At 61.0% G+C, this 55,257-nt stretch carries 58 protein-coding genes (1 of these 58 only partly in view); 31 read left to right on the top strand and 27 right to left on the bottom strand.

All coding sequences use genetic code 11. The features are described 5' to 3' along the window. Positions 1 to 264: 264 nt before the first annotated feature. From MMS95_RS05635 to MMS95_RS05645, 3 genes are read left to right on the top strand one after another with little or no spacing between them, the layout of a single operon-like run. On the top strand, positions 265 to 1,290 hold the full coding sequence (locus MMS95_RS05635; RefSeq protein WP_033633804.1) for a methionine ABC transporter ATP-binding protein: 1,026 nt from the start codon (positions 265 to 267) through the stop codon (positions 1,288 to 1,290). Beyond that, a complete protein-coding gene (locus MMS95_RS05640; RefSeq protein WP_004939505.1) occupies positions 1,283 to 1,951 on the top strand; it encodes a methionine ABC transporter permease in 669 nt (222 codons plus the stop codon). Before MMS95_RS05635 ends, MMS95_RS05640 begins: the two co-directional genes overlap by 8 nt. Before the next feature lie 19 nt (positions 1,952 to 1,970). Next, on the top strand, positions 1,971 to 2,789 hold the full coding sequence (locus MMS95_RS05645) for a MetQ/NlpA family ABC transporter substrate-binding protein (protein WP_004939506.1): 819 nt from the start codon (positions 1,971 to 1,973) through the stop codon (positions 2,787 to 2,789). A 35-nt stretch (positions 2,790 to 2,824) separates the two neighbouring features. Here MMS95_RS05645 and MMS95_RS05650 read toward each other — a convergent pair whose 3' ends face one another. Beyond that, positions 2,825 to 3,469: a TetR/AcrR family transcriptional regulator gene (locus MMS95_RS05650; RefSeq protein ID WP_004939509.1), complete on the bottom strand. Its 645-nt coding sequence runs from the start codon at positions 3,467 to 3,469 to the stop codon at positions 2,825 to 2,827. Between the two features lie 175 nt (positions 3,470 to 3,644). Between MMS95_RS05650 and MMS95_RS05655 the strand changes: the two genes are divergently transcribed. From MMS95_RS05655 to dapF, 3 genes are all read left to right on the top strand, one after another. Then, the gene (locus MMS95_RS05655) at positions 3,645 to 3,902 is read left to right on the top strand and encodes a DUF1471 domain-containing protein (RefSeq protein ID WP_166729704.1); all 258 of its coding nucleotides are present in this window, start codon (positions 3,645 to 3,647) and stop codon (positions 3,900 to 3,902) included. Positions 3,903 to 4,095: 193 nt separating this feature from the next. Then, positions 4,096 to 4,353 carry a YdgH/BhsA/McbA-like domain containing protein gene (locus MMS95_RS05660; RefSeq protein ID WP_004939517.1) on the top strand — a complete coding sequence of 86 codons (258 nt, stop codon included), beginning with the start codon at positions 4,096 to 4,098 and terminating at the stop codon, positions 4,351 to 4,353. 113 nt (positions 4,354 to 4,466) lie between these two features. Beyond that, entirely contained in the window at positions 4,467 to 5,342 is an 876-nt protein-coding gene (gene dapF / locus MMS95_RS05665; RefSeq protein WP_242141461.1) for a diaminopimelate epimerase, read from the top strand. Here the strand turns inward: dapF and MMS95_RS05670 are convergent. Both MMS95_RS05670 and MMS95_RS05675 read right to left on the bottom strand, forming a co-directional pair. Then, positions 5,317 to 6,615, bottom strand: coding sequence for an SLC13 family permease (locus tag MMS95_RS05670; RefSeq protein ID WP_033633806.1), 1,299 nt, complete (start codon positions 6,613 to 6,615; stop codon positions 5,317 to 5,319). The genes dapF and MMS95_RS05670 overlap by 26 nt on opposite strands. 84 nt (positions 6,616 to 6,699) lie before the next feature. Further along, positions 6,700 to 7,605 (bottom strand): helix-turn-helix domain-containing GNAT family N-acetyltransferase, encoded by a 906-nt coding sequence (locus MMS95_RS05675; RefSeq protein WP_033633807.1) that lies wholly within the window; start codon positions 7,603 to 7,605, stop codon positions 6,700 to 6,702. 500 nt (positions 7,606 to 8,105) lie between these two features. Here MMS95_RS05675 and amyA point away from each other — a divergent pair, with 500 nt between their 5' ends. Together amyA and MMS95_RS05685 are read left to right on the top strand one after the other, a co-directional pair. After that, positions 8,106 to 9,596, top strand: coding sequence for an alpha-amylase (amyA, locus tag MMS95_RS05680; RefSeq protein ID WP_103085800.1), 1,491 nt, complete (start codon positions 8,106 to 8,108; stop codon positions 9,594 to 9,596). Positions 9,597 to 9,716: 120 nt separating this feature from the next. After that, positions 9,717 to 10,565 carry a PA4780 family RIO1-like protein kinase gene (locus MMS95_RS05685; RefSeq protein WP_242141462.1) on the top strand — a complete coding sequence of 283 codons (849 nt, stop codon included), beginning with the start codon at positions 9,717 to 9,719 and terminating at the stop codon, positions 10,563 to 10,565. Positions 10,566 to 10,573: 8 nt separating this feature from the next. Here the strand turns inward: MMS95_RS05685 and MMS95_RS05690 are convergent, their stop codons facing one another. Continuing rightward, entirely contained in the window at positions 10,574 to 10,792 is a 219-nt protein-coding gene (locus MMS95_RS05690) for a hypothetical protein (RefSeq protein ID WP_033633809.1), read from the bottom strand. Between the two features lie 69 nt (positions 10,793 to 10,861). Between MMS95_RS05690 and MMS95_RS05695 the strand changes: the two genes are divergently transcribed. After that, entirely contained in the window at positions 10,862 to 11,689 is an 828-nt protein-coding gene (locus MMS95_RS05695; RefSeq protein WP_033633810.1) for an AraC family transcriptional regulator, read from the top strand. Here MMS95_RS05695 and MMS95_RS05700 read toward each other — a convergent pair. The 3 genes from MMS95_RS05700 to lsrG form a co-directional block, all read right to left on the bottom strand. After that, the gene (locus tag MMS95_RS05700; RefSeq protein WP_033633811.1) at positions 11,665 to 12,255 is read right to left on the bottom strand and encodes a LysE family transporter; all 591 of its coding nucleotides are present in this window, start codon (positions 12,253 to 12,255) and stop codon (positions 11,665 to 11,667) included. The two genes, MMS95_RS05695 and MMS95_RS05700, sit on opposite strands and share 25 nt — an antisense overlap. 83 nt (positions 12,256 to 12,338) lie before the next feature. Continuing rightward, positions 12,339 to 13,244: an EamA family transporter gene (locus MMS95_RS05705; protein WP_033633812.1), complete on the bottom strand. Its 906-nt coding sequence runs from the start codon at positions 13,242 to 13,244 to the stop codon at positions 12,339 to 12,341. 87 nt (positions 13,245 to 13,331) lie between these two features. Next, positions 13,332 to 13,625 (bottom strand): (4S)-4-hydroxy-5-phosphonooxypentane-2,3-dione isomerase, encoded by a 294-nt coding sequence (gene lsrG / locus MMS95_RS05710; protein ID WP_082996967.1) that lies wholly within the window; start codon positions 13,623 to 13,625, stop codon positions 13,332 to 13,334. Between the two features lie 193 nt (positions 13,626 to 13,818). On the opposite strand from lsrG, the gene lsrK reads away from it, so the two are divergent. From lsrK to MMS95_RS05740, 6 genes are all read left to right on the top strand, one after another. Continuing rightward, entirely contained in the window at positions 13,819 to 15,384 is a 1,566-nt protein-coding gene (gene lsrK / locus MMS95_RS05715; RefSeq protein ID WP_242141463.1) for an autoinducer-2 kinase, read from the top strand. Positions 15,385 to 15,604: 220 nt separating this feature from the next. Next, complete coding sequence (locus MMS95_RS05720; RefSeq protein WP_033633813.1) at positions 15,605 to 16,789, top strand: MFS transporter; 1,185 nt, start codon at positions 15,605 to 15,607, stop codon at positions 16,787 to 16,789. A 60-nt stretch (positions 16,790 to 16,849) separates the two neighbouring features. Continuing rightward, positions 16,850 to 17,767, top strand: coding sequence for a LysR family transcriptional regulator (locus MMS95_RS05725; RefSeq protein ID WP_060558895.1), 918 nt, complete (start codon positions 16,850 to 16,852; stop codon positions 17,765 to 17,767). A 54-nt stretch (positions 17,768 to 17,821) separates the two neighbouring features. Further along, positions 17,822 to 18,163 (top strand): HNH nuclease YajD, encoded by a 342-nt coding sequence (yajD, locus tag MMS95_RS05730; protein WP_004939576.1) that lies wholly within the window; start codon positions 17,822 to 17,824, stop codon positions 18,161 to 18,163. A gap of 271 nt (positions 18,164 to 18,434) precedes the next feature. Then, entirely contained in the window at positions 18,435 to 19,070 is a 636-nt protein-coding gene (locus tag MMS95_RS05735) for an AAA family ATPase (RefSeq protein ID WP_015377071.1), read from the top strand. After that, the gene (locus MMS95_RS05740; RefSeq protein WP_242141464.1) at positions 19,067 to 19,369 is read left to right on the top strand and encodes a hypothetical protein; all 303 of its coding nucleotides are present in this window, start codon (positions 19,067 to 19,069) and stop codon (positions 19,367 to 19,369) included. Before MMS95_RS05735 ends, MMS95_RS05740 begins: the two co-directional genes overlap by 4 nt. A 38-nt stretch (positions 19,370 to 19,407) precedes the next feature. Here MMS95_RS05740 and MMS95_RS05745 read toward each other — a convergent pair whose 3' ends face one another. The 5 genes from MMS95_RS05745 to MMS95_RS05765 all read right to left on the bottom strand — a co-directional run bounded on the left by MMS95_RS05745 (position 19,408) and on the right by MMS95_RS05765 (position 24,899). Continuing rightward, positions 19,408 to 21,651: a molybdopterin cofactor-binding domain-containing protein gene (locus tag MMS95_RS05745; protein ID WP_242141465.1), complete on the bottom strand. Its 2,244-nt coding sequence runs from the start codon at positions 21,649 to 21,651 to the stop codon at positions 19,408 to 19,410. Positions 21,652 to 21,653: 2 nt separating this feature from the next. Beyond that, positions 21,654 to 22,106: a (2Fe-2S)-binding protein gene (locus tag MMS95_RS05750; protein WP_033633817.1), complete on the bottom strand. Its 453-nt coding sequence runs from the start codon at positions 22,104 to 22,106 to the stop codon at positions 21,654 to 21,656. Positions 22,107 to 22,122: 16 nt separating this feature from the next. Continuing rightward, positions 22,123 to 23,454 carry a cytochrome c gene (locus MMS95_RS05755; RefSeq protein ID WP_228392561.1) on the bottom strand — a complete coding sequence of 444 codons (1,332 nt, stop codon included), beginning with the start codon at positions 23,452 to 23,454 and terminating at the stop codon, positions 22,123 to 22,125. Further along, entirely contained in the window at positions 23,451 to 23,975 is a 525-nt protein-coding gene (locus MMS95_RS05760; RefSeq protein WP_049276885.1) for a MarR family transcriptional regulator, read from the bottom strand. The genes MMS95_RS05755 and MMS95_RS05760 overlap by 4 nt, the downstream gene beginning before the upstream one ends. A 168-nt stretch (positions 23,976 to 24,143) precedes the next feature. Continuing rightward, complete coding sequence (locus tag MMS95_RS05765) at positions 24,144 to 24,899, bottom strand: CDP-diacylglycerol diphosphatase (RefSeq protein WP_033633818.1); 756 nt, start codon at positions 24,897 to 24,899, stop codon at positions 24,144 to 24,146. A 236-nt stretch (positions 24,900 to 25,135) separates the two neighbouring features. Here MMS95_RS05765 and MMS95_RS05770 point away from each other — a divergent pair, with 236 nt between their 5' ends. Beyond that, a complete protein-coding gene (locus MMS95_RS05770) occupies positions 25,136 to 25,936 on the top strand; it encodes an alpha/beta fold hydrolase (protein ID WP_081877851.1) in 801 nt (266 codons plus the stop codon). A 73-nt stretch (positions 25,937 to 26,009) separates the two neighbouring features. On the opposite strand, the gene MMS95_RS05775 is transcribed toward MMS95_RS05770, so the two are convergent. Next, the gene (locus MMS95_RS05775; protein ID WP_048322465.1) at positions 26,010 to 26,402 is read right to left on the bottom strand and encodes a hypothetical protein; all 393 of its coding nucleotides are present in this window, start codon (positions 26,400 to 26,402) and stop codon (positions 26,010 to 26,012) included. A gap of 353 nt (positions 26,403 to 26,755) precedes the next feature. Between MMS95_RS05775 and MMS95_RS05780 the strand changes: the two genes are divergently transcribed. After that, a complete protein-coding gene (locus tag MMS95_RS05780; RefSeq protein WP_242141466.1) occupies positions 26,756 to 27,784 on the top strand; it encodes an acetylserotonin O-methyltransferase in 1,029 nt (342 codons plus the stop codon). On the opposite strand, the gene MMS95_RS05785 is transcribed toward MMS95_RS05780, so the two are convergent. From MMS95_RS05785 to MMS95_RS05795, 3 genes are all read right to left on the bottom strand, one after another. Then, complete coding sequence (locus MMS95_RS05785) at positions 27,781 to 28,704, bottom strand: PEP phosphonomutase (RefSeq protein ID WP_033633822.1); 924 nt, start codon at positions 28,702 to 28,704, stop codon at positions 27,781 to 27,783. The genes MMS95_RS05780 and MMS95_RS05785 overlap by 4 nt on opposite strands. A 72-nt stretch (positions 28,705 to 28,776) precedes the next feature. After that, positions 28,777 to 31,074, bottom strand: coding sequence for a beta-glucosidase BglX (bglX, locus tag MMS95_RS05790; protein ID WP_242141467.1), 2,298 nt, complete (start codon positions 31,072 to 31,074; stop codon positions 28,777 to 28,779). 112 nt (positions 31,075 to 31,186) lie between these two features. Then, entirely contained in the window at positions 31,187 to 32,107 is a 921-nt protein-coding gene (locus tag MMS95_RS05795) for a LysR substrate-binding domain-containing protein (protein ID WP_015377064.1), read from the bottom strand. A gap of 118 nt (positions 32,108 to 32,225) precedes the next feature. Between MMS95_RS05795 and MMS95_RS05800 the strand changes: the two genes are divergently transcribed. Together MMS95_RS05800 and MMS95_RS05805 are read left to right on the top strand one after the other, a co-directional pair. Further along, positions 32,226 to 33,380, top strand: a complete 1,155-nt coding sequence (locus MMS95_RS05800) for a pyridoxal phosphate-dependent aminotransferase (RefSeq protein ID WP_033633825.1) — start codon at positions 32,226 to 32,228, stop codon at positions 33,378 to 33,380. A 34-nt stretch (positions 33,381 to 33,414) separates the two neighbouring features. Further along, complete coding sequence (locus MMS95_RS05805; RefSeq protein WP_048322460.1) at positions 33,415 to 34,194, top strand: ABC transporter substrate-binding protein; 780 nt, start codon at positions 33,415 to 33,417, stop codon at positions 34,192 to 34,194. Between the two features lie 40 nt (positions 34,195 to 34,234). On the opposite strand, the gene ddlA is transcribed toward MMS95_RS05805, so the two are convergent. After that, positions 34,235 to 35,338 carry a D-alanine--D-alanine ligase gene (ddlA, locus tag MMS95_RS05810; protein ID WP_015377061.1) on the bottom strand — a complete coding sequence of 368 codons (1,104 nt, stop codon included), beginning with the start codon at positions 35,336 to 35,338 and terminating at the stop codon, positions 34,235 to 34,237. Between the two features lie 168 nt (positions 35,339 to 35,506). Here ddlA and MMS95_RS05815 point away from each other — a divergent pair, with 168 nt between their 5' ends. The 3 genes from MMS95_RS05815 (at position 35,507) to dld (ending at position 38,332) form a co-directional block, all read left to right on the top strand. Then, the gene (locus tag MMS95_RS05815; protein WP_004939618.1) at positions 35,507 to 35,710 is read left to right on the top strand and encodes a ParD-like family protein; all 204 of its coding nucleotides are present in this window, start codon (positions 35,507 to 35,509) and stop codon (positions 35,708 to 35,710) included. Then, a complete protein-coding gene (gene map, locus MMS95_RS05820) occupies positions 35,707 to 36,501 on the top strand; it encodes a type I methionyl aminopeptidase (RefSeq protein WP_242141468.1) in 795 nt (264 codons plus the stop codon). Before MMS95_RS05815 ends, map begins: the two co-directional genes overlap by 4 nt. Before the next feature lie 124 nt (positions 36,502 to 36,625). Further along, positions 36,626 to 38,332 (top strand): D-lactate dehydrogenase, encoded by a 1,707-nt coding sequence (gene dld / locus MMS95_RS05825; protein ID WP_242141469.1) that lies wholly within the window; start codon positions 36,626 to 36,628, stop codon positions 38,330 to 38,332. Positions 38,333 to 38,395: 63 nt separating this feature from the next. Here the strand turns inward: dld and MMS95_RS05830 are convergent, their stop codons facing one another. From MMS95_RS05830 to MMS95_RS05840, 3 genes are read right to left on the bottom strand one after another with little or no spacing between them, the layout of a single operon-like run. Further along, the gene (locus tag MMS95_RS05830) at positions 38,396 to 39,403 is read right to left on the bottom strand and encodes an iron ABC transporter permease (RefSeq protein WP_242141470.1); all 1,008 of its coding nucleotides are present in this window, start codon (positions 39,401 to 39,403) and stop codon (positions 38,396 to 38,398) included. Beyond that, complete coding sequence (locus MMS95_RS05835) at positions 39,400 to 40,362, bottom strand: ABC transporter substrate-binding protein (protein ID WP_033633831.1); 963 nt, start codon at positions 40,360 to 40,362, stop codon at positions 39,400 to 39,402. Before MMS95_RS05835 ends, MMS95_RS05830 begins: the two co-directional genes overlap by 4 nt. A 16-nt stretch (positions 40,363 to 40,378) precedes the next feature. Continuing rightward, positions 40,379 to 41,095, bottom strand: a complete 717-nt coding sequence (locus MMS95_RS05840; protein ID WP_060558876.1) for an ABC transporter ATP-binding protein — start codon at positions 41,093 to 41,095, stop codon at positions 40,379 to 40,381. Positions 41,096 to 41,693: 598 nt separating this feature from the next. Here MMS95_RS05840 and MMS95_RS05845 point away from each other — a divergent pair. After that, complete coding sequence (locus tag MMS95_RS05845) at positions 41,694 to 42,545, top strand: DMT family transporter (protein ID WP_015377055.1); 852 nt, start codon at positions 41,694 to 41,696, stop codon at positions 42,543 to 42,545. Between the two features lie 57 nt (positions 42,546 to 42,602). On the opposite strand, the gene MMS95_RS05850 is transcribed toward MMS95_RS05845, so the two are convergent. Beyond that, on the bottom strand, positions 42,603 to 43,193 hold the full coding sequence (locus tag MMS95_RS05850; protein ID WP_242141471.1) for a Yip1 family protein: 591 nt from the start codon (positions 43,191 to 43,193) through the stop codon (positions 42,603 to 42,605). A 205-nt stretch (positions 43,194 to 43,398) separates the two neighbouring features. On the opposite strand from MMS95_RS05850, the gene MMS95_RS05855 reads away from it, so the two are divergent. The 7 genes from MMS95_RS05855 to MMS95_RS05885 all read left to right on the top strand — a co-directional run bounded on the left by MMS95_RS05855 (position 43,399) and on the right by MMS95_RS05885 (position 48,818). Further along, positions 43,399 to 43,866, top strand: a complete 468-nt coding sequence (locus MMS95_RS05855; protein ID WP_004939644.1) for an acyltransferase — start codon at positions 43,399 to 43,401, stop codon at positions 43,864 to 43,866. Further along, on the top strand, positions 43,866 to 44,408 hold the full coding sequence (locus MMS95_RS05860) for a GNAT family N-acetyltransferase (RefSeq protein ID WP_242141472.1): 543 nt from the start codon (positions 43,866 to 43,868) through the stop codon (positions 44,406 to 44,408). Before MMS95_RS05855 ends, MMS95_RS05860 begins: the two co-directional genes overlap by 1 nt. A 104-nt stretch (positions 44,409 to 44,512) precedes the next feature. Beyond that, on the top strand, positions 44,513 to 45,364 hold the full coding sequence (locus tag MMS95_RS05865; protein WP_075685294.1) for a DUF1460 domain-containing protein: 852 nt from the start codon (positions 44,513 to 44,515) through the stop codon (positions 45,362 to 45,364). A gap of 130 nt (positions 45,365 to 45,494) precedes the next feature. Then, a complete protein-coding gene (locus MMS95_RS05870) occupies positions 45,495 to 46,307 on the top strand; it encodes a MetQ/NlpA family lipoprotein (RefSeq protein WP_015377051.1) in 813 nt (270 codons plus the stop codon). 151 nt (positions 46,308 to 46,458) lie between these two features. Beyond that, complete coding sequence (locus tag MMS95_RS05875) at positions 46,459 to 46,908, top strand: type II toxin-antitoxin system PemK/MazF family toxin (RefSeq protein ID WP_004939660.1); 450 nt, start codon at positions 46,459 to 46,461, stop codon at positions 46,906 to 46,908. A 233-nt stretch (positions 46,909 to 47,141) separates the two neighbouring features. Continuing rightward, positions 47,142 to 48,167 carry a MerR family transcriptional regulator gene (locus MMS95_RS05880; protein WP_015377050.1) on the top strand — a complete coding sequence of 342 codons (1,026 nt, stop codon included), beginning with the start codon at positions 47,142 to 47,144 and terminating at the stop codon, positions 48,165 to 48,167. 111 nt (positions 48,168 to 48,278) lie between these two features. Continuing rightward, positions 48,279 to 48,818 (top strand): GNAT family N-acetyltransferase, encoded by a 540-nt coding sequence (locus MMS95_RS05885; protein WP_242141473.1) that lies wholly within the window; start codon positions 48,279 to 48,281, stop codon positions 48,816 to 48,818. A gap of 229 nt (positions 48,819 to 49,047) precedes the next feature. Here MMS95_RS05885 and MMS95_RS05890 read toward each other — a convergent pair whose 3' ends face one another. The 3 genes from MMS95_RS05890 to MMS95_RS05900 form a co-directional block, all read right to left on the bottom strand. Continuing rightward, entirely contained in the window at positions 49,048 to 49,968 is a 921-nt protein-coding gene (locus MMS95_RS05890) for a DUF808 domain-containing protein (protein WP_004939666.1), read from the bottom strand. Between the two features lie 102 nt (positions 49,969 to 50,070). Further along, positions 50,071 to 51,000: an alpha/beta fold hydrolase gene (locus MMS95_RS05895; protein WP_242141474.1), complete on the bottom strand. Its 930-nt coding sequence runs from the start codon at positions 50,998 to 51,000 to the stop codon at positions 50,071 to 50,073. A gap of 116 nt (positions 51,001 to 51,116) precedes the next feature. Beyond that, positions 51,117 to 51,521 (bottom strand): VOC family protein, encoded by a 405-nt coding sequence (locus MMS95_RS05900; RefSeq protein WP_015377047.1) that lies wholly within the window; start codon positions 51,519 to 51,521, stop codon positions 51,117 to 51,119. A 76-nt stretch (positions 51,522 to 51,597) separates the two neighbouring features. Between MMS95_RS05900 and MMS95_RS05905 the strand changes: the two genes are divergently transcribed. Next, positions 51,598 to 52,053, top strand: coding sequence for a GNAT family N-acetyltransferase (locus MMS95_RS05905; RefSeq protein ID WP_004939676.1), 456 nt, complete (start codon positions 51,598 to 51,600; stop codon positions 52,051 to 52,053). A gap of 34 nt (positions 52,054 to 52,087) precedes the next feature. On the opposite strand, the gene pbpG is transcribed toward MMS95_RS05905, so the two are convergent. From pbpG to MMS95_RS05920, 3 genes are all read right to left on the bottom strand, one after another. Beyond that, complete coding sequence (pbpG, locus tag MMS95_RS05910; protein WP_242141475.1) at positions 52,088 to 53,017, bottom strand: D-alanyl-D-alanine endopeptidase; 930 nt, start codon at positions 53,015 to 53,017, stop codon at positions 52,088 to 52,090. Between the two features lie 151 nt (positions 53,018 to 53,168). Beyond that, on the bottom strand, positions 53,169 to 54,272 hold the full coding sequence (locus MMS95_RS05915) for an adenosylhomocysteinase (RefSeq protein ID WP_242141476.1): 1,104 nt from the start codon (positions 54,270 to 54,272) through the stop codon (positions 53,169 to 53,171). 45 nt (positions 54,273 to 54,317) lie between these two features. Then, positions 54,318 to 55,257 carry the 3' portion of a GlxA family transcriptional regulator gene (locus MMS95_RS05920; protein ID WP_242141477.1) on the bottom strand. The gene runs 5 nt beyond the window's last position, so 940 of the gene's 945 nt are visible here — the last part of the coding sequence; the start codon falls outside the window, past its right edge; its stop codon occupies positions 54,318 to 54,320.

A 55,257-nucleotide genomic window follows, 5' to 3' on the forward strand; every position in this document is an offset into this window, starting at 1 on the left:
CCCGGCAAGGGTATAAGGTTTGTCATCAATCTCGCCGGCCGCCCTGCGGCCGGTTTTCTTCCCCCGCCTCCCCCGCCGCCTTATATATCAAATCAGAATAAGTAATAGATTTTACATTCTTCCTGTCACTATCAACCCTCGGTAGGATTGCTCGGTATTCACCCGCAACAGAGGTTCCGTCAGCCGAAAAGCCGAACGATCTCTGTCCGGCGCACCGCGCTCTGGACGGAATGCTGTGATGTATCGATAAGGATCCGCTTCGCTATGATCGTTCTTTCGAACGTTTGCAAAACTTTTGACAGCACACAGGGCCGCGTCGTAGCGGTAGACAACGTCAGCCTGGCGGTAGAGGCCGGGCAAATTTACGGCATCATCGGCTACAGCGGCGCCGGCAAAAGCACCCTCATCCGCCTGCTCAACGGCCTGGAAACGCCCACCAGCGGCCGCATCGACGTCGGCGGCTTCGATATCGCCCGCGCCAAAGGCAGCCATCTGCGCCAGGCACGGCTGAAAATCAGCATGGTGTTTCAGCACTTCAATCTGCTGTGGTCGCGCACCGTCAGCCAGAACATCGCGTTTTCCATGCAGATCGCCGGCGTGCCCAAGGCGCAGATTGCGCCGCGCGTGGCGGAACTGATCGCGCTGGTCGGCCTGCAGGGGCGCGAAAACGCCTACCCGTCGCAGCTCAGCGGCGGCCAAAAGCAGCGCGTCGGCATCGCCCGCGCGCTGGCCAATAACCCGAGCGTGCTGCTGTGCGACGAGGCCACCTCGGCGCTCGATCCGCAGACCACCGACGCCATTCTCGACCTGCTGTTGGACATCAACCGTCAGCTGAAATTGACCATCGTGCTGATCACCCACGAGATGCACGTGGTGCGCAAAATCTGCCACCGCGTGGCGGTGATGGAAAACGGCCGCATCGTCGAAGAAGGCCCGGTGCTCGACGTGTTCACCCGGCCGCAGCAGCCGATCACCCGGCAGTTCGTCAAACAGGTGTCGCAGTATGCGGACACCGAAGAGAGCTTCAACCCGCAGCTCACCGCCCACCTGCCGGGGGCGATTTTCAAGTTGACCTTCGTCGGCGTGCAAACCCATCAGGCGGTGATTTCTGAAGTGATCCGGCGCTACGCCCTGACCGTCAACATTCTGCACGGCAAGATCAGCCACACCCTCAACGGTTCGTTCGGCGAACTGTACATCCACGCCGAAGGCAACGAACAACAAGTCGCCGACATGCTCAAGTTGCTGAACGAAAGAGACATCGCCGTCGAGGTTATCCAACATGATTGAATCCCTGTTCCCCCACCTGCGTCTGGACCAACTGTGGGACGCCACCTGGGAAACGCTGTACATGACCGGCATCGCCGGTTTGGCCACGCTGGTGCTGGGCATCGTGCTCGGCGTGCTGCTGTTTTTAACCTCGAAGGGCCAGCTGTTGCAGAACCGGGCGGTCTACTCGCTGATCTCCGTGTTGGTCAACGTCTTCCGCTCCATTCCGTTCATCATTCTGATCGTGCTGCTGATCCCGTTCACCAAGTCGCTTATCGGCACCATTCTCGGCGCGGATGCGGCCCTGCCGGCGCTGATCGTCGGCGCGGCGCCGTTCTATGCCCGGCTGGTGGAGATCGCGCTGCGCGAGGTCGACAAAGGAGTGATCGAAGCGGCGCGCTCGATGGGCGCCAAAAACCGCACCCTGATTTTCCGCGTATTGCTGCCGGAAAGCTCGCCGGCGCTGGTTTCCGGCATCACCGTCACCCTGATCGCGCTGGTGAGCTACACCGCGATGGCCGGGGTGATCGGCGCCGGCGGCCTGGGCAACCTGGCCTATCTGGAAGGCTTCCAACGCAACCACAGTGACGTGACGCTGGTGGCGACGCTGACGATCCTGCTGATCGTTTTCGTCATTCAGTTCATTGGCGACACCCTGACAAGAACGCTCGATAAACGTTAATTAACCAAGGAAAACGATGATGAAAAAGCACCTACTGATGTTGGCTTTCGCCTCCGTCGCCACTCTGGCTTCTTTTGGCGCCGCCGCGGCGACCAAGCTGGTGGTCGGCGCCTCCAACGTGCCGCACGCCGAGATCCTCGAACAGGCTAAACCGATACTGGCAAAAGAAGGCATCGATCTGCAGATCAAGCGCTTCCAGGACTACATCCTGCCGAACACTGCGCTGGCCAGCCATGACATTGACGCCAACTATTTCCAGCACGTGCCTTACCTGAACTCGGTGCTGAAAGACCACGCCGACGACAAGAGCTACGACTTCGTCAGCGCCGGCGCGATCCATATTGAGCCTATCGGTATCTACTCGAAGAAGTACAAGAGCCTGAAAGATCTGCCGGAAAACGGCAAAATCATCATGCGCGACGCGGTGGCGGAAGAAGGCCGCATCCTGTCTATTTTTGAACGGGAAGGCGTGATCAAGCTGAAGCCGGGGGTGAGCAAAGTGGACGCGCGCATCACCGACGTGGTGGAAAACCCGAAACACCTGAAGTTCCAGGCCAACGTTGAGGGCGCGCTGCTGCCACAGATGTATAACAACAACGAAGGCGACGCGGTGGTGATCAACGCCAACTACGCCATCGACGCCGGGCTGAATCCGACCAAGGATCCGATCGCGGTCGAAAGCGGCGAAAACAACCCGTACGCCAACATCATCACCGTGCACAAAGCCGACGTGAACAAGCCGGAGATCGTGGCGCTGGTCAAAGTGCTGCACTCTAAACCGATTCAGGACTTTATCCGCGAGAAGTACCAGGGCGCGGTGATCCCGGTCAATCAGTAATGGGTTAAACGGCCCGGTAAAAGCCGGGCCGGTTGTCACACCTTATTGCCAATCTGGCTGAGCCGCGGCCACACCAGCATCAACGCCTCCAGCAACCGCAGCAGATCGCTGCGGCTTGCCCCTTCGCGCGCCTGCACCGACATGCCTTCAATGGTGCAAATGACGTATTTCGCCAGCAGCGCGGTGTCGGTCTTCGCCAGCAGTTCACCCTGCTGCACCTTGCGATCGAAACAGGCTTTCAGCGCCGCTTCCTGGGCATGATGTTTTTTGCGCAGCATCTGGGCGACGTCGTCGGACGCGGACGACAGCGCGGCCGAGGCGCACACCATAAAACAACCTGACGGCGTATCGGGATCGGTAAACACTTCGACGGAAGAACGCACGTAGGCCTCGACGATCTCGGCTACCGGCAACGCCTGTTCCAACAGTTGGTTGGTGCAGGTGGTGTATTTTTGCAGATAGCGTTCCACCGCCGCGCGGAACATCCCTTCCTTGTTGCCGAATTCCGCATACAGCGTCGGCGCTTTGGCGCCGGTCACTTCCACCAGATCGGCCAGCGAGGTGGCTTCATAGCCGTGCCGCCAGAACAGATCGAGCGCGCTTTCCAGCGCCCGGTCGCGATCAAATTGTTTCGGCCTGCCACGGCTCTTTTTGCCGCAGACCTCTTCATTGATGCTCATCATTCTCTCCTGTCCCGCTCCACAGCAGGGTTAGCACAAATAACTTAACGATCATTATAAAAAAATATTGCGCCCTCGTCGAGAACCGATTAGCATTTAGTTATCGATCGTTAAGATAATTTAGCGAAGCGGATTAAACCCCTCTATTCACCGTTATCGGAAAGGAATTAACATTATGAAAAACTTAAAATTAACCTTAGCAACCCTCACTCTGGCCAGCATTTCCTTCGGCAGCTTCGCCGCTGATTTGGTCCAGAACCAACCGGCTGACCAGCAGAAAGTGGGCGTCATCACCGTCAGCGGCGCATCCGATCTGACCTCGCTGGAAAGCAGCCTGGCCGCCAAAGCCGATCAGGCCGGTGCAAAATCCTTCCGTATCATCGGCGCCGGCGGTAACAACCAGCTGCACGGCACCGCAGAAATCTATCAATAACAATGAATTAAACCAGCGGATCGCGATAAGTTGTGCTCCCGACGCCAGGGCGTCAAAAAAAATTAATTAACGAGCATTAAAAAAATACTTGCAATCCGTCAAACCGGCATCTAACATTAAATTATCGATCGTTAATTAATTTAACGACCTTACAAAACAAACATCGTAAAGAACAAAGATAGGAAATAAGACCATGAAAAACCTGAAAATGACCATCGCCGCCATCGCACTGGCTTCCGTCTCCTTCGGCAGCTTCGCCGCCGAACTGGTTAACGCACAACCCGCCGACCTGCAAAAAGCCGGCGTCGTCACCGTCAGCGGCGCGTCCGACCTGAGCAGCCTGGAAAACAAACTGGCGGCCAAAGCCGATGCGGCGGGCGCAAAATCCTTCCAGATCATCGCCACCACCGGTGACAATAAACTGCACGGCACCGCGATCATCTACAATTAATGGCCGGATCGGCAATCGTGCAAAAGGGCGGCTCAGGCCGCCTTTTGTTTGCTTTAACGCCAACGTTCTGTTGTAAGCTGTAGCGACCTTTTTCCGCTGAGCCGAGCAACGCCATGACTCCCCTGCTGTTCCACAAATATCACGGTCTGGGCAACGACTACCTGGTATGCCACCGTTCGGTCGCCGATCGGCTGAGCCATGAACAGATCCGTCTGCTGTGCCACCCGCATTACGGCATCGGTTCCGACGGCCTGCTGATCGACAGCGGCGACGCCGTCAATCCCACCCTGCGCATCATCAACCCGGACGGTTCCGAAGCGGAGAAGAGCGGCAACGGCCTGCGCATCTACGCGCGCTATCTGTTTGACAGCGGCCGCGTGGGCCATCAACCGTTTTTGGTGCACACCGCCGGCGGCGACGTGCGCTGCCAGGTGGCGCAAGACGCGCATCAGATAACGGTGGAAATGGGGCGCGCCAATTTCAGCCCGGCGGCGCTGCCGGCGTTGATCGATCTGCCGGAGGCGCTGAACTATCCGCTGCCCCTGAGGGAGGAGACGTTAAGCGTTTCGCTGGTGTCGATGGGCAACCCGTACTGCGTGGTGCCGGTGGAAAAACTGGATCTGGCGCAGGTGCATCGGCTCGGACCGCAGATTGAACGCCATCCGCTGTTCCCGAAACGCACCAATGTACAACTGGTGGAAGTGGTCGATCGCCAGACGCTGCGCATCGGCATCTGGGAGCGCGGCGCCGGTTTTACCCTCGCCTCCGGCAGCAGCAGCTGCGCCGCCGCCAGCGTGATGCGCAAGTTGGGACGAGTCGGCGATCGGGTTAGCGTGCGGATGCCGGGCGGCGAGCAGCAGATCGCCTTCAGCGGCGATTTTCAGGTCAGCATGCGCGGACCGGTGCATAAAATCGCCACTCTGACGCTGGACGAAGATTGTTTCGCCGGCGGCGCAGGGCTGTTTACGGGATCCACCCCAGCAGCCTGAACCACAGATAGTCCAACGGCACCAGCAGTGCGAAGCTGAGCGCGGCCAACAGCAGACACAGCTTCAACCCTTCACGCGCCGGCACTTTGCCCATCCCCATCGCCACCACGATCGGCGAAGCCTGATACGGCAGCAGCGGCGTGGCGTAACCGATCACCTGGGTCATCAGCACCGTCAGCAGCGGCAAGCCGCTGCCTGCGGACAACGCCTGCGCCAGCGGGGTAAACAGCGCCGGCACGCCGTTGGCGGTCACCACGAAATTCAACAGCGCGGTGATCCCCACCAGAGAACCGAACGCAGCGAACGGCTTGCCGTGCAGATCCGGCATCATCGCCAGCAGCGCGCCGCCCAACCGATCGCCGAGCCCCGAGTGGCTGACCAATGCGGTCAGCCCCAGGATCCCCGCCACGTAGATACAGGTGCGCACGTTAACCCCGGCGGCGAACTGCTCGCCGTTGAGAAAACCGATGCGCGGCAGCAGGCAGAAGCAGGCTGCCGCCAACCCTATCCAGGCGGGAGCGATGCCGTGCCAGCTGTCGGTCATCCACAACAGCACCGTGGCGCCCAACAGCGCGATCAGCCGCCATTCGGCGGCGCTGAGCGGGGTTTGCGCCGCCTCGGCCGCCACCGGCTGCGGCCGCGCACGGAACAGGCCGCAGATGCACAGCGTCAGCAGCGCGCCTTTGGCTACCCCGAGTACCGGGGCGTGCAGCAGCAGGTAAGAAAGATAAGCGAAGTGGCTGCCATAGGCGCTTTCCGCCGCGCCGCTCATCACCAGATTGGGTACGTTGGCCGGCAGGATGCTGGCGGAGAGCTGGAAGGTGCCGAACCCCACCGCCAGCGCCAAACCGATGCGGCCGCGCGAGCCTTCCGCCAGGCCGGCGCGCTCGGCCAACGCCATAACGATCGGCATCAGCAGCGTAATCCGCCCCATATTGGAAGGCATGACAAACGCCAGCGCGTAGCTTATCGCCACCACGCCGCCCACCAGCCGGGGCCAGGAACCGGCCAGATGCGGCAAGAGTCGGTTGGCCAGGCGATCCGCCAAACCGGTGCTGCGGATGGCGGAGCCCAGCACGAAACCGCTGAGCACCAGCCAGAATGCGGAAGACGCGAAACCGGAAAAGGTCACCGCGGCGGGCGCCAGCTGCAAGACCATCACCGCCGTAAAGAATAGCAGCGCGACCACATACTCCGGCAAGCGGGCGCTGGCCCATAGCGCGATGACCACCAGCGTGACCAGCGCGGGCAGCGCCATCGGATCCCCCAACATAGTTTCCTCCCTGATAAAACGTTGTGATTGTTATCAAACGGTTAACAGGGTGACACAAGGCGCGGGCGCTAACCTTGAAACCGCTCACATATCGTCGCTCTGGAGATTTTTCAGCATGCATACGTTGCAGCCGTGGTGGCCGGTATTGCCGCGCCGTTCCGTCAACAGCGTGAACCCCAGCGCATAGTACAACCCGATCGCCTCTTTCAACTGTTCGGTGGTTTCCAGGTAGCAGTAGCGATACCCTGCCGCCCGCGCCGCCTTCAGCGCCTGCACCACCATATGGCGCGCCATGCCCAGCCCGCGCGCGCCGGGTTTGAAAAACAGTTTTTGCAGCTCGCAATAGCCGGGCTCTTCGCCGGCCAGCGGCGCCATGCCGACGCCCCCCACCACCTGTCCGTCCCGCTCCAGCACCCAGTAGTGGCCGCCGTTGTCGCGATACAGACCGGTCAGCCGATCGAGATCCGGATCGTGCAGACTGACCCCTTCCATTTTGTCCATGCCGTACTCGCGAAACACGTCGCGAATGATCGCCGCCATCGCCGCATCGTCGCGCTCGGCGATCGGCCGCACCCGCAGATTGGCGTCGCGCTGTTTGCGCGCGCTGCGCAGCGCCGCGGTCATCTTTTTCATCGCCGCGGTGGTGCTCGCCAGCTCATCGTCGTCCAACTGCGCCAGCGCCGCCTGCATAAAACCGTCGGCGTCGCTCTCGATGCCGGCCAGCGTCTTGCCGCCCTGCTTACTCAGCCGATGCAGGTTGTGCCGCTTGTCATCAGGATGATCCACCGTTTCTATCACGCCGGCGGCCACCAGGCTGCGCAGCGCCCGGCTGGCGCTGGCCTTGTCGATGCAAAGCCGGGCCGCCAGTTCAGTGACGCCCAGCGGCTGCTCGCTGACTTCGATCATCAGATGGATCTGCAGCGGCGAAAAGCGCGAGCCGTTGCTCTGCTTGTTCAACATGCCGAATTCTCTGACCAAACTGCGCGCCAATGCTCTGAAATCCCTGATGTTCACGGCGTTATGCTCCCCTGTTCTCCCACCTTCAGGCTACGTTGGATGGGTTATTGGTTGATAGTGTTATCTAATTTTAAACATAACGATAACGCATAAACAATTGCGAATGAATAACCAATCCGGCACCTTAATATGTCAAAATATTTCATTAAACAGCATTTAAATCTAACTAAAAACAAATTAATAAAATTAAAAATCATATTAAGATTTAAGGCTGAAATAAAAACCCAATAAAAGTGAGCATAAAAACGGCAAAAGTGGGTAAAACAAAAAATAAAACAAATATCTATTTGAAATTTAAAAGATAATATTTAAAACGTAAAAACTTGATAGCAACAACTCAAGCGCTACCTCGTCAACGTCGGTTACATATTTACGCCTGCCTTCGCGCGCTTCCCTGCGCCATTGTCCCTTTTGCCAAAAGTAGCCCATGCTTTAACTGCTTCTCTCCTTCTGGCTAACCGGGACGCTGGCTCATGACGAAAAAAACCACCCTGCTGCAATTCTTCCACTGGTACTACCCCGACGGCGGCAAACTGTGGCAGGAGGCCGCCGAGCGCGCCCCGCACCTGGCCGAACTGGGCATCACCGATCTGTGGCTGCCGCCCGCCTGCAAGGGCGCTTCCGGCGGCTACTCCGTCGGCTACGATACTTACGATCTGTTCGATCTGGGCGAGTTTGACCAGAAAGGCAGCGTGGCGACCAAATACGGCGACAAGGCGGCGCTGGAACACGCCGCCAATACGCTGCGCGAACACGGCGTGGGCGTGCTTTACGATGTGGTGTTCAACCACAAGCTCGGCGCGGACGAGAAAGAACGGGTGCACGTGTTCAAGGTGGACGCCAACAACCGCAACGACATCGACGATCAGGGCTTCGACGCGCTGGCCTACACCCGCTTCACCTTCCCCGGCCGCCAGGGCGTGCATTCCGAATTTATCTGGGATTACAAATGCTTCAGCGGCGTCGACTATGTTGAGCAGCCGGACGACAAAGGGGTGTTCAAAATCGCCAACGACTATGGCGACGACGGTTGGAACGATCAGGTCGACGACGAGAAAGGCAACTACGACTATCTGATGGGTGCCGACGTGGAGTTCCGCAACGCCGCCGTGACGGAGGAACTCAAATACTGGGCGCGCTGGCTGTTGGAAACCTTGCCGTGCGACGGCTTCCGCCTGGACGCCGCCAAACACATTCCCGCCTGGTTCTTCAAAGAGTGGGCGGATCACGTGCGCGGCAGCGCGCAACGCGACCTGTTTATCGTTGCTGAATACTGGTCGCACGATCTCGGCGCGCTGCAACAATACATCGAGTTGGTGGACGGCAAGGTGATGCTGTTCGACGTGGCGCTGCACCTGAAGTTTCATCAGGCGTCGAAGCAGGGCGACGGCTTCGACATGGCGCAGATCTTCACCGATACCCTGACCGCCGCCGATCCGGCCCACGCGGTGACGCTGGTCGCCAACCACGATACCCAGCCGCTGCAATCGCTGGAAGCGCCGGTGGAACCCTGGTTCAAACCGCTGGCCTACGCGCTGATCCTGCTGCGCGAACAGGGCGTGCCCTGCGTGTTTTACCCCGACCTGTATGGCGCCAGCTACCGCGACAAGGGGCGCGACGGCGGCGAATACCAGATCGACATGCCGGCGATCCCGGAACTGGAGAAGCTGATTGCCGCCCGCCAGCGCTTCGCCAACGGCCCGCAAACCGACTACTTCGACGACAGCCACTGCGTGGCCTTCAGCCGCGCCGGCACTGCCGAGGCTCCCGGCTGCGTGGTGGTGCTGACCAACGGCGGCGAGAGCGGCAAGACGGTTACGCTCGGCGCCGATCTCGCGCACACCGCCTGGCGCGATTTCCTCGGCAACCGCCCAGAGGAAATCACCGCCGACGACCAGGGCAGCGCCCATTTCCCGGTTAACGCCGGCAGCGTCAGCGTCTGGGTGCCGGCCGCCAGCCTCTGAGCGCCCGCCGCCGCGTAATGATGACGCGGCGGCAAAACTAATGTTTGCCTTTCGGGTCTAACTTACGCTATCAACTGCGCAAGCCATTCACACCGGAGCCTAAATAGGGTACAAGGCTGCATGAAAATTCCAAAACGACTCCAGCCGCTGGTGGATGACGGGTTAATCGACGACGTCATCCGCCGGTTGAAAAGCGGCAAAGAAGCCGACGTGTTTATCGTGCGCTGCGGCGATGAGATCCGCTGCGCCAAAGTGTACAAAGAGGTCGAGAAGCGCAACTTCAAGCAGGCCGTCCACTATCAGGAAGGGCGCAAGGTGCGCAACAGCCGCGACGCGCGCGCCATGAGCAAAGGCTCCAAATTCGGCCGCCAGCAGCAGGAAGAAGCCTGGCAAAACACCGAAGTGGACGCGCTGTATCTGCTGGCCAAGGCCGGGGTGCGAGTGCCGCAGCCGGATATCTGCCTGGACGGCGTGCTGCTGATGGAGCTGATCACCGACGAAGAAGGCCTGGTGGCGCCGCGCCTGAGCGATGTCATCCTGACGCCGGAACAGGCGCGCGCCGATCACGCCCTGATGATGAACTACGCGGTGCGCATGCTGTGCGCCGGGCTGGTGCACGGCGACCTGTCGGAATTCAACGTGCTGATGGATAAAGACGGACCGGTGATCATCGATCTGCCGCAGGTGGTGGACGCCGCCGCCAACAACCACGCCAAAAGCATGTTCGAGCGCGATATCGGCAATCTGGCCGAATATTACGGCCAGTTCGCGCCGGAACTGCGCGACAGCCAATACGCCAAAGAGATTTGGGCGCTGTATCAGGAAGGCAACCTGACGCCGGACAGCGCCCTCAGCGGCCGATTCAACGAAATCCAGAAGCGCGCCGACGTCGGCTCGGTGCTGGAAGAAATCCAGGCCGCCAGCGAGGAACACCAGCGCCGCCTCATGGCGCGCAATACGGAAGAGTAACGGCCGCGCTATTCGACGCGAAACACCTCCGGCCGCTGCGGCGTCGCGGCCTCGTGATAAATATCCCCCAGATAGCCGGCGATCTCCTCTTCGCGCAGATCCGCCGGCAGCACGATATCGTAGCTGGGAGCATATTTGCGCTCCGGCAGCGTCACGCGGAACAGCCGCCATTCGCCCCCGATGCGCTTCACGCCCAGCAGACGGCCGAACACGTTAAAAATCATCATCCGCCATTCCCCCACTCGTCGCTTTCAGGCTATAACACTGTGATGCCGCCGCAGTGAAAAGGAAAGCGTATGAGTGAAAAAACGCCGCAGTTCTGGCGCGATCCGCAGTTGCCGTTCGTCGAAGCCCGCGCCATCGCGGATGGCCGCCAGGTGTGCTACAGCCTGCACAGCCACGAATTCTTTTCCATCGGCGCCATCACCGGCGGCGTCAGCACCTATGTCAACGGCGAACGACGCATGCAGGTCAGCGCCGGCGATCTGGTTGTCATCAACCCGCAGCAGGCACACGCCTGCAACCCCATCGCCGATCGCCGTTGGTCGTACGTCATGTTCTATCTCGATCTCGCCTGGCTCGGCGCGCTGCAGCAGGAGCTGCTCGGCGGCGAGGGCGACCGTTTTGTTCCGTTCAGCCAGCCGCTCAGCCGCGATCCGGCGCTGTTCCACGGGCTGAACCGGCTTTATGCGCTGCTGACGGATCCGCTGTGCAGCGCGCTGGAAAAACAGATCGCCATGGTGGAGTATTTCAGCGCCCTGCAGCTCGGGCTGGGCGATGTCCGCCAGCCGGAGACGCCGCCACATACCCGGCTGGAGACGGCGGCGGCGTTTATCGACGCGCACTGCACCCGGCCGCTGACGCTGGACGACATTTGCCGCGCCGCCGCGCTCTCCCCTTCTTACCTGATCCGCGCCTTCCGCCAGCGTTACGGCATGACGCCGCACGCCTATCTGGTCAACCGCCGCGTACAGCACGGCCATCGGCTATTGAAAAGCGGCCTGCCGATCGCCGCGGCCGCCAGCGAAAGCGGCTTTGCCGATCAGGCGCACTTTCAGCGCACCTTCAAACAGCTGTTGGCCGCCACGCCCGGCCAGTATCAAAAACCCTCCGCCAACAGATAGCAAGCGCTGGCCGCCAGCAACGCCGCCATCGCGCGATTAAAGCGCTGTACGTTGCGCGCCTGCCCGAACAGGCCGCGCAGCATCGCGCCGACATAGGCCCAGCAGGCTACCGAGGCATAGCAAATCACGAAGTAGAGCCCGGCGAACTGCCATAGCAACAGCATGTCGCCATCGCCGACAAAGGCGCCGAGGCTGGCCACCGACGCCAGCCATGCCTTGGGATTCAGCCATTGCATCAGCGCGCCGTACCAGCAGGAAGGCGCTTGCGCCGCGCCGTTGCCCAGCCTGCCATCGTCAAACGCCAGCCGATAGGCCATAAACAGCAGAAAGGCCACGCCGGCCCACTGGATCAAGCGGGTCAGCCCCGGCCACAGGATCAGCAGTTGGTGCATGCCCAATCCCAACAGCACCAGCAACAGGGTAAACCCCAGCGTGGCGCCAAACACATGGCGCTGGGTCGCGCCAAAGCCGAATTGCGCCCCGGCGCTCAATGCGACGATGTTGACCGGGCCGGGAGTGATGGAGGCCGCCAGCGCAAACGCGGCCATGGAAAGGTAGATATTCATGATGGACACCTGAGAAAATATTCACAGGCGCCAGAATGCCGACCGCCGCCGACAGCGTATTGAACAGAATTACCCTATTCGGTTTAGCGCACGGCGACGGCCCGGCGGCGCGGCAGCCCGAAGGTGTTGACCGCCATGCCGGCCAGCACCAGCAATGCGCCGCCGAACTGCGCCGGCGACAACGCTTCGTCCAGCAGCAGCCAGGCGGCGAACAGCCCGACCAGCGGCACCAGCAGCGTCAGCGGCGCAACGCGCCAGGTTTCATAGCGCCCCAGCAGGCTGCCCCACACCGAATAACCGAACAGCGTGGCGGCGAACGCCAGATAGGCCACCGCCAGCCAGGTGCCAACCTGCACATGGCTCAGGCTGCTCAGCACCACCTCAGGGCCGTCGAACAGCCAGCTGCAGGCCAGGAACGGCACGACCGGGATCGGCGCGCTCCACACCACCAGCGATAAGATATTACGCTGCGGGAAACCGGCCAGGATCTTCTTGTTGGTCAGGTTTCCCAGCGCCCAGGAAAACGCCGCCGCCAGCGTCAACAGCAGGCCCGCCAGGGGGACCGCGCCGCTGCCCGGCTTATGCAGGCTGGCCTGCGCCAGCACCAGCATGCCGCCGCTGGCGATAGCGATGCCGACGAAATGGTTGATCCGCAGCTTTTCGCCCATCAGCACAACGCCCAACAGCAGGGTGAAGAACACCTGCGCCTGCAGCACCAGCGAGGCCAGCCCCGCCGGCATGCCCACCTTGATGGCGACGAACAAAAACGCGAACTGCGCGAAGCTCATGGTCATGCCGTACAGCAGCAGCCATCTCCACGGAATAGTCGGGCGCGGGATAAAGAAGATCGCCGGCAACGCCACCAGCAAAAAACGCATCCCGGCCAGCAGAAACGGCGGCATACCCTGTAAACCGAACTTGATCACGACGAAATTCACGCCCCAGATCACCACCACCAACAGCGCCAACAGCCGATCGCGCAATGTCATCCTCGCCCCGCTTATCCCATTGAAAATTCGCTTTGCCTTGCAGGTTACAACCAAACCGGGCGCATGGACACCGGCAAACGCCGGCGATTATTCCGGCATCAGGCCGATAAAGGTGGTCTTCTTGCGCGGGCCGGTCATCAGCACTTCCAGCTTCTCCACGCACTGCAGGTAGTGCGGGGTCTGCTTGTGCGCCGCCACCGCCTGCTCGTCGCGATAGGCTTCGTAGATGTAAAACCGCGTCGGGATCTGTTCATCCTGCAGCACATCGAAGCGCAGGTTGCCCGGCTCTTCGATCGCGCCCAGGTGATTGGCGCGGAAAACATCGATAAATTCGTCGATTTTGTCTTGTTTAACGTTGATCTCAACCAATGTGACGTGCATGGCAACTCCTTGTTTAAACGGCGCGCCGTAACATGGCGCTTTCCAACCATAGGTTTATTCCCGTCGATTGCCCTGCCGCAACGGCAATTTTGCCGCCTGGCTCACAAATCGCGTCGGCGACGCCCACTCCTCCCCCGGCGGGGTAAGGCGGCGGCATCTATAGTTAACATTCCTCCCCCTGAGAGCATAGGCTATGGATAACTACTTGATGGCGCTGGACGCAGGAACGGGCAGCATTCGCGCGGTGATCTTCGATCTGGCGGGTAACCAGATCGCGCACGGCCAGGCGGAGTGGCAACACCTCGCGGTGCCGGGCGTGCCCGGCTCGATGGAGTTTGACCTCAGCCGCAACTGGCAGTTGGCCTGCCAGTGCATCCGCCAGGCGATGCAACGTGCAGGATTGAGCGCTCAGGCGATCCGCGCGGTGGCCTGCTGCTCGATGCGTGAAGGCATCGTGCTGTACGACCGCAACGGCGTGCCGATCTGGGCCTGCGCCAACGTCGACGCACGCGCCAGCCACGAAGTCAGCGAGCTGAAAGAGCTGCACAACCACGGCTTCGAACGCGAGGTGTACCAGCACTCCGGCCAGACGCTGGCGCTGAGCGCCATGCCGCGTCTGCTGTGGCTGGCGCACCATCGGCCGGACATCTACCGCCAGGCGGCGACGCTGACCATGATCAGCGACTGGCTGGCCAACATGCTGAGCGGCGAACTGGCGGTCGATCCTTCCAACGCCGGCACTACCGGCTTGCTGGATCTGACCAGCCGCGATTGGCGGCCGGCATTGCTCGACATGGCCGGCCTGCGCGCCGATATACTGTCGCCGGTGAAAGAGACCGGCAGCGTGCTGGGGCGCGTCACCGAACAGGCGGCGCAGGAGAGCGGGCTGCTGCGCGGCACCCCGGTGGTGATGGGCGGCGGCGACGTGCAGCTCGGCAGCCTGGGGCTCGGCATCGTGCGCGCCGGGCAGACGGCGGTGCTCGGCGGCACCTTCTGGCAGCAAATCGTCAACCTGCCGGAGCCGGCCATCGATCCGGAGATGAACATCCGCATCAACCCCCACGTCATTCCCGGCATGGCGCAGGCGGAATCCATCAGCTTCTTTACCGGCCTGACCATGCGCTGGTTCCGCGACGCCTTCTGCGCGGAAGAAAAACTGCTGGCGGAGCGGCTGGGGGTCGACGCCTACAGCCTGCTGGAAGAGATGGCGGCCAGAGTACCGCCGGGCGCCTACGGCGTGATGCCGATTTTCTCCGACGCCATGCATTTCAAAACCTGGTATCACGCGGCGCCGTCGTTCATCAACATGTCGATCGACCCGGAGCGCTGCAACAAACAGACGCTGTTTCGCGCGCTGGAGGAGAATGCCGCCATCGTCTCCGCCTGCAATCTGGAACAGATCGCCGCCTTCTCCGGCGTGCAGGCCCGTTCGCTGGTGTTCGCCGGCGGCGGGGCCAAGGGCAAGCTGTGGAGCCAGATCCTCAGCGACGTCACCGGGCTGACGGTGCGGGTGCCGGTGGTGAAAGAGGCCACCGCGCTGGGCTGCGCGATCGCCGCCGGCGTCGGCGCCGGGCTGTACGCATCGCTGGCCGAAACCGGCGAGCGCCTGGTGCGCTGGGAGCGCGAGCATCAGCCGGACATGACCCACCACGCGCTGTATCAGGAACAGAAAGAAACCTGGCGGCGGGTCTACGCCGATCAGTTGACGCTGGTGGACAACGGCCTGACCACCTCGCTGTGGAAAGCGCCGGGGCTGTAAGCGCCACGCAGCATTCGGTCATAACCTTATGCCGTTTTATTCCTTTCCCCTCGGCGCGGCGCAAGCCGCGCTTTAACTCACTGCCGCGATTGTTTCCCCTCAGAAACAGTGTAACCACCGCAGATGGATTTATCCGCGACTTGCACCTGCCGTAGATTGTGACTTCGGTCACACCGCGCCCCGCGCGCGGCCTGCGCATTCACCTGAGACGAGCGGCATTATGCTGAATAATAAAGATAACCCTGCATCATCCCCGTGGCCGGCGATCTTCTCGCTGACGGTCGCCTGTTTTGTCATGGTCACCACCGAGTTTCTGCCGATCGGCCTGCTGACCAACATCGCCCCTTCGCTCGGAGTCAGCACCGGCACCGCCGGGCTGATGGTCACCATGCCCGGCATCGTGGCGGCGGTGGCCGCACCGGTATTGAGCCTGGCTTCCGGCCGGCTGGACAGACGCCTGCTGATGCTGGGGCTGTCGCTGCTGCTGATGGTGTCCAACCTGGTGGCGGCGCTGGCCGTCAACTTCCCGATGATGCTGCTGGGCCGCGTGCTGCTGGGCATCTGCGTCGGCGGCTTCTGGTCGTTCGCCGCCAACTACGGCCGCCATCTGGTGCCGGAAGCCAGCCAGGGCCGCGCCACCGCGCTGATCCTCAGCGGCATCTCGGTCGGCGCGGTGTGCGGCGTGCCGGCCGGGGCGCTGATCGGCGATCTATTTGGCTGGCGCGCCGCCTTCTTCGGCGGTGCGGCGCTGGCGGTCGGCGTACTGTTGGCGCAGCTGCGTTTGCTGACCTCGGTGCCACCGTCCCGGCCGGTCACGCCGCGCGATCTGGTACTGCCGCTGCGCCTGCCGATGGCGCGCATCGGCCTGATCGCCATCGTGCTGTTGTTCATCGGCCACTTCGCCGCCTACACCTATCTGCGGCCCCTGCTGCAGCAGGTGTTCGTGCTCAGCCCGTCGGCGATCTCGCTGCAGCTGTTGGCCTATGGCGCCATCGGCCTGCTGGGCACTTTCCTCGGCGAGCGTCTGGGGGAATACAGCCTGCGCGCCACCTTTATTCTGATCGCCGCCATGCTGGCGGGCATTTTGATCGTTTCGCCGCTGCTCAGCGGCCTCGCCGGCGCCACGCTGATGGTGCTGGTGTGGGGGCTGGCCTTTGGCGCCGTCCCGGTGTGCGCCACCAACTGGATGTTCGCCGCGGTGCCGCAGGCGCCGGAAGCCGGCCAGGCGCTGTTGGTGTGCGTCATCCAGATCGCGCTGGCCTCCGGCGCGCTGCTGGGCGGCGAGGTGGTGGACTGGCAGGGCGTCAGCAGCGCCATGCTGTTCGGCGGCGCGCTGATCCTCTCCGCCACGCTGGTGTTCGGCCTCAGCTTGCGCTCCGGCGCGATTGGCGCTAAACAGTGTTAATCATTATCTATCTGCAGAAACATGCCCCGGTCACCGCCGGGGCATGGCGTTGAGAACCCTATGGACCATCATTTGCTCGCTATCCGGGTATTTAACCGCGTGGTGGAAACCGGCGGCTTTACCCGCGCCGCCGATTCGCTGGGCATGCCGAAAGCGACGGTCACCAAGCTGATCCAAAATCTGGAGGATCACCTGCAGACCAAGCTGTTTCAGCGCACCACTCGCAGCGTGTCGGTCACCCGCGAAGGCGAATGCTATTACCAAAATACGGTGAAATGGCTGGCGGATTTGGAGCAGATGGAGGGCTGCCTGACCGAGTCGCAAAGTTCTCCGCAGGGCGTGCTGCGCATCGACACCGGCAGCGGCACCGCTCGCCAACTGCTGTTGCCGGCGCTGCCCGGCTTTTTGGAACGCTACCCGCAAATCCAAATCGATCTCAGCATCGGCGATCGCGTTATCGATCTGATCAGCGACAGCGCCGACTGCGTGATCCGCAGCGGCCCATTGGCCGACTCCAGCCTGATCGCCCGGCGTCTGTTCGATCTGGACTGGGTCAGCTGCGCCACCCCGGCCTATCTGGCGCGCCACGGCACTCCGCGCCACCCGTGCGATCTGGAACAGGGCTTTCCGATGGTGCACTACCGCCATCCGGTCAACGACCGCATCCATCCGCAACGCTATGTCGAGCGCGGCAAAGAGATCGCCATCCAGCAGCGCTACCCGGTCAGCATCAATGAAGGCAACGCGCTGCTGGCGGCGAGCCTGGCCGGATTAGGCATCATCCAGATTTATCGGTTTATGGCGCAGCCACACCTCGAGCGCGGCGAGCTGATCAGCCTGCTGCACGACTGGCAGCCGCCGCCGGAGCAGATGTACGTGGTCTACCCGTCCAATCGCCACCTCAGCGGCAAGCTGCGGGCGTTCATCGACTGGGCGGTGGAGACTTTTGACAGCGGCAAGATGAGCCGCACGTTGTAACCGCACGCACTGTGGTATTATTGGCCGCATATTGATTCCCGACGGACAACCACCATGGCCTATATCCCCAAAAACTATGCGAAGCTGGAAACCGGCTACCGCGAAAAAGCGCTGAAACTGTTCCCCTGGGTGTGTGGGCGCTGCTCACGCGAATTCGTTTATTCCAACCTGCGCGAGCTGACGGTGCACCATATCGATCACGATCACAGTAACAACCCGGAAGACGGCAGCAACTGGGAAATGCTGTGCCTGTATTGCCACGACCACGAACACTCGAAATACACCGAGGCCGATCAATACGGTTCGACGGTGGTGGCCGGTGAAGATGCGCAAAAAGATATCGGCGTCGCCACCCACAACCCGTTCGCCAACCTGAAGGCGATGATGAAGAAATAATGTCGACAACAGCTTAATGAGCTACTAACTTATTAAGCTGTTAAATTAATAAAATCCCCCTCCGCATCGCCACTTCCCAGAGAATTCCTACTTACCCATCCGGGCCATCCAGCGCAAAATAAGCTGCACAGTTAACGACATACTGGCTTGGCAAGCCGCCGCAGTTGGTGCATATTGTTCGCGAGTTGTTCTTGTTAACCTGTTTGATTATCAACCTAATAAGCACATTAACTTAATAAGTTACCTGCTTAATAACTTGAGAGATGGCAGCATGATTGTTCTGATTGGCTCGCAAAAAGGCGGTGTCGGCAAGTCGACGAAAGCGGTGAATATCGCCGGGTATCTGATTCTTAAGCAAGGCAAGACGGCGATCATCGTCGATGCCGACGACCAGAAATCGATCATGACCTGGTACAACGACCGTCAGAACGTCGAGGGACTGCCGCACATTCCGGTGGTGGCCGCGTCGGGCAAAATCAAGGAAACGCTGCTGGAGCTCGATCGCCATTACGACTACGTGATCGTCGACACCGCCGGCCGCGACAGCGCCGAACTGCGCTCCGGCCTGTTGGCCGCCGATCTGTTCCTCTCGCCGCTGCGCCCTTCGCAGATGGATCTCGACACCATCGGCTACCTGTCGGAGATGTTCTCCACTGCGCAGGAATATAACGAGAAGGTCAAAGGCTACATCGTGCTGAACATGTGCCCGACCAATATCTTCATTAATGAAGCCAACGAAGCGGCGCAGGTGCTGAGCGAATACCCGGAGTTCACCCTGGTGAGCCACCGCCTGTGCGATCGCAAAATTTACCGCGACGCCTGGGGCGAAGCCATCACCGTGCATGAGGCGAACAACGAAAAGGCGCAGGCCGAGATCGAATGCCTGGTGAAAGAGGTGATCCTGTGAAGAAGCGCCCCCCCACCCACCGCATGTCGGAAGACGAATTCATCAACAGCGCCACCTCGCATACGTTGCCGGTTGCGGCGCCCGCGCCGGAAGCCAAGCCGGCCGGCCGCAAGCGCACCTATAAGGCGATTTCCGTCAGCCTGACGGACAACCACATCGAAGCCATCGATGAGGTGATCGTGCAGGCGGCGCGCAACGGCATCGTGCGCATCACCCGCTCCGACATCATCAAGCTCGCCATCGACGGGCTGGCGGAGAAAAGCGAAACGCAGCTGCTGGCATTGCTGAAAAAACTCTGACCGCACGGCAGCCGCCGGCTGACTACGCCGGCGGGCCGTTAAACGGATGAAAACTGGCGCGGGAACGGCATAGTACGATAGGTTTTGCCTGTGGCCTTATGCAGCGCGCTGGCCATCGCCGGAGCGACCACCGCAGTCGACACTTCCCCGCATCCCTGCGGCGCACGCGCGCTGTCGAGCACCACCACTTCCACCTTGGGCATTTCGGCGATCGCGAGCAGCGGATAACGATCGAAATTCCCTTCCACCACGCCGCCCCGTTCAAAATGCAGTTCGCTGTGCAGACAGGTGGTCAGCGCAAAGCCGATGCCGCCCTCTACGTTGGCGCGCACCAGGTTCGGGTTTATCACCTTGCCGCAGTCAATCGCGCATATCGCGCGGAGCACCCGCAGTCGCCCCTCTTGAATGGCGATTTCAACCACCAAACCGACGTAAGTGGTGAAAGCGTTATTGCGGCCAACCCAAATATTGCACGACATCCCGCGATAAACGCCCGGCGGCGGTTCATGCTGCCAACCAGACGCCGCCGCGGTGGCGTCCAGTACGCGCAACGCTTCCGGGGTGTCCTGCAACAGATGCCGCCGATACTGGTACTCGTCCCGGTTGGCCTTATGGCTGAGTTCGCTGATAAAGCTTTCCAAAAAGAACAGGCTGGCGACGCTGCCGACGCCGCGCAGATAGCTCAGGGAAATCGGTTGTTCGACGATGCCGGCCTCCACTTTCAGATGAGGGATGCAATACGGCGTGCTGTAAACGCACTCCACCATACTTTCATCCCATCCCCCGGCCTCGTGTACCGTTTCGCGCCGCATTTGCCAGAAGAGCGACTGCCCGGCATAGCGCGCCCACAGTGCCTGCGGGTAGCCGTTTTCATCCAACAGCGCCCGATAATGGCTGATGCAGGCCGGACGATAGTATTCATGCCGCATGTCGATCTCGCGCGGATAGATCACTTTGACCGGTTTCCCCACCGCCCGGGAGGCGGCGGTAGCATGCATCACGGCATCCGGCAGATATTTGCGCCCAAAGCTGCCCCCCAGGTAGGTCGTATTCACCACCACATCCGTCGGCTTCAGCCCGAACATTTTCGCCAGAACGTTGCGCACCATGTCCTGCCCCTGGAAAGGGCCCCAGGTTTCGATACGGCCCTCTTCATAATGGCTGGTGGCGTTGCAAGGCTCCAGGGTGGCATGCGCCACATAAGGCGCGCTGTAACGCGCCTCATGCAGGCGCGAATCCTGCTCAGCGTTATGAATCAACGCCGACGCCTCGCCGCGATCGACCGCCGGCACCAAGGTATCGCCGTCCAGCATCGCCAGATTCTCCGCCGCAATCGCGCTGCCGGTCAGCGCTTGCCCTGCCCCCGGCAGCCAGTCGACCTCCAGCAAATCCGCCGCCTTTTTGGCCTGCCAGTAGCTCGCCGCCACCACGATCACCGTATTGAGTGACATATCGTGATCCAATCCGACCATGTTGTTCATCGACCACTGCCGGGTCAGCACCAGATCCACCACGCCCGGCATGGCCCGAATCTGCCGTTCATTACGCACGGCGACCAGCTTTCCGCTGAGGTCAGGCACCATCCAGGGGACGCCGATCAGCATCTCCGGCAGATCGATATCGATACCGTAAATCGCACTGCCGTCCACTTTCTCCGGCGTATCGACCCGCAACAGCGGCTTGCCGATGAAACTCTCTTGCTCTTGCGCTTCGCTCTTTAAAGCAGGCTGCGGATCCAACGGCAGCTCGGCGGCATAGCGCACCAGATCGCCATAGGCGACCTTGCGCTGCCCGCTCTCCTCAAGCACCCAGCCTTTCTCCGTGCGGCACTGCTGCGGTGAAAGCGCGAAATGTTTTGCGCCGGCGCGCAGAAAGAAATCTCTCGCCTGTGCGCCGGCCAGCCGGGTGCGCTGATAAAATTTGGTCATTGAGGTTGAAGCGGCGACAAATTGCGCGAAAGCCTCGCCCCCGGCAACCTGACGGTAAGCATCACGCCCGGTGACGAATTTCACCGTCACCTGTGCCCAATCGGCATCCATCTCCGCCGCCACCACTTCGGCCAGGCCGGTATAAATCCCCTGCCCAACCTCACATTGCGACACGCCGATGACGATGCGGCCACCGCGATCGATCCAGATCCAATCGTTCAATTCATGCTGACCGTCCGGTGGCGCCGCGTCCTGTGAAACCACGGCCGCCAGGCTGCGCGTCGATATCGGCAGCAGCATGGCGGCCACTGCCAACGTGCTGCCTTTTAACAAGGTTCTGCGGGTGATCGCCATACTCAGGGTTCTCCCTTGTCGGCGGCGCGGTGCACCGCCGCACGGATACGGTGGTAAGTGGCGCAGCGGCACAGATTGGTCAGGCCCGTATCTATCTGTCGATCGTCCGGCCTCGGGTGTTCCGCCAGCAGCGCGCTGACCGCCATGATCATGCCTGATTGGCAGTAGCCGCACTGCGGCACGTCCTCCGCAATCCAGGCCTGCTGCACCGGATGACTGCGATCGGTGGACAACCCTTCGATAGTGGTCACCTGCCGGTCGCGTACCAATTGCAGCGGATAGCAACATGAACGCACTGCCTTACCGTCGACATGTACCGTACAGGCGCCACAGGCGCCGATACCGCAGCCGAACTTGGTGCCGGTCAACTTAAAATGTTCTCGGATCACCCATAGCAGCGGCGTATCCGGCTCGCCGTTAAATTCGACCGCCTGGCCGTTCAGATTGAACTTCATGCCATCCTCTCTTAGATCAATGCTTCATCCGACGTTTCACCCACGCCCCGATGACGATCAATGCCAGCAATACACCGCCCCAGAACACATAAGGCAATGACGCGATCAACAGCGGTTTTTCACCGCCCGCCCGCTGCCGAGCCACTTGCTCCGGCGTTATCCTGACTGCCGGATTGCCGAATTGCTGCAATACATAGTTGCCCAACTCGGCCAGTTGTCGGTCATCCAGGCTATCGGCGAATCCCGGCATCCAGGTTTGCAGCGTCTCTCCCTGGCGCTGCACGCCATGCAGCATCACCATGATCAGGTTATTGACCCGCTCGCTGCCTACGGTGGAATTGTGAGTCAAAGCAGGGAAATGGCCGTCATAGGCGCCTTCGCCGCCCAGGCGATGGCAGCTGGCGCAGGCAGCGGCATACAGCGCCTGCCCGGCTGCACGGCCTTCACCGCCTCCCTGATAGTCATAGGCCGCTTTCGTTCCTTGCACGGTGACGATCGGCGGCGTCTGTTTAAGCCAGTCGGCGATGGCGTTGAGATCGTCGTCACTCAGGAAACGCAGGCTATGCTCCACCGCCTCCGCCATGCCGCCGGCCGCCTGGGCTTTGTCATTGCGCCCGGTGCGCAGATACTGCACCAACTCTTTCCGGCTCCAGCCGCCGATGCCGCTGACGGGATCCGAGGTGATATTCGGCGCGATCCAACCGCCGGCCTCCCCTCCCGCCAGATAGCGATCGTCGCGTTCGGCCATCATCCCGTTACGCGGGCTGTGACACGCCGAGCAATGCCCCAAAACATCCACCAGATAGCGACCCCGCGCTTTTTTCTCATCTTCATCGCCGGGCCTTTTTTTCAGAAACAGCCAGTTCCAGCCGTGGATCGCATAACGCCAGGAAAAAGGGAACGTCAGTTGGGTCTCAGGCACCGCACGATCGACCGGTGCGACCCCGGTCATAAAATAACGATACAGCGCGTGCAGATCGTCATCGCTCAACCCCTGATAAGCGGTATAAGGCATGGCGGGATACAAGGGTTGGCCGTCCCGCCGGATGCCCTGCGTTAACGCGCGGCGAAACTCGGGTTCACTGTAGTCGCCAATGCCGGTTCCTTTGGCGGGCGTGATATTGCTGGCGATGATATCGCCCATCGGCGAAGCGATGGCATAACCGCCGACGTAGGGGGCGTCCTGTTGGCTGCTGCCGCGGTGACAAGCCGCGCAATCTGCGGCGATCGCCAGGTATTTTCCGCGTGCGATGACCTGTTGGTCATTCTGGCTGGCGAAGACCGAGCAGGAGAAGATCCCCAACGCGATAACGCACAGCTGTTGTGCTCTCCGCCAGCGGCCGATCACGCTTCACCTTCCGGCTTCATCGCTCCCGCGCGCTCCTCCGCCAGCAGCGCAAACTCGTCCGGCAATAGATTTTCCTGTTCGAGCATCGCTATCGCGTTATGTTTGATGCCAAACAATACGCGATAAAAAGCCTCCAGATCGTCGGCCGAAATGCCGCTAAGCAGCTTTTGCCGCGCCTGTTGGCTGGAGTGATCCAACTGCGCCAGCATCTCCTGCCCGGCCACGGTCATTCTCACGCCTTTAGCGCGCTTATCTTCAGACAGGGCATCGCGAGCGATCAGCCGATTTTTTTCCAAAAACAGCAACGCACGCGACATCGTCGAGACTTCGGCGTTCAAATGCTGCGAAACGTCTTTCAACGTGCAGCCATCACCCAGATCGGCAATCGCACTCAGCGCCAGCCAGTGCGGGCGCGTTAGATTGGTCATTTTCACCGACTGGTCCATCGCCGTGCGCCACAGGCGATTGGTGACATCCAGATGGATGCCCAGTGCAGCAGGAAGTTTGCGTGGTTGTGACATACCGGATTGCTCTCGATTATTTATTTGCTTGTGCAAACAAATAATAGATCGGACGTTATGACGGGATCAAGCAGATGAGGGAGAATAAAATAAAAACGATTTAATACATTTGGTTAGTTCATATCGCACGGCATACGCTCCCCAACGACGGGGAGCGATAAGAAAAACTCAGTTCCCCGCGACCTCGCACCGGTAGTCCTGAATTTCGCCGGCCGAGCCCAGGTTGAGATCGGTCAGCTTCAAACGGTTCGCCAACAGCAGCATCTCGCCCTGCGGGCTGACCGCCAGCGCCAGGCCGTAATTGCCGATGCTGTCGCCCTGCTCGACCACATAGTTCTGCAGTAAACGGAAAGGATCTTCCTGGGTTAAATCGGTGCCCGCCAATTTTCTGGCCAGATATTGGTGGCCGACCAATTTCACCGCCAGCGGCCGCCACTGTTGATCTAATTGTTCCGCCTGCTGCCCCAGCGCGTTATAGACATCCTGGCGCAAGCAGGCAACGTGAATATGCAGCTGATTCTGAGAGCGACCATATTTCGAATTGACCGCCAGAGAAACCCATGCGTCTTTTAACGGTTTACCCAGCTCGCTGGATATATGTTCGCGGTTATTCCAGGCCTGGGCGAAATAAGGCGGCGTTCGCTCCGCTTGCAATATCGGGCTCTCGATGCCGCTGACCTTTTCGGTCGGCATCACCAGATCGTGATAGGGGCCTTTGCTGTCCTTAAACAGCACATAACCCTCGGTTAAATCAACCTTTAAGCAGGGCGCCGGATCGTTGTTCTGCTGCTGATTGGGCACGCACTGTTGGCTGACGATTTGCCACAGCGCATTCGGATTACCGCGCCCGAAGAACCACCACAGCACCGCCGCCAGCAGCAAAATGACAAGCAAAATAATTAATAGTCTGAAAAGTCTTTTCATCGTGACGCCCTGTTTACCTATTCCATCTTGAAAGAAGCGCCAGCATAAACCAAGGCTCTTATCGTCACCAGAATATTATCCTTAGCGTCACCTTTCATTGACGTCTTGTTATCAATAAAAATTAAAAATAAGGGTTTACCTAAGTAATTTAAGGTAAATTAATACCGCAGGTTGAATATGAGTGTGATATAAGCAGCCGGACTCTCTTTATATAAGGAACCGACAAGATGCCAACGATGGGCAAATCCCTGCATTACCTCGACGTGGGTTCGGGCTTTCCGTTGCTGCTGGGCCACAGCTATCTGTTCGATCTGAACATGTGGGCACCGCAGTTCGAGGCGCTGGCGAAACGCTACCGCCTGATCGTGCCTGATCTCTGGGGCCACGGCGACTCCCCGGCGCTGCCGCCTGGACGAAACAGCCTGTCGGATATCGCCGCCGATCATTTGGCGCTGATGGATCATTTGGATATTGCAGAGTTCGGCATCGTCGGCCTGTCCGTCGGCGGCATGTGGGGCGCGGAACTGGCGGCGCTGGCGCCGGAGCGGGTGAAAGTGCTGGCGCTGCTGGACAGCTACCTGGGCGACGAAACGCCGGAGGCGCGGCAGCGCTATATGGGCATGCTGGCCGCCGTGGAACAGGCCGGCGCCATCACGTCACCGCTGCTGGAATATATCGCCGCGCAGTTCTATTCCGACGACGTGCCCGCTGCTCTGTCGCAGCCTTTGCTGGCCCATCTGCAAAGCCTGCCCGCCGAGCGCCTGCGCGACAGCATCGTGCCACTGGGCCGGATGATCTTCGGCCGCCCCGACAAGCTGGCGCTGCTGGAAAACATCACCGCCGCCAGCATCGTCATCACCGGCGCGCAGGATAAGCCGCGCCCGCCGGCGGAAGGCCAGCGCATGGCGGATATTCTCGGCTGCCGACATGTGCTGATCCCCAACGCCGGGCATATCAGCAACAAGGAAAATCCGGCGGCGGTCAATGAAACGCTGCTGGCGTTTCTGGCTGAAAACACTACGCCACTATTCTGGTAAGATTCTCCGGGCCGCCTGGCCCGGAGATTCCCTTCAGACGAAGCCTTAGGGAGGGGGAGGCTACATCCGGCGTTTATTGACCAATAGACGTCAGACCCTGGCGGATCCCTTCGTCAGCCTGCTGGCACCATGTCTGCAGACCCTGTGGCGCTTCCTTTTCCAACGCAACCACGTTGCCGTCGTCGTTCAGCACATTGCCTTCACGGCCCATCGCTTCACGCTTGTCGCCGTCGCGGGTGTCGACGCCGCCGGGAATAGCCGCCACGTAGGCCACCATTTTCTTGGCGTTGTCGATGCTGTCCGCTTTCAGAAAACCTTTATCGACGCAGTAAGACATCAGCCCGCTGGTATTACGCGTAATGTCATAGACGTTTTTCAATGCAGCAGGGTCCATCCCTTCGGCATTAGCGGTATTGAACAGGCCCAGAGTCGCGGCAATCATGCCGGTCAGAATGCTCTTTTTCATTGTTATCTCGTTTTAATAATGAATTATTTAGCTTTGAATTATTCACAAAAATAATGTGAATATCGGTACGGTATAACGGCGACTCAGATTAACACAACCCTAACGCGTTAATAACTGTGATTAAGTTAACCTCCAGTAAAATAAAAATGCATGATGGGGTTATTACTCCGCCCGACGTCAGTTTTTACGTTCGACATTAACCGCGCCCAATTCAATTTTAAAATAGTCTCACTATGGAATTATTTACAACGTAAGCGTTGGCCTGCGGTCAATCGCGCCCCCGTCCTTTGCTAAAACCACAGGCGTAACATAGCCTGTTAAGACGCGCCATGCCTTAGTGGGAGAGGATTCACATGAACCATTCCGTCCGGCCGCCGCAATGCGACGACAAAACCATTCTCGATATCACGATGAATTTATATCTCTATCCGGCGGCGCTTATTGCGCACCGCCTGGGCATCTTTGAATTTATTGCATTGCCCCCCCGCAACCTGACCGATATATGCGCTCAGGCCAATGTGGAAAGACGCCCGGCAGAGACGCTGGTCATGGCGCTAGTGGCATTGAAATTGATAGACAGAGACGGCGAAACATTCTCTCTGACGCCGGAAGCGGAAACCTTTTTGTTAAAAAACAACCCGCATTATTTCGGCTATTTTTGGGATTTGATGATTGAAAACAGCGAGATTTTCACGCTGAAAAACCTGGAAAGCGCCATCAGAAAGAATGCCTCGCAGGTGTACGGCGAGCAGGGGCTGTTTGAAACCCATACGCTCGACGCCGACAGAATGCGGCTGTTTACCCACGCCATGCACAGCCTGAGCATGGGATCGGCCAGCGTTTGGCCTACGCTGTTGCCCCTCGGTGCCTGCCGCACGGCGCTGGATATCGGCGGCGCCTCCGGCGCCCATGCCATCAGTCTGGCGACCCATTGGCCGGCGCTCACGTGCACCGTGTTCGATCTGCCGGAGGTGTGCCCGCTCGCCGCCGACTACGCGCACGATTACGGCCTCAGTCAGCGCATCGGCACCCACAGCGGCGATATGTGGCGCGATCCCTACCCGGCGGCGGATCTGCACCTGTACTCCAATATTTTCCACGACTGGCCGATGAACAAGAACCGCTTCCTGGCGCAAAAGAGCTATGCGGCCCTCCCGCCCGGGGGCAGGATCGTGATCCACGAAGTGCTGTACAACGATGACGGCGACGGCCCACCTGCCGCCGCGGGGTACAGCCTGATGATGATGGGATGGACGCAGGGCCGCCAATACTCCGGCAAGGAAATCGGCGACCTGCTGCGCGACGTCGGCTTCGGGCCTGCTCAGGTGCTGCCGTCGCTCGGCTATTTCAGCATCGTCACGGCGCAAAAACCCCAGGCTTAGCGGTTCACCGATCTCGCCATGCGGCTGTAGGTGTGGCGCACGCCGCGGATCGCCACGCTGTAGGCGAAGATGTTTTCCGGCAGCGCCAACCCCAGATAGCCGGTATCGCCGATATGGTGCAGATCGGCGCCGGCCATTTTGCTCATCAGCGCAATCTGCCGCACGGTCTGCACGTCGGCCCCCTCTTGCGAGGTGCCGATCGCCGTCATCGCCAGCGCGCCCTGCCGCTGGGCATAGGCGATCAGCGCCGCCACTTTCTCCTGCGACATGCCGGGAATGGTGCCCGGCGCCGGCAACAGCACGATGTCCGCGCCGTTCTCCACGAACAGCGCGATATCCTGCTCGCCGATCAGCTGGCTGCCGCTTTCGCGCACGATACCGGCGCCGTGCATCTTGCCGGTCACCAGCACCATCTCGTCGCCTACCTCATCGCGGATCGCTTTCAGCGCGGCGGCGATCGCCTGATTGCTGACGCCGTTGTTCGGGTTGCCGGTCAGCACCAGCATGCGCGCGCCGAGCTGATACAGCTTGCGCGCATTCTCGGCGGTGGCGGCGCGGCCCGCCGTCATCTGCCAGAAGTCGTTATGTTCGGTGGCGAAGGCCGGATCGACGGCCTCCAGATTCACCCCGATCACTCGTCCGGTCAGCCGCTGCAGCGTGCGCAGCGCCTCCTGCGGCGGCACGTCGGCGGGCAGGCCCGCGATGTGCGGACGATCGACGTCGAACAGGTTCAACAGCAGCAGATCGGCGCCCTGGCTGGCCGCCAGTTCGGCGTTGGTGACGTTATTGAGCAGCGGCTGAGTGACCGCGATGGTTTCGCTGACCAAAATGCGCCCTTCACTGGCGCGGATGGCGTAGAGCAGATCGGCTTTGCCGATATCGGCCAGATCGCTGGCGCTGCAGTCCAGATAACGTTTCATGAGACAGGCTCCGATGACGTTGGCGGGAATGGATGGTCCCCCTCTCCCACCGCAGTGAAAGAGGGGGAAGACTTACTTCAGGGTAAAGCTTTGCGACTGCACGTTGTCGGAATCCAGGCCGACAAACACGTTGAATTTGCCCGGCTCCGCCCCCCACTTCAGGCTGGCGTTGTAGAACTTCAGATCCTCTTCGCTAATCGGCAGCTCAACCTGCTGCGACTGGCCGGCCTTCAGCGTCACTTTCTTGAAGTTGCGCAGCTCTTTCACCGGGCGGCTGACCGACGCGGTGACGTCCTGCAGATACAGCTGCACCACCGTGGCGCCGTCGTACTTGCCGGTATTCTTCAGCGTGACGCTGGCGGTTAACTTGCCGTTGCGCGCCATCGTCGGGCTGGACAATTTCAGATCCGACAGGCTGAAAGTGGTGTAGCTCAGGCCGTAACCGAACGGATACAGCGGGCCGTTCGGCGAATCGAAGTAGCGCGAGGTGTATTTGCCGGGGTTCTCCTTGCCGAACGGCCGGCCGGTGTTCAGGTGGTTGTAGTACATCGGGATCTGGCCGACCGAGCGCGGGAAGGTCATCGGCAGCTTGCCCGACGGGTTGTAGTCGCCGAACAGCACGTCCGCCACCGCGTTGCCGCCCTCGGTGCCGCTGTACCAGGTTTCCAGCATCGCGTCCGCCTGCTCGCTCTCCCAGCTCAGCGCCAGCGGCCGGCCGTTCATCAGCACCAGCACCAGCGGCTTGCCGGTGGCTTTCAGCGCGGCGATCAAATCACGCTGGCTCTGCGGGATCGTGATGTCGGCGCGGCTGGAGGCCTCATGCGCCATGCCCTGCGATTCCCCCACCACCGCCACCACCACGTCGGCCTTGTTCGCCGCCTGCACCGCTTCGTCGATCATCTGCTGCGGCGAGCGGGTGTCGAACGCCACCGCCGGCTCATACTCGTTGAGATAGTCGATGATGCCTTTATCCTGCGTGACGTTGGCGCCCTTGGCGTACAGAATGCGCGCCTTGTCGCCCACCGCCCGCTCCAGCCCTTCGCGCAGGGTGACCGACTGCTTGACCACCCCGGCGGCTGACCAACTGCCCATCACGTCGCGCTGGCTGTCGGCCATCGGCCCGACCAGCGCAATGGTCGCCTGCTTGCTCAGCGGCAGCGTCTGCTTATCGTTCTTCAGCAGCACCATCGTCTTGCGCGCCACCACCCGCGCTTCGGCGCGGTGCAGACGGCTTTCGGCGTTGGTGTCCTGCGGATCGGAACCCGCCGGGCCCAGATGCACATACGGATCCTTGAACAGCCCCATGTCGTATTTGGTGTTGAGCACGTCGCGGCAGGCGCGGTCGATATCGCTTTCAGACACCAGTCCGTCCTTCACCAGACCCGGCAGGTATTTGTCGTAGAACTCGTCGCTCATGCTCATGTCGACGCCGGAGGTGATCGCCAGGCGCACCGCGTCGCGCGCGTCGGCGGCCACGCCGTGTTTAATCAGCTCTTTGATCGCGCCGTGGTCGCTGATGGTGATGCCTTTAAAGCCCCACTGGTCGCGCAGCAGATCTTTCAGCAGCCACGGGTTGGCGGTGGCCGGCACGCCGTTGATCGCGTTGAGCGACACCATCACCCCGCCGCTGCCGGCGTCCACCGCCGCTTTGTAAGGCGGCAGATAGTCCTGATGCATGCGCAGCGGGCTCATGTCGACGGTGTTGTAATCGCGGCCGCCTTCGACGGCGCCATACAATGCAAAGTGCTTGACGCTGGCCATCACCGAACCGGGTTTGGCCGGATCGCCGTTCTGGAAACCGTCGACCATCACCTTGGCGATTTTCGATACCAGCCAGGTGTCTTCGCCGAAGCCTTCGGAGACCCGGCCCCAGCGAGGATCGCGGGTAATATCGACCATCGGCGCGAAGGTCATGTTCAGGCCATCGTCGCTGGCCTCCTGCGCCGCCACGCGGGCGCTGAGCGCAATGGCTTCCAGATCGAAACTGGCCGCCAGCCCCAGGCTGATCGGGAACACGGTGCGCTGGCCATGCACCACGTCATAGGCGAAGAACAACGGGATTTTCAGGCGGCTGAGCTGCATCGCCTGATCCTGCATCACCCGGATATCCGGCCGGGTGACGGTATTGAAGATGGCGCCGATCTGCCCTTTGCGGATCCCCTCGCGGATCGCTTCTTTCGGGTTATCCGGCCCGACGCTGATCAGCCGCAGCTGGCCGATCTTCTCTTCCAGCGTCATCTGCTTCATCAAATTGGACACGAAGGCGTCGCGCTGCTGGGCGTGAATGCCCTGCGTTATCGGCGTTTCCTGCGCAAAAGCCGGGCTGAGGGCCAGACCGGACAACATACTCACCACACAAAGCCATTTCATCTTGTTTTATCTCAGGCGTGTTTCCGCCGCCAACGCCGCGGAGTTTAATCGGAGTGAAGAAACAGTTTGCCACACTCTGTTTCATCGCCAAGGGAATTCGCATCGCTAATGTTTACAAAGCATTACAGGTTATCGGCAGGTAATTCTGCAGCCGGGCGCGGCTGTCGGCGGCCTCCGCCGCCAGAAAATCGACCAGCGCGGTTAACGTCGGCGGCGCCACCGTGCGTTCAGGATAGACCAAATAATAGGCCGCGCCGCTGCTGACGCAGAGCGGGAACGGCGTGACGATGCGCTGCGCCTGAATATCTTCCTCCAGCAGGCACAGATCGCCGATGGCGATGCCGAATCCCTGCAGCGCGGCGCTCATCGCCAGATCGAGGGTATCGAAATGCTGGGCCTTACCGGACGGCAACGCATCGGCGCCCGCCGCCTTCAGCCAGCGCAGCCAGTCGCGCCGATCGCGCGTCGGGTGCAGCAGAGTTTTGTCCGTCAAGTCCGTCAACCGGGCCGCCGGAGGCAGGAACGTCGGCGTGCAGACCGGCGTGAGGATTTCATCGAACAGCAAGTGCGCGGTCAGCTTTTTACCCGGCGGCCGGCCGAATACCACCGCGGCGTCAAACTGCTCGGTACTGAAATCCAGGCCGTGCGACACCGAGGCGGTCAGCTCGATATGCATGTCCGGCCGTTCATTTTGCAGGCGAATGATGCGCGGCAGCACCCAACGCATGGCGCAGGTCGGGCATTTGATACGCAGCGCCCCCGGCGGAGCGGCGGCCCGCGTCAGGGCTTCATCCAACTGCCCCAGCGCCTGCTGTACCGGCGCCAGCAGCTGCGCGCCCTGCGGCGTCAGCGCCAGACCACGCGCCTGGCGGCTGAACAGCGGATAGCCCAGGCGCTGTTCCAGCCCGAGGATTTGCCGGCTGACCGCTCCCTGCGTCAGGTGCAACTGCCGGGCGGCATGGGTAAAGTTAAGGCGTTGCGCCACCACCACGAAGGTTTTCAACACGTCGAGCGACGGCAGGGATATCGGCATAGCGTGCCTCGATTAGGTATGATCGTAGTGCATGGCAAGTATGACAAACTTTCCCTTGTCCGCCTACGCCGCCTGATGCTTAATCGCTCAACACTTCCCTGTTTGCCTGGAGCCCATCATGCAGAGCGCCTGCTCATCCCGCTCGAAGCTGCCGGACGTCGGCACCACTATCTTCACCGTCATTGGCCAACTCAGCGCCGAACATCAGGCCCTCAACCTGTCGCAGGGCGCGCCCAACTTCGCCGGTGATCCGCAGCTGATCGAGGCAACGGCGCAAGCCATGCGCGCAGGTCATAACCAATACGCGCCGATGAGCGGCGTGGCGGCATTACGTGCTGCCCTGGCGGAAAAAGCTGAACGATTGTATGGCGCGCGCTATGACGCCGACGAAGAAATCACGGTGATCGCCAGCGCCAGCGAAGGGCTGTACTCGGCGATCAGCGCGCTGGTACACCCCGGCGACGAGGTGATCTATTTCGAACCGGCGTTCGACAGCTATGCGCCGATCGTGCGCCTGCAGGGCGCCACGCCGGTGGCGATCAAACTGTCGCTGCAGGATTTTCGCGTCGACTGGGACGAAGTGGCCGCCGCCATCAACGGCAAAACGCGCATGATCATCGTCAACACGCCGCACAACCCGACCGGTGCGGTGTTTGACGCGCAGGATATCGACCGCCTGACCGCCCTGACCCGCGACACCGACATCGTGATCCTGTCCGACGAGGTCTACGAGCACGTGGTGTTCGACGGTGAAATTCACCACAGCATGGCGCGCTATCCGCAGCTGGCGGAACGCAGCGTGATCGTGTCGTCGTTCGGCAAAACCTACCACGTCACCGGCTGGCGCGTCGGCTATTGCCTGGCGCCGGCGGCGTTGATGGACGAGATCCGCAAGGTGCACCAGTTCATGGTGTTCTCCGCCGATACGCCGATGCAGCACGCCTTCGCCGCCGCGCTCGCCAACCCGCAGAGCTACCTGGGGCTGGCGGCGTTTTACCAACAAAAACGCGATCTGCTGGCCAGCGCCCTGCAGGATTCGCGCTTTGAGCTGCTGCCCAGCCGCGGCAGCTTCTTCATGCTGGCCCGCTTTAGCGGCTTCAGTCACGAAAGCGACAATGACTTCGCCGTGCGCTTGATCCGCGAAGCGAAGGTGGCGACGATCCCGCTGTCGGCGTTCTACAGCGACGGCACCGATACCGGCCTTATTCGGCTGAGTTTTTCCAAAGATAACGAGACCCTGCTGGAAGGCGCGCGCCGCCTGAGCCAGGTGTAATTTTTTGTCCGACCATGGGAAAGGGGCACTGCCTATGAAAGCTTTGAAAACGCTGTTCGCCGCCGGATGCCTGCTGGCCGCCGGCTCTTCTCTGGCGGCGGAAAACAGCCTGCGCTTCGGTCTGGAAGCGCTGTATCCGCCGTTCGAATCCAAATCCGCCAGCGGCAAACTGGAAGGGTTCGACATCGAGTTGGGCGACGCGGTGTGCACCGCCGCGCAGTTGCAATGCAGCTGGGTGGAAACCTCGTTCGACAGCCTGATCCCAGCGCTGCAGGCGCGCAAGTTCGACGCCATCAACTCGGCGATGAACGTGACCGAACAGCGGCGCCAGGCGATCGCCTTTACCGACGCCATCTATCAGGTGCCGAACCGCCTGATCGCCAAGGCCGACAGCGGCCTGCTGCCGGACGCCAAAGCGCTGGCGGGCAAACACGTGGGCGTGCTGCAAGGCTCGATTCAGGAGATCTACGCCAAAACCCATTGGGCGCCGGCGGGCGTGGATGTGGTGTCTTACCAGGATCAGAATCAGGTGTATCTCGATCTGGCGGCCGGTCGGCTCGACGCCACGCTGGTGATGGCGCCGTCGGGGCAAAGCGGCTTCCTGTCGCAGCCGGACGGCAAGGGCTTCGCCTTCGTCGGCGAGGCGGTGCGCGACGACAAAATCCTCGGTGAAGGCATTGCCTTCGGCCTGCGCAAAGGGGATGAGGCGCTGAAGAAGAAACTGGATGCCGCCATCGCCAAAGTGAAACAGCAAGGCACGGTGGCGGCGCTGTCGAAGAAGTATTTCGGCGACATCGACGTGACGGTGAAGTGATGGACGGGGGCGGCACCGCCCCCCCCCCCCCCTGCCGCGTTTAGCGATCGAACACCGAGCTGTTCAGCGCGCGATCCTGCTGGTGGCGCTCCAGCGCCAATTCTATCAGGCGCGTGATCAGCGCCTGGTAGCTGACGCCGCTGGCGGCCCACAGCTTGGGATACATGCTGATGTTGGTGAAGCCCGGCAGCGTGTTGATCTCGTTGATTACCACCTGGTTGTCCGGCGTCAGGAACACATCCACCCGCGCCAGCCCGAAGCACTCCAGCGCGCGGAACGCCTTCAGCGCCACCTCGCGGATGTGGTCGCTTACTTCCGGCGCGATCGCCGCCGGCACCACCACCTGAGCGCCCTGCTCATTGATGTATTTGGTGTCGTAGGAGTAGAAGGCGTCACTCAGCACGATCTCGCCGCACACGCTGGCCTGCGGATCGTCGTTGCCCAGCACCGCGCACTCGATCTCGCGGCCGACGATCGCCGACTCCACCAGCACTTTGTGATCGAAACTGAAGGCCAATGCCACCGCCGCGTCAAACTCGGCGCGGTTTTCCACCTTGCTGACCCCCACAGACGAGCCCTGGTTGGCCGGCTTGACGAACAGCGGCAGGCCGAGGCGCTCGCTCAGTTGCTCAAACGTGAACCCGGCACGATTGGCGCGGGTCAGAGTGACGAAAGGCGCCACCGCCAGCCCGGCGTCGCGCAGCAGGCGCTTGGTCACGTCTTTATCCATGCTGACCGCCGAGCCGAGCACGCCGGCGCCGACGAACGGCATATTGGCCATACGCAGCAGCCCCTGCAGCGAGCCGTCTTCCCCCAGCGTGCCGTGCACGATCGGGAAGATGACGTCGAGCTGGCCCAGCGCGCCGGCGCTGCCCGCTTCGATCAGCTGCTGTTTTTCCTGGCCCGGGATCAGCGCCACGTTCTTGTTCGAGCGGTTCAGCGCGATCAGCGCCGGATTCTCGGCGTTGAGCAGGTAATTGGAGGCGTCGTTGATGTGCCACTGCCCCTGTTTGTCGATCCCCAGCAGCGTGACGTCAAACTTCTCTTTGTCGATTGCATCCACAATGTTTTTGGCTGACTGCAGCGACACCTCATGCTCCGCCGATTTACCGCCAAAAATCACTCCAACACGTAGTTTAGTCACGCCTTAAATCCTTCTGAAAAATCATGGCAAAAAAGTCGTTCATCACAATAAACGCATTGCCTGGCGGCGGCAATCGTTGTTGCCAGAATCTTCTTACGCCACAGAATGCCACATCGCGACCATCCAAAACGCATACACTTCGTATATTGTTCATTTATGGAGACGCCGATGGGCATCGTAAAAATTTCGGACGCGCTGCATGACGATCTGCGCCTCGCCAGCCTGACCATGACGCGTTCGATCAACGCGCAGGCCGAGTACTGGATCAGGATCGGCATGCTGGCGGAGTTCCATCCGGAACTGACTTACCCGCAACTGGTAAAAAAAATGATGAAAGATAACGCGCTGACGCTGAAGGAGATTGTCGGGTGAAACAGATTGTGATTAAAACGCCGGAAGAGATTGCCAAAATGCGCCATTCCGGCGCTCTGTTGGCTAGAGTGTTTGCTATGCTCGATGAGGTCATCGTCGAAGGCATCTCCACCATGGAGATCAACGACCGCGCCGAGGCGTTTATCGTCGAAGAGCTGAAGTCGCGCCCGGCCAGCAAGGGGCAGTATGATTTCCCCTATGTGCTCAACACCTCCGTGGACGACGTGGTGTGCCACGGCGTGCCGTCGGCCAGCAAAATCCTGCGTTCCGGCATGATCGTCAACGTGGATATCACGCTGGAAAACGGCGGCTACATCGCCGACTCCAGCAAGATGTACTGCATCGGCCAGGTGACGCCGCTGGCCAAACGGCTGGTGAACAACGTCTATGAATCGATGTGGCAAGGCATTCGCGCGGTCAAACCGGGCGCCACTCTGGGGGATATCGGCCACGCCATCCAGCGACACGCCGAACAGGCCGGCTACAGCATCGTGCGGGAATATTGCGGCCACGGCATCGGCCGCGACATGCACGAAGAGCCGGCGGTACTGCACTACGGTCAACCCGGCAGCGGCATGGCGCTGCAGGAAGGCATGGTGTTCACCATCGAGCCGATGATCAACCAGGGCGACCGCCGCATCAAGCAGAAGAAAGACGGCTGGACGGTGGTGACGCGCGACAAAAAACTGTCGGCGCAGTGGGAGCACACCGTGGCGGTCACCGCCGACGGCGTGGAGATCCTGACGCTGCGCGACGAAGAGCGCCGGGCCGGCTACGCCGAGCGCTACTAAACCCACAAGCCATTAGCTTAATAAGCTGATGGCTTAATAAGTTATTTAATTGATAACCTCTTGGCTTATTGCGCGGCACCGGCGCCGCGGTTAAGGCTACGGGGATGACAGGGAGACAGGCAGCATGCAGTCAGGCAATCAGACGTTTATCAATCAGCTCAAGGACATCGTCGGCAGCCCGCAGCTGTTGACCGGCGATCGCAACACCGAGCGTTATCGCAAGGGCTTCCGCTCCGGCGAAGGCCAGGCGCTGGCGGTGGTGTTTCCCACCAGCCTGCTGCAGCTGTGGCGCATTCTGCAGGCCTGCGTGGCCGCCGACAAAATCGTCATCATGCAGGCCGCCAATACCGGCCTGACCGAAGGCTCAACCCCCAGCGGCAACGACTATGATCGCGATATCGTCATCGTCAGCACCCTGCGCCTCGATCATATTCAGGTGCTGGACAACGGCAAGCAGGTGGTCGGTTTTCCCGGCAGCACCCTGCACCACCTCGAGAAATTGCTCAAACCCTACGGCCGCGAACCACATTCGGTGATCGGCTCTTCCTGCATCGGCGCCTCGGTGATCGGCGGCGTGTGCAACAACTCCGGCGGCTCGCTGGTGAAACGCGGCCCGGCCTATACCGAAATGGCGCTGTACGCCCAGCTAGGGGAAGACGGCCAGCTGCGCCTGGTGAACCATCTGGGCATCCGGCTTGGCGACACGCCGGAAGAGATCCTCACCCGACTGGAAAAAGGCGACTATCGCCCGGAGGACGTCGAATACGGTGAGCTGCGCGCCTCGGATAACGAATACGCCAGCCGGGTGCGCGACGTCGATGCCGACACCCCTTCCCGCTTCAACGCCGACAAACGCCGCCTGTACGAGGCCTCCGGCTGCGCCGGCAAGCTGGCAGTGTTCGCGGTGCGGCTTGACACCTTCGAGAAAGAGGGCAAAGAGCAGGTGTTCTATATCGGCACCAACGACACCGCGGTGCTGACCGAACTGCGCCGCCACATGCTGAGCAAATTCGAAAACCTGCCGGTGGCCGGTGAATACATGCACCGCGATATCTTCGACATCGCCGAGGTGTACGGCAAAGACACCTTCATGATGATCGACAAGCTCGGCACCGATCAGATGCCGCGCTTCTTCACCCTGAAAGGCCGCATGGACGCCAGCCTCAACAAGCTGCCGCTGCTGCCGCACAACCTGACCGATCGGCTGATGCAGGGCCTGAGCCATCTGGCGCCGAGCCACCTGCCGAAGCGCATGAAGGAATACCGCGAACGTTTCGAACACCACCTGCTGCTGAAGATGGCCGGCCCCGGCGTAGACGAAGCGCAGCGCTACCTGACCGACTATTTCGCCCAGGCCGAAGGCGCCTTCTTCGCCTGCACGCCTGACGAAGGCAAAAAGGCCTTCCTGCACCGCTTCGCCGCCGCCGGCGCCGCGGTGCGCTACCACGCGGTGCACGCCGACAAGGTGGAGGATATTCTGGCGCTGGACATCGCCCTGCGCCGCAACGACACCGACTGGTTCGAAACGCTGCCGCCGGAGATCGACAGTCAGTTGGTGCATAAGCTGTATTACGGCCACTTTATGTGCCACGTCTTCCACCAGGACTACGTGGTGAAAAAAGGCGTGGACAGCCATGCACTGAAAGAAAAGATGCTCGAGATCCTCAACCGGCGCGGCGCCGAGTACCCGGCGGAGCATAACGTCGGCCACCTGTACCACGCCAAACCGGATCTGCAGGCGTTCTACCGCACCGCCGATCCGACCAACAGCTTCAACCCCGGCATCGGCAAAACCAGCAAACGCAAAGGCTGGGCCGAAGACCCCCGCTAAGAGCGCCCGATTGGCCTGCCGAGGCGGGCCACCTCACCTTCCTGTTGACCTTCAATGGCCCATTCAGCGTTCCGCACGCAGCAGCAAGGAGACGATGAACGCGCCCCCCAGCCCCGCCGTAATGATGCCGATGGGCAGCTCCTGATTGGGGATCAGGCTGCGGCTGAGCATGTCGCCGCCGGTCAGCAGCATCGCCCCCAGCAGGCCGCACATCGGCACGGACAAGCGGTGGCGCACGCCCACCAGGCGCCGTGCCAGATAAGGCACCATCAGCCCGACAAAACCGATCACGCCCGTCAGCGAAACGAGAAACGCCGTGGACAGTGCGCAGCACAGAAAGGTCTCGGTGCGCAGGCGCGCGACGTTGACCCCCATCGAATGGGCGGTGTGCTCGCCCGCCAGCAGCGCGTCCAGCGCCCGCCAACGCAGCGCCGTAAACCCGGCCAGCAGCACGAAACTCGCCAACGGAATGAACAGATTATCCCAACGCGCCAGCCCCAGCCCGCCCAGCGACCAGAACAACACCGAGCCGGCCGCCCGCTGATCGCCGGAAAACACCAGGTAGCTGGTGAGCGCGCTGAACAAAAACGAGACCGCCAGGCCGCAGACGATCAGCTGCTCGGCGCGCCTGACCCGGCTGACGCGAAACAGGATCATCACCGCCATCGCGGACAAAATGCCGCCGGCGAAAGCGGACAGCGGCAACGTCAGCGCGCCCAGCGCATCGCCGAAGCGCGTTATGACCAGCACCGCGCCGGCGGAGGCGCCGGAGGAGAGCCCAAACAGAAAAGGATCGGCCAGCTCATTGCGGGTGGTAGTCTGCAGTAACGCGCCGGTCATCGCCAGCCCGGCGCCGGTCAACGCCGCCAACAGGGCTCTGGGCATTCGCAGTTGCACGACGATGGTATCCAGCATGCCGGAGAGGGGCGCCGAACCGAGCCCTAACGCCGCCAACGCCTGCCGCCATGACAGCGCAACGCTGCCCAGCTGCAGGCTCCAGACCATTAATCCGCACAACGTCAACAGCACCAGCGGCGCGAGCAGCATAAATCGCCGGGTCGGCGAGTTCATTCAGCCTCCGGCGCGTACAGCGCCCGCGCCAGCTTTTCCACCGCGCCGATGTTGGCCGGCCCCGGCGTCAGCTCCGCATACTGCAGTTTCAGATAACGGTGGTGCCGTACCGCGGGGGTCAATTTCATCAACGGGTGAGACTCGAGGAAGCGCCGCAGCGCATCGGCCCCCGAACCGGTCTGGTAATCCAGCAGAATAATGAAGTCGGGCTCGGCCGCCGCCACCGCCTCCCAGGACGCCGTCGTCCAGCTCGCCGGCAAATCGTCCATCACGTTGCGGCCGCCCGCCGCTTCGATGATCGCCGTCGGCATGGCGTAATTGCCGCTGGTAAAAGGCTTCTCCTCCCCCGAGTCATAGACGAACACCTTGAGCGGCGTCTGACCCGCCGGTCTGACTGGCAGCGCGGCCAACCGGCGCCGCCAGCCTTCAACCAACGCGGCGGCCTCTTGCGGCTTGCCGAAAATCTTGCCGAGCTTCAGCTCATCGTCATACAGCAGGTTCATATCGGCCTTCTGCGGCCGCCCGCCGGCCTGCACGCAGCTCTCGCTCAACACCAGCGTTTTGATGCCGAACGGGGCGAGCTTCTCCGGCGTGACGTCGCCGCCGATCTTCATACCGTAATTCCAGCCGGCGAAGAAGAAATCCGGCTGCGCCGCCAGCAACGTTTCCAAAGCGGGATATTTCGGCGCCAGTTCGGGAATGGCGCCCATCGCCGCCTTGAAGTCGGGCGTCAGTTTGTACCAGCCGGTGATGCCGGTCAGCCCGACAATGCGATCCTGCAGATGGAGCGCAAAGGCCATCTCGGCCATGTTGATGTCGTTGATGACGGCGCGTTGAGGCGCCTGGTTGAAGGTGATCGGCGAACCGCAGCTGTCTACGGTGACGGGAAATTTTTCGGCCGCCGCCGCCCCACCGGCCAGCAGCAGGAGCAGGAGCAGGGGGAATACGCGTGTGTTCATATTTCTCTCTGGTTTATCAAGCGCAATGGGGAACGTCAAAAATACGCAGCGTTTTCCCGCTGACGGGGTGCGCCACCTTGAAACTGTTCATGCCGAACACCGGCAAAATCACCGGGGTCTGCAACACCGCCTCGGGCGTACCACAGGCTACCTGGCGGCTTTCGTTGAGCACCAGGATCCGATCGGCAAACGCCTCCGCCACGGGCAAATCGTGCAGCACCGCAATCACGGCGATATCTTTATTTTTCACTAACGACAGCAGCGCCGAGCGCCCGGGCGGATCGAGATGATTGGTCGGTTCATCCAGCAACAACAGCTCGGGAGACTGCGCCAACGCCCGGGCCAGTGCGGCGCGCTGGCGCTGGCCGCCCGAGAGCCGCCCCAACGGGTGGCGCCTGAGCGGCGCCAGCCCGGTTTCCCCGATGGCCTCGTCAACGATGCGCCTTCCCGTCGCAGAGCGTTCGCCATGCGGTAAACGGCCCAACGCCACGTAATCCTCAACCGACAGCCGCAAATCCGGCAGATCGTTTTGCGCCAGAAAGGCGATGCTTCTGGCGCGCTCCGCCGCCGGCCACGCGGACAAGGCGCGCCCTCGCCAGTAAATGCCGCCGCTGTCCGGCCGCGTTTCGCCGATCAGGGTGCGCAACAGGCTGGACTTGCCGCTGCCGTTGGGGCCGATCACCGCCAGCTTCTCACCGGCGCGGAGCGCGAAATGGATGTTGTCGAGTATCAATTCCCCGCCGTGGCCGGTCAGGCTAACTCCATCAACATGGAGGATGTCGTGAGCTGAATTCATCATGCATGAATTGTTATATTATAACATATCAGTGTTTTTACCACGATTGCTCGCCTTCTGCAAAAGCGAATCGCAAACTCTTCTGCCGCACGCGCTGCGTGAAGCAAGGCAGAGGGCAAGCCGCGCCCTGCGTCAAAACGGCGTGATTAAAGCAACATAGCACACCTTTTTATTAATGATAATGATTTTCATTATCATTAATATCTCTGTGATTTCCGATTGCACGCCCCGCTGAACTTGGTTATGTTTGAGGCGACTGGTTTCATTCACGGTTTTCAGGAACTCACATGACCTACCTGGCGCACAGCACAGATCCGACAAACGCGACCGTTCCGGCCGTCGTTTTGCTGTGTGCTTCCTCCGCCCCACCCGCCGTTTCTTCTGTCGTTTCTGCGGTTGCCGCTTACCCGCCACGCCTTGTGGTTGTGCGTTAAGCCAAACCGATTTTTTACCTCCGGCTTAGTGATCTGTTGCGTTCATGCGTAGACCGCCGCGCGCGCCGGAGCCTGTAATTTTCACGACAGGTGAAATTGATATGCGATTACCTTCTCTCTGGGCCAATGCCGGCCTGGCTACGCTGTTCGTCCTGCTCTGGAGCAGCGGCGCGATCTTCTCCCGTTGGGGATTGGAGCACGCCTCCGCCTTCGCTTTTCTGTTCTTCCGCTGCGCCATCGCGCTGGCGGTGCTGTTGGCCATCGGCCTGTGGCGGCGCCAGTGCCTGCCCGCCCCCGGCACCCGCCGGCGCGTCGCGCTGATCGGCGTGTTGATGATCGGCAGCTATCAGATCTGCTATCTGCTGGCGTTGGAACAGGGCATTACGCCCGGCGTGCTGGCCACATTGCTCGGCGTACAGCCGATCCTCACCCAGTTCATCACCGAACGGCGCTGCACCGGGCTGCGCGCATTCGGGCTGGCGCTGGCGATGGCCGGGCTGACGCTGGTGGTGTACCAAAGCCTGATGGTGGCTCATTTCTCGCCGAGCGGCATGCTGTTCGCCTTTATCGCATTGGGGAGCATGACCGCCGGCACCCTGCTGCAAAAGGGCATGACGCAGCCGCCGCTGGCGGTCTTGCCGCTGCAGTATGCCATCGGGCTATTGATGTGTACGCTGGCGCTGCCGTTTGAGCCGCTGCGGGTCGACTGGCGGCCTGAGTTCGTGCTGCCGCTGCTGTGGATGGCGGTGGTGATCTCGGTGCTGGCGACGTTCTTGCTGTATCGCCTGATCCAGCGCGGCAACCTGGTGCAGGTCACCAGCCTGTTCTATCTGATCCCGGCGGTGACCGCCCTGCTGGATTATCTGCTGCTCGGCCACGCGCTGGCCGCGCTGAGCCTGTTGGGGATGGCGGGCATCGTGCTCGGCGTGATGCTGGTTTTCCGCCGCGCATAAAAGCAAAAGCCCCCGCGCCGTTCCACCGGCGCGGGGGCGACAACAACAGCCGTTAACTCAGAATAACCAGGAACCGTACCCCCACAGCAGCACCGTCCCCCCAAGCAGCAGCTCGAGCAACAGAATGCCGATAGCGAAGGTCGAGCTGGAGAAGATGAACCCTTCCTTACTGTCGATATTCAGGAAGTGCGGGATCCCCAGATTCAGCAGATAGCCCGAATAGCACAGGCCGATAATGCCGACAAACAGACACAGCCAGACGACCGGATAAAGCGCCACTACCCCGCTGAGGAACATCGGGGTCGCCACGTAGCCGGCGAACACCATGCAGCGGTGCAGGCTGGGGCGCGATTCATAACGCCGCGCCATCCAGTGAATGACTTTCCCCATGGCCGCTACGCCCGCCAGCATCAGCAGGTAGAACGCCACGGCGGTATAAAGCGCGGTAAACATGTCGAGCCTGATGGCATGTCCCTCGCCGGAGAGCCAGCCCAACTGGGTGGTGCCGATAAAGGCGCAGACCACCGGGATGGCTGCCAAGAGCAACACGTGATGGGTGTATAGGTGCGAGACGCTTTCATTCTCGCTTTTGATCTGTTCGAACTCGGCGCTGGGATGCGCCAGAAGTCCCCAAACATGACTGACCATGAGACACCTCCAATCTCGCCGTAGGCCGCGATCGGCGAACGAATTTCACACCTCTGACGGACTGCTACCCGTGCGAGGATTGCGGCCACGGGGCTCTCTCCCCTGTACTAATTATAGTCTTTCGGCGAAAAAACGTGCGGAAAGCGCAACGCCGCGGCGCTTTGTCTTATACTCCCACCATGAAAACCAGGCTGTGAGGAAGGTCATGTCATCCGTTATCACCACCCGCCAGGCGGGGATCGTCGACGTCGAAGCCGGGCGCAACGTTACCGTGATCGAACCCTGCAATCTGTACGGTTGCCGGCTCGGTGACGATGTCTTCGTCGGCCCGTTCGTCGAGATCCAGCGCCACGTCAGCATCGGCGCGCGCAGTAAAATTCAGTCGCACAGCTTTATCTGCGAATACGTCACCCTCGGCGAAGCGTGCTTTGTCGGCCATGGCGTCACCTTCGCCAACGATCTGTTCAAAGACGGCGCGCCCAATGCCGATCCGGCCAGCTGGGGGCGCACCTGCATCGGCGATCGGGTGTCCATCGGCTCCGGCGCCACGATCCTGGCGGTGGAGATCTGCAGCGACGCGGTGATCGGCGCCGGGGCGGTCGTGACCCGCGACATCACCCGCAAGGGGATCTACGCCGGCAACCCGGCGCGCCTGCTGCGGGAGCTGCCGTAATGATCCCGGCCATCCGCATCGTGGCCATTGAGGCGCTGCCCGATGATTACCTGACGCGCGGCGATTTCGGCTTTACCATCGCCTGTTACGCCCTGCCGCAGTTCGACAGCCCGGTCGACAGCTGGCCAACCCGCCCGGTGGCGCCGTTTCGCAAACGCTATCCCCTGGCGCCGTTCGCCAACGAAGACAGCGTGACCTTCCTGGCTTATCGCCAGGACGACGCCGTTGGCCACATCACGCTGAGCAAAAACTGGAACGGCTACACCCTGATCGACGAGATCGCGGTCAGCGCTGACGCGCGCCGTCAGGGCATCGCCGGGGCGCTGCTGGACTGCGCCAAACAGTGGGCGCGGCAGCAGGAAACCTCAGGTATGATGCTCGAAACGCAGAACAACAATCTGGCGGCCTGCCGCTGCTACCAGCATTACGGGTTTATTCTCGGCGGCATCGATCGTTTGCTGTACCGCGCCGAGCCGGAGATCGCCGATCACGAAATCGCGCTGTTCTGGTATTTGCCGTTCAATAGCGAAATCGGTTACTGATTTATCGATTGCCATTGAGGCTATGTTTACTTTTTAACCCCTACCATCGGATGAGAACTGTTATCACTTACTCTGATAAACCAGCGACACCCAGGGAGGGCCGTATGAACAAGAACAAGGCTGTTTTACTGATGTTAGCTATCGCCATGAGCGGATGCGCCGATCGCCCCACCGCCGTCACCCCCGCAACGCCGCCGACCGACGCCGCCGTTTCGCCGCCGAACCTGCAACCGCAGATAGACGCCAGCACCCGCAGCAAGCTGCGTGAGATCCTCGCGCTGCGCGCCGGTTGGCCCGCCGCGCAGCCGCATGGCCGCACCGTCGATTTGATTTCGCGTGAATTCCTCGGCACGCCCTACCTCGCCAACCGCCTGATCGGCTCGCAGAGCACGCCCGAGCAACTGGTGATCGACTTCCGCGGGCTGGATTGCTTCACCTACATCGATTATGTGGAAGCGCTCAGCACCGCCCGCAGCGAGACCGAGTTCGTTCAGCGTCTGGTAGACATTCGCTACGTCGACGGCAAAATCGCCTTCCCGCAGCGCAAACACTTCTTCACCGACTGGGCGCAGCGGCCGAAAAAAGTGGCCGAAGACATCACCGCCCAGCTCAGCCCACACGCCGTCACCCTCGTGAAAAACCTCAACCAGAAGGCGGACGGCAGCAGCTACCTGCCCGGTTTGCCCAACGTACAGCGCAGCGTGACCTACATTCCCAGCGACCGCGTCGACGACAAGGTGCTGGCCCAACTGCGCACCGGCGACTACATCGGCATTTACACCAACCTCGCCGGGCTGGACGTGACCCACACCGGCATCTTCGTGATGACCGACAACGGCCCGGTGCTGCGCAACGCCTCTTCGCGCAAAGCCAACATGCGGGTGGTCGATTCGCCCTTTATGGATTACGTGATGGCTACGCCGGGCATCGTCGTGCTGCGTTCGCTCAGCCGATAACTCCCCGCTGCATAACGGCTATAAGCTATAGCCGTTTATGCTGAACGAGCGTTTGACTTCATCGGCGGTTCAGGCTTAGCTGTAAGAACAAAAACCAACTGATTTTATTGTTCTTTTCAGGGAGAGTTCGATGACCTTACGCTGGCGTATCACCCCTCTGGCGGCGGCCTTCGCCGCCGTATTGGCGCTACAGGGCTGCGATCAAAAAACCGACCAAAACCATATCAAAGTCGGCGTCATCAACGGCGCGGAACAGGACGTGGCGGAAGTCGCCAGGCAGGTGGCGAAAGAGAAATACGGGCTGGACGTCGAGCTGGTCGGCTTCAGCGGCTCGCTGCTGCCGAACGACGCCACCGACAAGGGCGAACTGGACGCCAATGTGTTCCAACACCGCCCATTCCTCGAACAGCAAAACAAAGATCACGGCTATAAGCTGGTGGCGGTCGGCAATACCTTCGTCTTCCCGATGGCCGGCTACTCCAAAAAGATAAAATCGCTGAAAGAGCTGCCGGACGGCGCGGTGATCGCCATCCCGCTCGATCCGACCAACCTGGGGCGCGCCCTGCTGCTGCTGGAAAAAACCGGGCTGATTAGCCTGAAGCCTGGTAAGGGGCTGCTGCCTACCGCCCTGGACATCAGCGCCAACCCGCATCGTTATCAGATCATGGAGCTGGAAGGCGCGCAGCTGCCGCACGTGCTGGACGATCCGAAAGTCACCGTCGCCGTCATCAGCACCACCTACATCAACCAGACCGGCCTGTCGCCGACCAAAGACGGCATCTTCATCGAGGATAAAGACTCGCCGTACACCAACATCATCGTCACCCGCGAAGACAACAAGGACGCGCCGAACGTGCAGAACTTCATCAAGGCCTATGAGTCGGATGAAGTGGCCAAAGCCGCCGAAAAAATCTTCAACGGCGGCGCGGTGAAAGGCTGGTAAATTCGGCCACCATCAAGGCGGATTCTGCGTACGAATCCGCAATATTTCACTTTCATTCCCCGTTTCCTTAGCCACACCTTTCTCTAAAAGCAAAACGCCCGCATGCTCATTCCTCCATAACACGGATTGTTCACAACAAAGGAGTGTCTCGATGCCGATCAAATTTGCCCCCAAGGTCGGGGAAATTCTTGAGTGCAACTATGGCAACTATCCCCTATCAGTCTGCCAACCGCATGAAGCCGGCTTTTATGATGGCCACATTCCACCAGAAATGGTGAAGAACCGTTTAGTTGTTGTGTTAAACGGCAAAATTAACGGCAATGCCTGCATTATCGTACCGCTGTCGACCACCAGAGATTCGAACAAGATCGAACGGGGATTGCACATCGAAATTACGCGTGAACTCATCGAAGATATGAGATTCTTTCATCCGCAAACCCGCTGGGCAAAGGGCGATCTGGTGCAGCAAGTCAGCCGCCAACGGCTGAACAGAGCCCGTAAAGAGAGAGGCTTTCTTACCCAGTGTCTGTCGCGCGAGCTTGTTGCTGACATACAACGCGCCGTCATTAAGTCGATCAATGCCAAAAATATGCTGTTCTGACCAGTACGCTGTTGTTGACAAAACAGACAAATCAGGTGAAATTGTCGCCGTAGCCGATAAAGGCCCTTATGCTATACCCTCCCTTTCAGGGACCTGCGAAGCCCAGCCATCCAGCTGGGCTTTTGCCTATCAAGCGCCCACCGATTTTTAAAACGTCATCTTTTCTTCCCGCTCTTGACCCTTACGTGGCGTCAGGCTTTAGTATCCTGGCACGCACAAGGGAGGAGCTACATATGTTATTGAAAGTCGGCGAACTGGCGCGCCGTTCCGGCATTACCGTTCGCACACTGCATCACTACGACAGCATTGGCTTGCTGGTCCCTTCTGCGCGTTCCGACGCCGGTTATCGTTTATACAACCGGGCTGACATCACCCGCTTGCACCACATCCAGGCGCTGCGCCGGATGGGCGTTTCGCTGGCGGAAGTCGGGGCAATTCTGGCGCGTTCAGGGCTGGCGCTTCCGGCGGTGATTGAGCAGCAGATCGCCATGTTGGACCAGCAGTTGGCACAGATCGCCGCATTGCGCGGCCGGCTGCAATACATGCATGCCCAACTCTCCGCCGGGCACGAACCAGAACTGAACGACTGGCTAACTACGTTGGAGTTAATGACCATGTACGATAAATACTTTACCGCCGATGAGCTGGCGCAACTGCCGTTCTACCAGGCCGATCCCACCCGCAATCAGGAATGGGCTGCATTGGTGAGCAGCGTGGGACAACTGATGGCGGAAGGCGTCGAACCTCAGGCGCCACAGGCACAGGCGCTGGCGCGCCGCTGGATGCTGATGCTGGAGCGCGACACCGCCGGCAACCCGGCCTTTCTCACCCGGCTGAACGCCATGCACGCCGACGAACCGTCGATGCGCGAACAGACCGGCATTACACCGACGATGACGGACTACATCACCCGCGCCTTTGCCGAAACCAAGCTGGCTGTCTATCAAAAATACCTGTCGGCGGAAGAGTACGCCTATGTGCGTCAACACTATTTCACCCGCCTGCAGGAGTGGCCGGCTCTGATCGCTCAATTCCATCAAGCGATGAACGACGGCATACCGTCCGATTCGCCGGAGGCAGTGCGATTGGCGGCCAGTTGGCTGGCGCTGTTCCAATCCTATGCAGGCACCAACCCGGCGACGCAAATGAAGATCCGCGAAGCGATGGAACGGGAACCCTCGCTGACCGAGGGCACCTGGCTGACTCCGCCGCTGCTGGCCTATCTGCGCCAGGCCGTGACCCGGCTGATGCGCGGTTGACGACCCCATAGGGTTTTCTTATCTCACCATAAGAAAACCCGATTTACCCCGGCGGCAAGCGGCGCGCATAATGGCGTTTATCCACTGATTTTCAAGGTAAACAGACCCGCCATGACGCTCTCCGCTCCCGTACTCAGCCTCCTTGACGCCACACCGGACGATATGGCCGCCGTGCAGCGTATTTACACCCACCACGTGCTGCACGGAGCCGCCTCGTTTGAAGAACAACCGCCGACGCTGGCGGAAATGCAGCTGCGGCTGGCCAAGGTGCAAGCAGCCGGGCTGCCCTGGCTGGTGGCGAAAAGTGAAGGCCGTATTGTGGGCTACTGCTATGCCACGCCGTATCGCCCCCGGCCGGCTTACCGCTTTACCGTGGAAGACTCGGTGTACATCGCCGAAGGGCAGCAGGGCAAAGGCGTCGGCAAGGCGCTGCTGAGCGCACTGATCGCCCGCTGCGAGCAAGGCCCCTGGCGCCAGATGCTGGCGATCGTCGGTGATTCCGCCGCCAACCGCGGCTCGCTGGCGCTGCACCAGTCGCTCGGCTTTACCAGCGTCGGGACGTTAAAGGCCGTGGGATTCAAGCTGGGGAAATGGCGCGACACCCACATCATGCAGCGCGCGCTGGGCGCGGGCGACAATCAGCATCCTTGAAGGCATGGCGACGCACGATAGGGAGTTAGCGTCTATAGTGAAGAGTGATTTCATTGAGTTAGCGCCAATCGCACGCCACCTTTAACCGGTAAGGGAGAATCAAATGAAAATTATTCTGTGGATAGTCGCCATCATCTTTATCGTGGGTTTGTTGACGATTACCGGCGTTCTCAAACTGATCTTTTAATGCGCTTAATACGTCCCGCCCCTTCCGGGGCGAGACTTTTCATCATGCCTTGAAACGCGCGCGTACCGCCCCCAGCGCCGATACCACCGCCAGCACCACGCCGCCGGCCACCAGCCCGAACGCCACGTTCAGCAGGGCCGGAACCACACCCTGCAAAAGATGGCCAAACGTCGGCACCACGGTGGTGTACGAGGCCCAATCTTCGAACAGGTGATGCACCGGCGGCAGACCGTGGGTCAGAATACCGCCGCCGACCATAAACATGGCGACAGTGCCGACGATCGACAGCGTTTTCATCAGATAAGGCGCGGCGCGCACGATGCCGCTGCCGATGGCGCGCGCCAACGCGCTGCCTTTGCGGCTCAGGTACAGCCCCAGATCGTCCAGCCTGACGATGCCGGCGACAATGCCGTACACACCGAGCGTCATCACGACGGCGATGCCGCACAAGACGATCACCTGCTGGCTGAAGGTGGCGCCGGCGACCGTGCCCAAGGTGATGGCGATAATCTCGGCGGACAGCACAAAATCGGTGCGTATCGCCCCTTTCACCTTGCGCTTCTCATAGGCTGCGGCATCCTCATTGGCGCCGGGCCCGTCCGATTTTTCCTCCTGTGCCGCCTTGCCGTGGCTCAGGCTGTGAAACACCTTTTCGAACCCTTCGTAACACAGGTAGGCGCCGCCCACCATCAGCAGCGGCGTAATCGCCCAGGGCGCGAAGGCGCTGATCAAGAGCGCCAACGGCACCAGGATCGCCTTGTTGATCAGCGAGCCTTTAGCGACGCTCCACACCACCGGCAGCTCGCGGTCGGCTTTAACGCCGGTGACCTGCTGCGCGTTGAGCGCCAGATCGTCCCCCAACACCCCGGCGGTTTTTTTCGCCGCCATCTTGCTCATTAAAGAGACATCGTCCAGCAATGAGGCGATGTCGTCGATAAGGGTAAGTAAACTACTTCCTGCCAAAATGATTCATCCTTTTCATATTCACGGGCCATTCTATGTTTAGCATAGCGGTAAAGCGTCATAAAAGGATATGGGAGGATCTCGGAAAACGCCGGGTGGACGTTAAGCCCCCTCGCCCGCCAGCCCCTCATCGGATCCGATAGCGGACACACGCGAGATATGTTGAAGGACAAGGCGATGGGCATCAAAGACGCACGATAAATGCGTACTCCCCTCAAGCAAACCAAATGCCACATGCACGCTGCCATGCTGTTCAACGAAACGCTGCATCGCTTGCGCATTGAACAACTCGTCCTGCGCGGCCGCCAGCAGCAAAGTCGGTAATCGCAGCGCCGCCAGTTGCTTGGCCGGGGCGCGAGGCGTCAAGGCGTTAGCCATATTAACGCTGTATTGGCAGATAAAATCGGGGGAGGCGGCCAGTACGGCCGGGGGAAAATTCAGGCTGACCGCCCGAGATTGCCCGAACCATCGCCCACCGCTGAGCGCATTGGCCACAAAGGGCCATTGGCGCACCTGAGCAAAACGGGCCGCCGCCGCCAGATCGCGGGCCATCCCGGAAAATGGCCCCAGCTCCGGCGCCAGCAGGATCAGGCTATCCGCCTGCTGCTCGCAAGGATAGCGGGTCAGGTAGTTGAGCAACATCCCGGCGCCGCTCGAATGGCCCAGCAGGTGCCTGCGCGCCAACGGAAACCGGCGGCGCATTTCCGCCAGGATGACATCGACATCGCGCCAAATACGCTCAGGCCGCTCAACCGTCCCCCGCTCTCCCGTGGAATCGCCATGTCCGCGAATATCGACCAGGCACACCGCGAGCGTTGGCTCGGCCGCCAACTGGCGCGCCAGGACGTCATACCCGGCGGCGCTGTTAACCCCGCCGCCGTGATACACCACCATCACGTCTGCACTCGCGGCAGTTTGCCGATACAGGAGATAGCTCAATCCCTCAACGCGACCGGACGACATCTCCACGTGCCCGCCCGGCCACTCGCCGTAAGACTTCGCTTGCTCAACATAGCGGTCAAAATCAATCAAAGCGCACCTTTCCATGAATGTTGTCGGTATTGCCCACGGCAGAATTCCCTGCCACCACGGGGGTAAGCATATGAAACAACCGCAGGCGCTACCATCCCTTTTGCACGCCCTTGGCGTCAGGGCAGATCCCCCGCCGGCACATTGAGCTGCCAGGAGAGGCCGAAACGATCGTTCAGCCAACCGAACCGGGCGCTGAAGCCGTAGTCATCGAGCGGCATCAGCACCTTGCCGCCCTCCGCCAGCCGGTGGAACGCCCGCTCCAACGCTTCTTCGTTAGGCAGGTTGATGAACAGCGACACCGCCGGGGTGAAGCTGAAGTCATGGCTGATCGGGCTGTCGATGAACACCAGGTTCTGCCGGTCGAAATCGATGGACGCATGCTTGATCAACCGCCGGCCGTCCGGCGTCGGATCGTAATGCTGCACCTGCATGAGCCGAAAACGCTCGAACACCTGGCTGTAAAGGTCGATCGCCCGCTGCGCCTCTCCCTGGAACATGACAAAGGTCGAAACCTGACTCATAACATCCCCTCCGACAATCGTTGTGGTATTAATGGAGGATAGCGGATTACCGTTGAAGCGGCGGAAAGGAGCAATCATGAGCATCATTCATCGCCTGGCGCAGCCGGACGATCTCAACGGCCTGTTAGCCTTGTATCGCGAGCTGCGCCCGCAGGACGCGCCGCTGCGCGCCGACGACGCGCGCCGCGCCCTGCAACGCCTGCTGGACGATCCGGCGATCCGCCTGGTGGTAGCGGCGGACGAGGAACAGCCGATCGCCACCTGCATGCTGGCGCTGATCCCGGGGCTGGCGCACCAGGCGCAGCCGTTCGGCGTCATCGAACACGTGGTGACGGCGGAGCCCTACCGCGGCCACGGCGTAGCGCTCGCCATGATTGAATACGCGCTGCAGCTGGCCTGGCGTAAAGGCTGTTACAAGGTGATGCTGCTGTCGGGGCAGCAACGCACCGGCGCGCACCAGCTTTATCTCAAAGCGGGTTTCGACGGCGATCGCGAGCGGGGATTTGTCATCAGACGGCCCGAGGGCCGATAGCGGCCCGCCGCAAACGGGCGGACCGCCAGGCGGGTTATTCGCTGTCGTTCTTCGCCAGACGGGCGTCTTTTTGGCGGCGATAGTCACGCGCGGCGGCCGGGATCGGCGTCACCTTGCCGGTTTCAATCCAACTGCGCAGACGGTTGGCGTCGGCGAAGTGGGTATATTTGCCAAAAGCGTCCAGCACCACCAGCGACACCGAGCGGTTGCCGATCATGGTGCGCATCGCCAGGCAGTGGCCCGCCTGGTTGGTGAAGCCGGTCTTGGTCAGCTGAATGTTCCATTTCGGGTTGTACACCAGGTGGTTGGTGTTGCGGAACGGCAGCGTGTAGTTGGGAGCCTTGAAGCTGGCCATGCGCTCAGTGGTGGTGCTGAGCTGGCCGATCAACGGATATTGCTTGGTGGCGATCAGCAGTTTGGTCAGATCGCGCGCCGTCGACACGTTATGAATAGAGAGCCCGGTCGGTTCGACGTAATGGGTGTTGGTCATACCCAGCGCCCTGGCCTTGGCGTTCATCGCTTTGATGAAGGCGTTGTAGCCGCCCGGATAGTGGTGCGCCAGGCTGGCGGCCGCACGGTTTTCCGACGACATCAGCGCCAGCAGCAGCATATCCTTGCGGCTGATTTCGCTGTTCAGCCGCACCCGTGAATACACCCCTTTCATCTCCGGCGTCTGGTGGATGTCCACCGACAGCATCTCGTCGAGCGGCAGGTGCGCGTCCAACGTGACCATGGCGGTCATCAGCTTGGTGATCGAGGCGATCGGCACCACTTCATCCGGGTTGCGCGCGTACATCACCTTATGGGTTTGCATATCGACGACCATCGCGCTGCCGGAGGCCAGCTCAGGCTGGGTGGCGTGCAGGGCGGCAGCGTTGTCGCTGGCCAGCGCGCGCGGCGCAAAGCCTGCGCCCGCCTGCAAAGCGAGCAGGGTCAGAACCAAAACACGTATTTTCACAGGCATTACTCTGAAATGGGGGCTTGAACTCAGCGAATTATATGTGAGGGTTCAGCGCTTGGCACTGGGATTATAGGGCGGATTTGTGACAAATTCTGTCGGCCGAAAATCGGCACAGCCCGCGGGCGCTCTGGGATGAACGCCCGCGTAGAAAAAGTTACAGCGCCGGCTGCCAGGCCGACTGCGGCAACAGGTACAACCCCGGCGTTTGCCGCGCCCCTGCACCGACGATATGGCCGATGCCGGCAGCCATCACCGCCAGCGTGACGTCGAAGGCGTTGAGGCTGTCGCCGTAGCCGGCGGTCAGGTTGAACATCGAGCCGTTGGCCAGCAAATAAACCGTCTTCTCATTGAGTTGGTAAGCGTTCACATAAGGCATCGGCTCGTGGTGCTGCAGGCCCTTGAGGAAGCCGACGTCGATCTCTTCCGCCACGTGGCCGACGTTGAGGATAAATACGCCGTCCTGCGCCTGCTGCAGATGCTGCGCCGAAAGCACGTTTTTCGCGCCGGTCGCGGTGGCGATCACGTCCGCCTGCGCGGCCCCGCTCGCCAGATCCACCACCTGCCAGCCGTCATAACGCGCCTGCAGCGCACGCGCCGGATCGATTTCCGCCACCATCACCTGGCCGCCGTAGGCCCTGGCCGCGGCCGCCGTCCCCTGCCCGACCAGGCCGTAGCCAATCACCAGCACGCGCTTTTCATGCAGCGTCAAATGGGTGGTCTGGAAGAAGGTGTGCCAGGCGGTCAGCCCAACCATATGCCGATTGTGCAGCCCTTCTTTCACCGGCAGATCGTCCCAGTTGAAGATCGGGTAGCGCGGCGCCACGCCGTTTAACCGATTGATGCCCGATCCGGTGGCCTCCAGCCCGGCGACGATCTGCGGGCCGTTCGGCGATTGGTGCAAACGGGTGGTCAAATCCGCTCCCATTTCGCACAGGTGGGTCGGCTGCCAGGCCAACGCGCGATCGAAAGATTCCGACCATTCGCCGGCGCTCATGTCACGCCAGGCATAGGCCTGCGCGCCCCGCCGTTCCAGCCAGGCCACCACGTCGTCCTGCACCGTAGTGGGATTGCAGGTGGTCAGAAAGATCGCCGCGCCCTTGTCCAGCAGGCCGGCCACCAGCGGCGCCATTTTCAGATCCAGGTGCATATTGCACGCCAGCCGCACCCCGTGCAGGTCCGGCAACGCCGCCACCGCCGCCCGGGTGCGCGGCATATGACGCATCGCCCAGCTCAATTCACTGTCAAAATCCTGATACATCCGTTGCTCCTCTGGTGTACCCCGCCGCCAGGCGTGGCAAAAAAGTTATCCCGCGCGACCGAGCCGGCGGATCGCCTGCGGCGACAGGCCAAATACGCGGATAAACGCCCGCCTCATGCGTTCCGGATCGCTGAACCCCACCGAGCGGGCGATCGCTTCCAGCGGCTCGGCGCTCTCTTCGATGCGCACCCTGGCCGCCTCTACCCGCAATTGCTCGACCACCTTGGCCGGCGTCTGCCCGGTTTCAGCGCGGAACAGCCGGCCGAATTGCCGCTCGCTCAGGCAGGCGGCGTCGGCCAGATCCGCCACCGACAGCGGCTGGTGCAAATGTTCACGCGCGTACGACAGCGCGGCGCGCATGCGATCCGACGGCGGGTTCAACGCCAGCAGCAGCGAGTACTGCGACTGCCCGCCGGGGCGGCGGTGATAGACCACCAGCTGCCGCGCCACGGCCGCCGCCAGGGTGGCGCCCAGATCGTCCTCGATCAGCGCCAGCGCCAGATCGATGCCGGCGCTGATGCCCGCCGAGGTCCAGATATCGCCGTCGCGGATGAAAATGCGGTTGCTGTCGACGCGGATACGCGGATAACTCTGCTGCAACCGCGCCGCATGATACCAGTGAGTGGTGGCGCGTTTGCCGTCCAGCAGCCCGCAGGCCGCCAGAATAAACGCCCCGGTGCATACGCTGGCGATACGCCGCGCTCGTCGGCTTTGGTTGGCCAGGAACGCCACCAGCGCCGGTGACTGCGCCGCCATCACGTTGCCGCTGCCGCCGGCCACTACCAACGTATCGAAACGCTCGTCGCCGCACGGCTGCGTGGCGATTTCCACCCCGGCCGAGCTGGCGACCATACCGCCCTGCGGCGAGATCGCCACGCAGCGGTAGGCCGGCGGGTCAGTGAACTGGTTGACGTTATCGAACGCCGCCAGCGGGCCGGCAAAGTCCAGCAGGTTGAAACCGGGAAAAACCACAAAACCGATCGTT

This window comes from Serratia sp. PGPR-27, assembly GCF_022678525.1.
In the GTDB taxonomy this organism is placed as follows: domain Bacteria; phylum Pseudomonadota; class Gammaproteobacteria; order Enterobacterales; family Enterobacteriaceae; genus Serratia; species Serratia nematodiphila.

Coding starts and splice junctions, on each gene's coding strand:
- MMS95_RS05635 (WP_033633804.1), top strand. CDS start 265: ATGATCGTTCTTTCGAACGTTTGCAAAACTTTTGACAGCACACAGGGC.
- MMS95_RS05640 (WP_004939505.1), top strand. CDS start 1,283: ATGATTGAATCCCTGTTCCCCCACCTGCGTCTGGACCAACTGTGGGAC.
- MMS95_RS05645 (WP_004939506.1), top strand. CDS start 1,971: ATGAAAAAGCACCTACTGATGTTGGCTTTCGCCTCCGTCGCCACTCTG.
- MMS95_RS05650 (WP_004939509.1), bottom strand. CDS start 3,469: ATGAGCATCAATGAAGAGGTCTGCGGCAAAAAGAGCCGTGGCAGGCCG.
- MMS95_RS05655 (WP_166729704.1), top strand. CDS start 3,645: ATGAAAAACTTAAAATTAACCTTAGCAACCCTCACTCTGGCCAGCATT.
- MMS95_RS05660 (WP_004939517.1), top strand. CDS start 4,096: ATGAAAAACCTGAAAATGACCATCGCCGCCATCGCACTGGCTTCCGTC.
- dapF (WP_242141461.1), top strand. CDS start 4,467: ATGACTCCCCTGCTGTTCCACAAATATCACGGTCTGGGCAACGACTAC.
- MMS95_RS05670 (WP_033633806.1), bottom strand. CDS start 6,615: ATGTTGGGGGATCCGATGGCGCTGCCCGCGCTGGTCACGCTGGTGGTC.
- amyA (WP_103085800.1), top strand. CDS start 8,106: ATGACGAAAAAAACCACCCTGCTGCAATTCTTCCACTGGTACTACCCC.
- MMS95_RS05685 (WP_242141462.1), top strand. CDS start 9,717: ATGAAAATTCCAAAACGACTCCAGCCGCTGGTGGATGACGGGTTAATC.
- MMS95_RS05690 (WP_033633809.1), bottom strand. CDS start 10,792: ATGATGATTTTTAACGTGTTCGGCCGTCTGCTGGGCGTGAAGCGCATC.
- MMS95_RS05695 (WP_033633810.1), top strand. CDS start 10,862: ATGAGTGAAAAAACGCCGCAGTTCTGGCGCGATCCGCAGTTGCCGTTC.
- MMS95_RS05700 (WP_033633811.1), bottom strand. CDS start 12,255: ATGAATATCTACCTTTCCATGGCCGCGTTTGCGCTGGCGGCCTCCATC.
- MMS95_RS05705 (WP_033633812.1), bottom strand. CDS start 13,244: ATGACATTGCGCGATCGGCTGTTGGCGCTGTTGGTGGTGGTGATCTGG.
- lsrG (WP_082996967.1), bottom strand. CDS start 13,625: ATGCACGTCACATTGGTTGAGATCAACGTTAAACAAGACAAAATCGAC.
- lsrK (WP_242141463.1), top strand. CDS start 13,819: ATGGATAACTACTTGATGGCGCTGGACGCAGGAACGGGCAGCATTCGC.
- MMS95_RS05720 (WP_033633813.1), top strand. CDS start 15,605: ATGCTGAATAATAAAGATAACCCTGCATCATCCCCGTGGCCGGCGATC.
- MMS95_RS05725 (WP_060558895.1), top strand. CDS start 16,850: ATGGACCATCATTTGCTCGCTATCCGGGTATTTAACCGCGTGGTGGAA.
- yajD (WP_004939576.1), top strand. CDS start 17,822: ATGGCCTATATCCCCAAAAACTATGCGAAGCTGGAAACCGGCTACCGC.
- MMS95_RS05735 (WP_015377071.1), top strand. CDS start 18,435: ATGATTGTTCTGATTGGCTCGCAAAAAGGCGGTGTCGGCAAGTCGACG.
- MMS95_RS05745 (WP_242141465.1), bottom strand. CDS start 21,651: ATGGCGATCACCCGCAGAACCTTGTTAAAAGGCAGCACGTTGGCAGTG.
- MMS95_RS05750 (WP_033633817.1), bottom strand. CDS start 22,106: ATGAAGTTCAATCTGAACGGCCAGGCGGTCGAATTTAACGGCGAGCCG.
- MMS95_RS05760 (WP_049276885.1), bottom strand. CDS start 23,975: ATGTCACAACCACGCAAACTTCCTGCTGCACTGGGCATCCATCTGGAT.
- MMS95_RS05765 (WP_033633818.1), bottom strand. CDS start 24,899: ATGAAAAGACTTTTCAGACTATTAATTATTTTGCTTGTCATTTTGCTG.
- MMS95_RS05770 (WP_081877851.1), top strand. CDS start 25,136: ATGGGCAAATCCCTGCATTACCTCGACGTGGGTTCGGGCTTTCCGTTG.
- MMS95_RS05775 (WP_048322465.1), bottom strand. CDS start 26,402: ATGAAAAAGAGCATTCTGACCGGCATGATTGCCGCGACTCTGGGCCTG.
- MMS95_RS05780 (WP_242141466.1), top strand. CDS start 26,756: ATGAACCATTCCGTCCGGCCGCCGCAATGCGACGACAAAACCATTCTC.
- MMS95_RS05785 (WP_033633822.1), bottom strand. CDS start 28,704: ATGAAACGTTATCTGGACTGCAGCGCCAGCGATCTGGCCGATATCGGC.
- bglX (WP_242141467.1), bottom strand. CDS start 31,074: ATGAAATGGCTTTGTGTGGTGAGTATGTTGTCCGGTCTGGCCCTCAGC.
- MMS95_RS05795 (WP_015377064.1), bottom strand. CDS start 32,107: ATGCCGATATCCCTGCCGTCGCTCGACGTGTTGAAAACCTTCGTGGTG.
- MMS95_RS05800 (WP_033633825.1), top strand. CDS start 32,226: ATGCAGAGCGCCTGCTCATCCCGCTCGAAGCTGCCGGACGTCGGCACC.
- MMS95_RS05805 (WP_048322460.1), top strand. CDS start 33,415: ATGAAAGCTTTGAAAACGCTGTTCGCCGCCGGATGCCTGCTGGCCGCC.
- MMS95_RS05815 (WP_004939618.1), top strand. CDS start 35,507: ATGGGCATCGTAAAAATTTCGGACGCGCTGCATGACGATCTGCGCCTC.
- dld (WP_242141469.1), top strand. CDS start 36,626: ATGCAGTCAGGCAATCAGACGTTTATCAATCAGCTCAAGGACATCGTC.
- MMS95_RS05830 (WP_242141470.1), bottom strand. CDS start 39,403: ATGAACTCGCCGACCCGGCGATTTATGCTGCTCGCGCCGCTGGTGCTG.
- MMS95_RS05835 (WP_033633831.1), bottom strand. CDS start 40,362: ATGAACACACGCGTATTCCCCCTGCTCCTGCTCCTGCTGCTGGCCGGT.
- MMS95_RS05845 (WP_015377055.1), top strand. CDS start 41,694: ATGCGATTACCTTCTCTCTGGGCCAATGCCGGCCTGGCTACGCTGTTC.
- MMS95_RS05850 (WP_242141471.1), bottom strand. CDS start 43,193: ATGGTCAGTCATGTTTGGGGACTTCTGGCGCATCCCAGCGCCGAGTTC.
- MMS95_RS05855 (WP_004939644.1), top strand. CDS start 43,399: ATGTCATCCGTTATCACCACCCGCCAGGCGGGGATCGTCGACGTCGAA.
- MMS95_RS05860 (WP_242141472.1), top strand. CDS start 43,866: ATGATCCCGGCCATCCGCATCGTGGCCATTGAGGCGCTGCCCGATGAT.
- MMS95_RS05865 (WP_075685294.1), top strand. CDS start 44,513: ATGAACAAGAACAAGGCTGTTTTACTGATGTTAGCTATCGCCATGAGC.
- MMS95_RS05870 (WP_015377051.1), top strand. CDS start 45,495: ATGACCTTACGCTGGCGTATCACCCCTCTGGCGGCGGCCTTCGCCGCC.
- MMS95_RS05875 (WP_004939660.1), top strand. CDS start 46,459: ATGCCGATCAAATTTGCCCCCAAGGTCGGGGAAATTCTTGAGTGCAAC.
- MMS95_RS05880 (WP_015377050.1), top strand. CDS start 47,142: ATGTTATTGAAAGTCGGCGAACTGGCGCGCCGTTCCGGCATTACCGTT.
- MMS95_RS05885 (WP_242141473.1), top strand. CDS start 48,279: ATGACGCTCTCCGCTCCCGTACTCAGCCTCCTTGACGCCACACCGGAC.
- MMS95_RS05900 (WP_015377047.1), bottom strand. CDS start 51,521: ATGAGTCAGGTTTCGACCTTTGTCATGTTCCAGGGAGAGGCGCAGCGG.
- MMS95_RS05905 (WP_004939676.1), top strand. CDS start 51,598: ATGAGCATCATTCATCGCCTGGCGCAGCCGGACGATCTCAACGGCCTG.
- pbpG (WP_242141475.1), bottom strand. CDS start 53,017: ATGCCTGTGAAAATACGTGTTTTGGTTCTGACCCTGCTCGCTTTGCAG.
- MMS95_RS05915 (WP_242141476.1), bottom strand. CDS start 54,272: ATGTATCAGGATTTTGACAGTGAATTGAGCTGGGCGATGCGTCATATG.